Origin of the sequence: Streptomyces sp. NPDC051963, assembly GCF_044593495.1 — a bacterium.
In the GTDB taxonomy this organism is placed as follows: Bacteria; Actinomycetota; Actinomycetes; order Streptomycetales; family Streptomycetaceae; genus Streptomyces.
Window position 1 is genome coordinate 504,457 of the sequence record NZ_JBIUCC010000008.1, and the last position, 56,724, is coordinate 561,180.

The 56,724-nt window shown below is 70.3% G+C and carries 47 protein-coding genes, 2 tRNA genes and 1 riboswitch; of the genes, 30 read left to right on the plus strand and 19 right to left on the minus strand.

The window, feature by feature from the left end:
• Nucleotides 1-18: 18 nt before the first annotated feature.
• Nucleotides 19-1,467: a bifunctional UDP-N-acetylglucosamine diphosphorylase/glucosamine-1-phosphate N-acetyltransferase GlmU gene (gene glmU, locus ACIHFB_RS33760; RefSeq protein ID WP_400128917.1), complete on the minus strand. Its 1,449-nt coding sequence runs from the start codon at nt 1,465-1,467 to the stop codon at nt 19-21.
• A gap of 121 nt (nt 1,468-1,588) precedes the next feature.
• Nucleotides 1,589-1,660: transfer RNA gene (locus ACIHFB_RS33765), tRNA-Gln, on the minus strand.
• 303 nt (nt 1,661-1,963) lie between these two features.
• Here ACIHFB_RS33765 and ACIHFB_RS33770 point away from each other — a divergent pair.
• Nucleotides 1,964-3,259 carry a sensor histidine kinase gene (locus tag ACIHFB_RS33770; protein ID WP_400128918.1) on the plus strand — a complete coding sequence of 432 codons (1,296 nt, stop codon included), beginning with the start codon at nt 1,964-1,966 and terminating at the stop codon, nt 3,257-3,259.
• A 54-nt stretch (nt 3,260-3,313) separates the two neighbouring features.
• Here ACIHFB_RS33770 and ACIHFB_RS33775 read toward each other — a convergent pair whose 3' ends face one another.
• Both ACIHFB_RS33775 and ACIHFB_RS33780 read right to left on the minus strand, forming a co-directional pair.
• Nucleotides 3,314-3,808 (minus strand): SUKH-3 domain-containing protein, encoded by a 495-nt coding sequence (locus ACIHFB_RS33775; RefSeq protein ID WP_365276439.1) that lies wholly within the window; start codon nt 3,806-3,808, stop codon nt 3,314-3,316.
• Nucleotides 3,809-3,842: 34 nt separating this feature from the next.
• Nucleotides 3,843-4,379, minus strand: coding sequence for a YwqJ-related putative deaminase (locus ACIHFB_RS33780; protein ID WP_365276442.1), 537 nt, complete (start codon nt 4,377-4,379; stop codon nt 3,843-3,845).
• Between the two features lie 290 nt (nt 4,380-4,669).
• On the opposite strand from ACIHFB_RS33780, the gene ACIHFB_RS33785 reads away from it, so the two are divergent.
• From ACIHFB_RS33785 to ACIHFB_RS33800, 4 genes are all read left to right on the plus strand, one after another.
• Nucleotides 4,670-5,686, plus strand: coding sequence for an HNH endonuclease (locus ACIHFB_RS33785; protein ID WP_400128919.1), 1,017 nt, complete (start codon nt 4,670-4,672; stop codon nt 5,684-5,686).
• A 9-nt stretch (nt 5,687-5,695) separates the two neighbouring features.
• Nucleotides 5,696-8,089, plus strand: a complete 2,394-nt coding sequence (locus ACIHFB_RS33790; RefSeq protein ID WP_400128920.1) for an SUKH-4 family immunity protein — start codon at nt 5,696-5,698, stop codon at nt 8,087-8,089.
• Nucleotides 8,090-8,260: 171 nt separating this feature from the next.
• Nucleotides 8,261-8,722, plus strand: coding sequence for a carboxymuconolactone decarboxylase family protein (locus tag ACIHFB_RS33795; protein WP_400128921.1), 462 nt, complete (start codon nt 8,261-8,263; stop codon nt 8,720-8,722).
• 135 nt (nt 8,723-8,857) lie between these two features.
• On the plus strand, nt 8,858-9,754 hold the full coding sequence (locus ACIHFB_RS33800) for a cellulose-binding protein (protein WP_365276454.1): 897 nt from the start codon (nt 8,858-8,860) through the stop codon (nt 9,752-9,754).
• A gap of 73 nt (nt 9,755-9,827) precedes the next feature.
• Here the strand turns inward: ACIHFB_RS33800 and ACIHFB_RS33805 are convergent, their stop codons facing one another.
• The 4 genes from ACIHFB_RS33805 to abc-f all read right to left on the minus strand — a co-directional run bounded on the left by ACIHFB_RS33805 (nt 9,828) and on the right by abc-f (nt 16,170).
• Entirely contained in the window at nt 9,828-11,435 is a 1,608-nt protein-coding gene (locus ACIHFB_RS33805) for a cation acetate symporter (protein WP_365276456.1), read from the minus strand.
• On the minus strand, nt 11,432-11,827 hold the full coding sequence (locus ACIHFB_RS33810) for a DUF485 domain-containing protein (protein ID WP_400128922.1): 396 nt from the start codon (nt 11,825-11,827) through the stop codon (nt 11,432-11,434). Before ACIHFB_RS33810 ends, ACIHFB_RS33805 begins: the two co-directional genes overlap by 4 nt.
• Nucleotides 11,828-12,012: 185 nt before the next feature.
• Entirely contained in the window at nt 12,013-14,418 is a 2,406-nt protein-coding gene (locus ACIHFB_RS33815) for a hypothetical protein (RefSeq protein WP_400128923.1), read from the minus strand.
• A 105-nt stretch (nt 14,419-14,523) separates the two neighbouring features.
• Nucleotides 14,524-16,170: a ribosomal protection-like ABC-F family protein gene (gene abc-f, locus ACIHFB_RS33820; protein ID WP_400128924.1), complete on the minus strand. Its 1,647-nt coding sequence runs from the start codon at nt 16,168-16,170 to the stop codon at nt 14,524-14,526.
• A gap of 262 nt (nt 16,171-16,432) precedes the next feature.
• On the opposite strand from abc-f, the gene ACIHFB_RS33825 reads away from it, so the two are divergent.
• The gene (locus tag ACIHFB_RS33825) at nt 16,433-16,798 is read left to right on the plus strand and encodes a hypothetical protein (RefSeq protein ID WP_365276468.1); all 366 of its coding nucleotides are present in this window, start codon (nt 16,433-16,435) and stop codon (nt 16,796-16,798) included.
• Here the strand turns inward: ACIHFB_RS33825 and ACIHFB_RS33830 are convergent.
• The 3 genes from ACIHFB_RS33830 to ACIHFB_RS33840 all read right to left on the minus strand — a co-directional run bounded on the left by ACIHFB_RS33830 (nt 16,770) and on the right by ACIHFB_RS33840 (nt 18,567).
• Nucleotides 16,770-16,994: a DUF397 domain-containing protein gene (locus tag ACIHFB_RS33830; RefSeq protein WP_365276471.1), complete on the minus strand. Its 225-nt coding sequence runs from the start codon at nt 16,992-16,994 to the stop codon at nt 16,770-16,772. The two genes, ACIHFB_RS33825 and ACIHFB_RS33830, sit on opposite strands and share 29 nt — an antisense overlap.
• Nucleotides 16,966-17,805 carry a helix-turn-helix transcriptional regulator gene (locus ACIHFB_RS33835; protein WP_365276474.1) on the minus strand — a complete coding sequence of 280 codons (840 nt, stop codon included), beginning with the start codon at nt 17,803-17,805 and terminating at the stop codon, nt 16,966-16,968. Before ACIHFB_RS33835 ends, ACIHFB_RS33830 begins: the two co-directional genes overlap by 29 nt.
• Before the next feature lie 270 nt (nt 17,806-18,075).
• On the minus strand, nt 18,076-18,567 hold the full coding sequence (locus ACIHFB_RS33840) for a GNAT family N-acetyltransferase (protein ID WP_365276477.1): 492 nt from the start codon (nt 18,565-18,567) through the stop codon (nt 18,076-18,078).
• Between the two features lie 132 nt (nt 18,568-18,699).
• Here ACIHFB_RS33840 and ACIHFB_RS33845 point away from each other — a divergent pair, with 132 nt between their 5' ends.
• Entirely contained in the window at nt 18,700-19,866 is a 1,167-nt protein-coding gene (locus ACIHFB_RS33845) for an alpha/beta hydrolase (protein WP_365276480.1), read from the plus strand.
• Here ACIHFB_RS33845 and ACIHFB_RS33850 read toward each other — a convergent pair.
• Nucleotides 19,847-21,352 carry an MFS transporter gene (locus ACIHFB_RS33850; protein WP_365276483.1) on the minus strand — a complete coding sequence of 502 codons (1,506 nt, stop codon included), beginning with the start codon at nt 21,350-21,352 and terminating at the stop codon, nt 19,847-19,849. The two genes, ACIHFB_RS33845 and ACIHFB_RS33850, sit on opposite strands and share 20 nt — an antisense overlap.
• A 451-nt stretch (nt 21,353-21,803) precedes the next feature.
• Here ACIHFB_RS33850 and ACIHFB_RS33855 point away from each other — a divergent pair, with 451 nt between their 5' ends.
• The 4 genes from ACIHFB_RS33855 to ACIHFB_RS33870 all read left to right on the plus strand — a co-directional run bounded on the left by ACIHFB_RS33855 (nt 21,804) and on the right by ACIHFB_RS33870 (nt 30,022).
• Nucleotides 21,804-22,592 carry an ABC transporter ATP-binding protein gene (locus ACIHFB_RS33855; protein ID WP_365276486.1) on the plus strand — a complete coding sequence of 263 codons (789 nt, stop codon included), beginning with the start codon at nt 21,804-21,806 and terminating at the stop codon, nt 22,590-22,592.
• Nucleotides 22,589-25,153: an FtsX-like permease family protein gene (locus ACIHFB_RS33860; protein ID WP_365276489.1), complete on the plus strand. Its 2,565-nt coding sequence runs from the start codon at nt 22,589-22,591 to the stop codon at nt 25,151-25,153. Before ACIHFB_RS33855 ends, ACIHFB_RS33860 begins: the two co-directional genes overlap by 4 nt.
• Nucleotides 25,154-25,514: 361 nt before the next feature.
• Nucleotides 25,515-29,063 carry a transcription-repair coupling factor gene (gene mfd, locus ACIHFB_RS33865; RefSeq protein WP_400128925.1) on the plus strand — a complete coding sequence of 1,183 codons (3,549 nt, stop codon included), beginning with the start codon at nt 25,515-25,517 and terminating at the stop codon, nt 29,061-29,063.
• A 44-nt stretch (nt 29,064-29,107) separates the two neighbouring features.
• Nucleotides 29,108-30,022 carry a hypothetical protein gene (locus ACIHFB_RS33870; RefSeq protein WP_365276494.1) on the plus strand — a complete coding sequence of 305 codons (915 nt, stop codon included), beginning with the start codon at nt 29,108-29,110 and terminating at the stop codon, nt 30,020-30,022.
• Nucleotides 30,023-30,114: 92 nt separating this feature from the next.
• On the opposite strand, the gene ACIHFB_RS33875 is transcribed toward ACIHFB_RS33870, so the two are convergent.
• Complete coding sequence (locus ACIHFB_RS33875; RefSeq protein ID WP_365276496.1) at nt 30,115-30,300, minus strand: antitoxin; 186 nt, start codon at nt 30,298-30,300, stop codon at nt 30,115-30,117.
• 149 nt (nt 30,301-30,449) lie between these two features.
• On the opposite strand from ACIHFB_RS33875, the gene ACIHFB_RS33880 reads away from it, so the two are divergent.
• From ACIHFB_RS33880 to ACIHFB_RS33900, 5 genes are all read left to right on the plus strand, one after another.
• The gene (locus ACIHFB_RS33880; protein ID WP_365276805.1) at nt 30,450-31,175 is read left to right on the plus strand and encodes an HNH endonuclease family protein; all 726 of its coding nucleotides are present in this window, start codon (nt 30,450-30,452) and stop codon (nt 31,173-31,175) included.
• 52 nt (nt 31,176-31,227) lie between these two features.
• Nucleotides 31,228-31,971 carry a GNAT family N-acetyltransferase gene (locus ACIHFB_RS33885; protein ID WP_365276499.1) on the plus strand — a complete coding sequence of 248 codons (744 nt, stop codon included), beginning with the start codon at nt 31,228-31,230 and terminating at the stop codon, nt 31,969-31,971.
• A gap of 191 nt (nt 31,972-32,162) precedes the next feature.
• On the plus strand, nt 32,163-32,777 hold the full coding sequence (locus ACIHFB_RS33890) for a hypothetical protein (RefSeq protein ID WP_365276502.1): 615 nt from the start codon (nt 32,163-32,165) through the stop codon (nt 32,775-32,777).
• Nucleotides 32,778-32,815: 38 nt separating this feature from the next.
• Entirely contained in the window at nt 32,816-34,300 is a 1,485-nt protein-coding gene (locus ACIHFB_RS33895; protein WP_365276807.1) for a serine/threonine-protein kinase, read from the plus strand.
• 168 nt (nt 34,301-34,468) lie between these two features.
• Nucleotides 34,469-35,116, plus strand: a complete 648-nt coding sequence (locus tag ACIHFB_RS33900; protein WP_400128926.1) for a SurA N-terminal domain-containing protein — start codon at nt 34,469-34,471, stop codon at nt 35,114-35,116.
• 16 nt (nt 35,117-35,132) lie between these two features.
• Here ACIHFB_RS33900 and ACIHFB_RS33905 read toward each other — a convergent pair whose 3' ends face one another.
• Together ACIHFB_RS33905 and ACIHFB_RS33910 are read right to left on the minus strand one after the other, a co-directional pair.
• A complete protein-coding gene (locus ACIHFB_RS33905; RefSeq protein ID WP_365276508.1) occupies nt 35,133-35,999 on the minus strand; it encodes an RNA polymerase sigma-70 factor in 867 nt (288 codons plus the stop codon).
• Entirely contained in the window at nt 35,996-36,574 is a 579-nt protein-coding gene (locus ACIHFB_RS33910) for a carboxymuconolactone decarboxylase family protein (protein ID WP_365276511.1), read from the minus strand. Before ACIHFB_RS33910 ends, ACIHFB_RS33905 begins: the two co-directional genes overlap by 4 nt.
• Before the next feature lie 133 nt (nt 36,575-36,707).
• Between ACIHFB_RS33910 and ACIHFB_RS33915 the strand changes: the two genes are divergently transcribed.
• From ACIHFB_RS33915 to ACIHFB_RS33960, 10 genes are all read left to right on the plus strand, one after another.
• Complete coding sequence (locus tag ACIHFB_RS33915) at nt 36,708-37,691, plus strand: nucleoside triphosphate pyrophosphohydrolase (RefSeq protein WP_400128927.1); 984 nt, start codon at nt 36,708-36,710, stop codon at nt 37,689-37,691.
• Between the two features lie 68 nt (nt 37,692-37,759).
• Complete coding sequence (locus ACIHFB_RS33920; RefSeq protein ID WP_365276516.1) at nt 37,760-39,064, plus strand: cytochrome P450; 1,305 nt, start codon at nt 37,760-37,762, stop codon at nt 39,062-39,064.
• A gap of 144 nt (nt 39,065-39,208) precedes the next feature.
• Nucleotides 39,209-40,234 carry a transglycosylase family protein gene (locus ACIHFB_RS33925; protein ID WP_400128928.1) on the plus strand — a complete coding sequence of 342 codons (1,026 nt, stop codon included), beginning with the start codon at nt 39,209-39,211 and terminating at the stop codon, nt 40,232-40,234.
• Between the two features lie 176 nt (nt 40,235-40,410).
• Nucleotides 40,411-40,595: riboswitch (cyclic di-AMP (ydaO/yuaA leader) on the plus strand.
• 3 nt (nt 40,596-40,598) lie between these two features.
• Nucleotides 40,599-41,306, plus strand: coding sequence for a transglycosylase family protein (locus ACIHFB_RS33930; RefSeq protein WP_365276522.1), 708 nt, complete (start codon nt 40,599-40,601; stop codon nt 41,304-41,306).
• Between the two features lie 331 nt (nt 41,307-41,637).
• On the plus strand, nt 41,638-42,924 hold the full coding sequence (gene eno, locus ACIHFB_RS33935; RefSeq protein ID WP_210588242.1) for a phosphopyruvate hydratase: 1,287 nt from the start codon (nt 41,638-41,640) through the stop codon (nt 42,922-42,924).
• Between the two features lie 95 nt (nt 42,925-43,019).
• On the plus strand, nt 43,020-43,496 hold the full coding sequence (locus ACIHFB_RS33940; RefSeq protein WP_365276524.1) for a septum formation initiator family protein: 477 nt from the start codon (nt 43,020-43,022) through the stop codon (nt 43,494-43,496).
• 50 nt (nt 43,497-43,546) lie between these two features.
• Nucleotides 43,547-44,077 carry a DUF501 domain-containing protein gene (locus tag ACIHFB_RS33945; protein WP_400128929.1) on the plus strand — a complete coding sequence of 177 codons (531 nt, stop codon included), beginning with the start codon at nt 43,547-43,549 and terminating at the stop codon, nt 44,075-44,077.
• On the plus strand, nt 44,074-45,033 hold the full coding sequence (locus ACIHFB_RS33950) for a Ppx/GppA phosphatase family protein (RefSeq protein ID WP_365276529.1): 960 nt from the start codon (nt 44,074-44,076) through the stop codon (nt 45,031-45,033). Before ACIHFB_RS33945 ends, ACIHFB_RS33950 begins: the two co-directional genes overlap by 4 nt.
• An 840-nt stretch (nt 45,034-45,873) precedes the next feature.
• Nucleotides 45,874-47,262 (plus strand): NAD(P)/FAD-dependent oxidoreductase, encoded by a 1,389-nt coding sequence (locus tag ACIHFB_RS33955; protein ID WP_365276532.1) that lies wholly within the window; start codon nt 45,874-45,876, stop codon nt 47,260-47,262.
• Between the two features lie 202 nt (nt 47,263-47,464).
• Nucleotides 47,465-48,754: a class I SAM-dependent methyltransferase gene (locus ACIHFB_RS33960; RefSeq protein WP_400128930.1), complete on the plus strand. Its 1,290-nt coding sequence runs from the start codon at nt 47,465-47,467 to the stop codon at nt 48,752-48,754.
• Nucleotides 48,755-48,822: 68 nt separating this feature from the next.
• Here the strand turns inward: ACIHFB_RS33960 and ACIHFB_RS33965 are convergent, their stop codons facing one another.
• A complete protein-coding gene (locus ACIHFB_RS33965) occupies nt 48,823-51,351 on the minus strand; it encodes an ABC transporter permease (protein WP_400128931.1) in 2,529 nt (842 codons plus the stop codon).
• 32 nt (nt 51,352-51,383) lie between these two features.
• Nucleotides 51,384-52,154 (minus strand): ABC transporter ATP-binding protein, encoded by a 771-nt coding sequence (locus tag ACIHFB_RS33970; protein ID WP_365276541.1) that lies wholly within the window; start codon nt 52,152-52,154, stop codon nt 51,384-51,386.
• A gap of 416 nt (nt 52,155-52,570) precedes the next feature.
• Between ACIHFB_RS33970 and ACIHFB_RS33975 the strand changes: the two genes are divergently transcribed.
• The 3 genes from ACIHFB_RS33975 to ACIHFB_RS33985 all read left to right on the plus strand — a co-directional run bounded on the left by ACIHFB_RS33975 (nt 52,571) and on the right by ACIHFB_RS33985 (nt 55,109).
• A tRNA-Leu gene (locus ACIHFB_RS33975) sits at nt 52,571-52,653 on the plus strand.
• Between the two features lie 179 nt (nt 52,654-52,832).
• Nucleotides 52,833-54,008, plus strand: coding sequence for a 4-hydroxybenzoate 3-monooxygenase (locus ACIHFB_RS33980; protein ID WP_365276543.1), 1,176 nt, complete (start codon nt 52,833-52,835; stop codon nt 54,006-54,008).
• Between the two features lie 201 nt (nt 54,009-54,209).
• The gene (locus ACIHFB_RS33985) at nt 54,210-55,109 is read left to right on the plus strand and encodes a Bax inhibitor-1/YccA family protein (protein WP_365276546.1); all 900 of its coding nucleotides are present in this window, start codon (nt 54,210-54,212) and stop codon (nt 55,107-55,109) included.
• Nucleotides 55,110-55,170: 61 nt separating this feature from the next.
• Here ACIHFB_RS33985 and ACIHFB_RS33990 read toward each other — a convergent pair whose 3' ends face one another.
• Nucleotides 55,171-55,401 (minus strand): DUF4287 domain-containing protein, encoded by a 231-nt coding sequence (locus ACIHFB_RS33990; RefSeq protein WP_365276549.1) that lies wholly within the window; start codon nt 55,399-55,401, stop codon nt 55,171-55,173.
• Nucleotides 55,402-55,535: 134 nt separating this feature from the next.
• Between ACIHFB_RS33990 and ACIHFB_RS33995 the strand changes: the two genes are divergently transcribed.
• On the plus strand, nt 55,536-55,817 hold the full coding sequence (locus ACIHFB_RS33995; RefSeq protein WP_365276810.1) for a hypothetical protein: 282 nt from the start codon (nt 55,536-55,538) through the stop codon (nt 55,815-55,817).
• Between the two features lie 89 nt (nt 55,818-55,906).
• On the opposite strand, the gene ACIHFB_RS34000 is transcribed toward ACIHFB_RS33995, so the two are convergent.
• The gene (locus tag ACIHFB_RS34000) at nt 55,907-56,683 is read right to left on the minus strand and encodes a hypothetical protein (RefSeq protein WP_365276812.1); all 777 of its coding nucleotides are present in this window, start codon (nt 56,681-56,683) and stop codon (nt 55,907-55,909) included.
• Nucleotides 56,684-56,724: the final 41 nt, after the last annotated feature.

A 56,724-nucleotide genomic window follows, 5' to 3' on the forward strand; every position in this document is an offset into this window, starting at 1 on the left:
TGACGCACCAGTTTCCGGTCAGCCCTCGCCCTCGGCCTCCCGGGACGCCACCTCGGCCGCCTTCGCCGCCGCGCTCCCCGGACGCTTTCGAGCCACCCAACCCTCGATATTCCGCTGCTGGCCCCGGGCCACGGCGAGCGAACCGGGCGGCACATCCTTCGTGATCACAGATCCGGCGGCCGTGTAGGAGCCGTCCCCGATCGTGACAGGAGCCACAAACATGTTGTCCGAACCGGTACGGCAGTGCGAGCCGACCGTCGTGTGGTGTTTGTCCTGTCCGTCATAGTTCACGAAGACACTGGCGGCGCCGATGTTGGTGTACTCGCCGATCGTCGCGTCACCGACATAGGAGAGGTGCGGGACCTTCGTCCCCTCCCCGAGCGAGGCGTTCTTGGTCTCGACGTACGTACCGACCTTCGACTTGGGTCCGAGCCGGGTGCCGGGCCGGAGGTAGGCGAACGGTCCGACGGAAGCCTGCGGACCGACGTCCGCACTGTCCGCGACCGTGTTGTCGACACGGGCGCCGGCGCCGACGCGGGTGTTCCTGAGGCGGGTGTTGGGCCCGACCTCGGCGCCCTCGCCGAGGTGGGTCGATCCGTGCAGCTGGGTTCCCGGGTGCACGACCGCGTCCTGCTCGAAGGTCACCGTCACGTCGACCCAGGTGGTCGCCGGGTCGATCACGGTGACGCCGGCCAGCATCGCGCGGGTGAGGAGACGGTCGTTGAGGATGCGACGGGCCTCGGAGAGCTGGACCCGGTTGTTGATCCCGGCGATCTCACGGTGATCGCCGGCGACGGAGGCACCGACGCGGTGACCGGCCTCGCGCAGAATCCCGAGGACGTCGGTGAGGTACTCCTCGCCCTGGCTGTTGTCCGTACGGACCTTCCCGAGGGCGTCGGCGAGCAACTGCCCGTCGAACGCGAACACCCCGGAGTTGATCTCACGGATCGCCCGCTGAGAGTCCGACGCGTCCTTGTGCTCGACGATCTCCGTGACGGCACCGGAGGCGCCGTCCCGCACGATACGGCCGTAACCGGTCGCGTCCGGGACCTCGGCGGTGAGGACGGTGACGGCGTTGCCGTCGGAGGAATGCGTCGCCGCGAGCGCCTTCAGGGTCTCCCCGGTGAGCAGCGGGGTGTCGCCGCACACGACGACCACCGTGCCGTCGACGGAACCGCCGAGCTCCTCGAGAGCCATCCGGACGGCGTGCCCCGTGCCGTTCTGCTGCGCCTGCACCGCGCTACGGACATGCGGGTCGATCTCGGCCAGGTGCGCGCTGACCTGCTCACGGGCGTGACCGACCACGACGACCAGATTCTCGGGCTGCAACTCACGCGCGGCGGCGAGCACATGACCCACGAGGCTGCGGCCGCAGATCTCGTGCAGGACCTTCGGTGTGGCCGACTTCATACGGGTGCCCTCACCCGCTGCAAGTACGACGACGGCTGCCGGGCGAATGGCGCTCACGGGATGCCCTTCGGCTGTGGAGGGGGTGGGGTGACATCCGCAGGATACCGGGGGGAATCAGGGGGGACATGAGAGCGGGCCCTGACTGAGCTGTGCCAGTCAGGGCCCGAACCGAGCAAGGCTCCCCCGCCAGGACTCGAACCCGGACAGATGGCACCAAAAGCCACAGTGCTGCCAATTACACCACGGGGGAACAACCTCGACTGAACCGGATATTTGGCCGGGTCGCCGAGAGGCGCCTCCTACTATGCCGTACCCGGCGCCCTCGATGCGACGGTACAAGTCGGCACTCCCGGCGATGCAGATGACCCCGTCGATGTCCGTAGGTCTCCGTTCCGTCCGGGTCGGAATGTCAGATTCCGGAGGGGGGTGGTGTGCGATTCAGCAGTTCGAGGGATTTCGGTCACTTTCGCTTCTGTTCGGTTACGGAGTGTGGTGTAGGCCAGTCGCGAAAACTCGCCGGAAAAGGGGGGCCTTGCGCCCGTAGGCTGGATGCATGACCACGACGGGGGAAGACCACGTACCGGGCCTGACCGGGCCCTGGTGGTGGGCCAGATGGCGCAGTGCCGTGCTCGACGGGAGCCTGGCGTTCGTGTCCGCGCTGGAGTGTGCGGTTGAGGGGATTCCGTTCGCACGGGATGCGGGGATTCCGGTGGCCGCGGGGGTGGTCTTCGGGGTGCTGGCCGGGTCGGTGTTGCTGATTCGGCGGAAGTGGCCGATAGCTGTCGTTCTCGTCTCGATCGCCATCACGCCGGCCCAGATGGGCTTCCTGATGACGATCGTCGGTCTGTACACCCTGGCCGCGTCGGAGCTGCCGCGTCGGATCATCGCGTCGCTGGCGGGGATGTCGCTGGTGGGGACGTTGATCGTGACGTTTGTGCGAGTGCGTCAGGACATGGACTCGGGGAATGTGGCGCTGGGCGACTGGTTCGTCCCGTTCGCTTCGATCAGTGCCTCTCTCGGAGTGACCGCGCCACCCTTGCTGCTGGGGCTGTATGTGGGGGCCCGGCGGCGGTTGATGGAGAGCCTGCGGGAGCGGGCCGACTCGTTGGAGCGGGAACTCCAGCTGCTTGCCGAGCGGGCCGAGGAGCGGGCCGAGTGGGCGAGGAACGAGGAGCGGACCCGGATCGCCCGGGAGATGCACGACGTTGTCGCGCATCGGGTGAGCCTCATGGTGGTGCATGCCGCCGCGCTTCAGGCCGTTGCCCGGAAGGATCCCGAGAAGGCGGTGCGCAATGCCGCCCTGGTCGGGGACATGGGGCGGCAGGCGTTGACCGAGCTGCGGGAGATGCTCGGGGTGCTGCGCAGCGGGGACGCGGTGGAACGGCGCGAGCGCGGGGTGCCGTTGGCGGCGGTGGGGGCGGCCGCGGCCGCGGCGGCTTCGCGGGCCGCCGACGAGGAGGGGCCGTGTCTGTCCGAGTTGGACGAACTGATCGGGCAGTCGGCCGCCGCGGGGATGGCCGTGGACCTGTCGGTGGAGGGGGATTCGCGGCTGTATGCGCCGGAGGTGGAACAGACGGCGTATCGCGTGGTGCAGGAGGCTCTGACGAACGTCCACAAGCATGCGGCGGGGGCGAAGACGTATGTCCGCCTGGCGCACCGGGTGTCGGAGATCGCCATGCAGGTGGAGAACGAACCGCCGCCCGAGGCCGCTTCGTCGGCACGGTTGCCGTCCGGGGGGAACGGCCTGGTGGGGATGAAGGAGCGGGTGTCCGCTCTGGGCGGGGTGTTTGTCTCGGGGCCGACGGACGCGGGGGGTTTCCGGGTGTCGGCGGTGATTCCGGCGTCGTAGTCGTGGCGGCCCGGTGTTCCGCCGGGCGTCGGCCTGCGACACGTCTGCCGGGCGTCAGCCTGCCGTGAGTCGCACGGGGGCTATGCCTGAGACGAGGCCGCCGAGGGCCTGGTCGATGTCGGGGCCGAGGTACCAGTCGCCGGTGTGGTCGAGGGCGTAGATACGGCCTTCGGTGTCGATGGCGATGAGGGAGTGGGTGTCGGTTTCGGCGCCGAGGGGGCTGACGTCGGTGTCGAGGGCGCGGCCGAGGTCACCGAGTGTGCGGGCCATGTGCAGGCCGTGCAGCGGGTCGAGGTGCAGGGTTGCGGGGGCGATCTGGCGGCCGGGGGAGCCGGGGGTGATGTGGAGGCCGCCGAATTCGGCCCAGGCTTCCACGGCGGCGGGGGAGACGGCGTGGCGGTGGCCTGCGGGCGAGGCGTGCTCGCGGAGGGCGTCGGCCCAGTATTCGGCTTGCTTGATGTCCCAGCGTCCGGGTTGCCAGCCGGCGGCGCGCAGGGCCGCGTCGATGGGGACGGGAAAGCGTGTGGTGGAGGAGCGGTCGGCGTGCATCTGCCCTCAATCTTGCGGGTGTTGGGGGTGGCGGTCAGTCGTCGGTTGTCGTGGGGTCGACGATGTGGACGCCGAAGTGAGCGCTGAGGGCGGTGCAGGCGCGGCAGGGGGCGGCAAAGCTGCCGTGGAGGGGGTCGCCGTCCTCGCGGATGCGGCGGGCGGTGAGTTTGGCCTGTTTGAGGGCCTTGCGGGCTTCGCCGTTGGTCATGGGTTTTCGGCCCGCGCGTTTGCTGCGGGCGGCGTCGGCGGCGGCGATATGGCGCGAGATGAGGATGGTCTCGGCGCAGCGGCCGGTGAAGCGGTCGCGTTGGGTGCTGGTGAGCGCGTCGAGAAAGTCCTGGACCAGGGGGTGCAGCGCGGGTGCCTGGTCGCCGCGGGCGGCGGTCCCGGTGAGGGTGGCGCCGCGGACGGAGAGGGCGGCGGCGACGGTCGGGAGTATGCCGTCGCGGCGGTGGTGGAGGGTGGGCGCGTGGCGGGTTTCGGTGCTGCTCCAGCCGATTCTGGGATCACCGCTCGCGCCTGCGTGGGGACCTGGGTGCGGTCCCGTTTGTGTTGCGTTCATGATCGTCATCCCCTCCCGTGCATCCCCCCGGATCACACAGAGTGCCAAATGGCGGGGCTGGTGCGGAAGCTGGGGCGGCGCGACACGCCCGGGTTTGGGCGGGCTGTCACGAGGGGGTGACGGCTGGTCACGGAAGTGGAGGGCCGGTGACCGGCGCCGGTGACCGGGTTCGTCGTACCGCATAGGCTGTTCGCACCGCGATGCGCGCGGTCAACGCGTTGGAGACAGTCGAATACGGGCCGTGGCGGGTCGTTGGTGGTCGCCGCGGGTCGTCCAGAGTGCCGCAGGGGGCAACCGCCATGACGACAGGTCGGCTCGGGCAGCAAGCCGCGCCGCCGAACGCGGCCTACGCCGGACAGGTCGTGCACTTCCCGGACCCGGTCCGGGCGACCCGTCACCCGAGAGGGGTACGGGTCGACGAGCGCGGTTACCCCGACTTCTCGCCGTATGCGCGTGCGGCTGCCGAGATCGCCGATCCGCCGGAGGGTTTCGGCGTCGACGAGTTGCGGTTGACGGACTACGTGTCGGCGAACGCGGCGATGGCGGCGTCGGGGCACGAGCTGTGGGACACGATCTCCTCGGTGGCGACGCCGCACGGCTGGACGTGGCATCACGCGGTGGGCTCGCGGCGGCTGGAGTTGGTTCCGGTCGAGGTGAAGGCGTTGCTGCGGCATCACGGCGGTGTGGCGACGGCGGCCGTGGACCAGCACAAGCGGGGTACGCGGCCGTTGCAGGAGACGCGTCCGGCGCATTTCGGGCTGCCGAAGTCCGGGGTGGCGGTGTCGGAGTCGCAGGCGCTGGGGGTCGAGGAGGACCTCGGGTACCGGCTGCCGGGTGCGTACCGGTCGTTCCTGAAGGCGGCCGGTGGCTGTGCGCCGGTGGGGACCGCGCTCGACGCGGAGCTGGGCCTGCTCATCGACCAGCCGTTCTTCACGGTGCGGGACGAGGCGGCGATCAATGACCTGGTGTACGTCAACAAGTGCCTGCGCGACCATCTGACCAAGGACTACCTGGGCGTCGGCTTCGTCCAGGGCGGTCTGCTCGCCGTGAAGGTGAAGGGCGAGCGGATCGGTTCGGTGTGGTTCTGCGCGTACGACGACGCGCGGGACGTCGATCCCTCCTGGGCGCCCGCGGAGCGGGTGGAGCGGCTGCTGCTGCCGTGCGGGGACGACTTCGACGCGTTCCTGTCCCGGCTGGCGGGGTCGCCGCCGGAGTTGGAGACGGTGGCGAATCTGATGGTGGACGGCGGGTTCGCGCGCGCGGTGCCGGTGGATTCTGCGTCTTCTGCGTCTTCCGTGACTTCGGTGGGGGAGTGAGCTTCGGCCATGGTGACGTTCGCGCAGGCGCAGGAGCGCGCGGAAGAGTGGGTCAACGGGGATGTGCCCTCGTACCAGCATCGTGAGGTGCGGGTGCGGGAGTTCGACCTCGGGTTCGTGGTGTGGGCGGAGGACCGCGCGGACGGTTCGCGTTCGGACGGCGGCGCCCAGCGGTTGGTGATCGCCCGGGACAGCGGCGAGGCCACGCTGTGGCCCTCCCTGCCGGTGGGCGAGGTGATTCGCCGGTACGAGGAGGAGTACGGCGGCCCGGACGACGCCGCCGCGCCCGCGCCAGCCGCTCCGGCACGGGTGGACCTGAACCAGACGTCGTTCCTGCTGACGCCGCCGGAGTGGTTGCAGGAGGCGGCGGATCAGTTGGGGATTCCGGATCGGCGGAGTGGGGGGACTTCGGGGTCGGGGGTGGGGGTTGGGTCGGGGGCTCCGGCTTCGGGTCCGGCTCCGGCTTCGGCTCCGGCTTCGGGGCCGGCTTCGGGTCCGGTCTCGGCTTCGGATGATGGGAGTGCGGATCGGCCCGCTGCTGCCTCGGACGGGGCAGGCGGGGCCGTAGGCGGTGTGCCGGGTGCTCCTGCGGGGGCGACTCCGTGGGCCGGGACCGACACCAACGCGGATGCGGGTGACGACCGTTCGGTGCCGCTGCCCGAGACCGTGTTCGCGCCGCAGCTGGGCGGGGACGACGACGAGACGCCGCCGCCTGCTCCGACGTACGGGTACCCGCAGGGTGTGGGTGGCCCGGGTGTGCCGGGTACGCCGCCGCCTGCGCCGACGTACGGGTATCCGCAGGGGCCCGGCGGTGGTGCGGGGGCTGCGGGGGCACCTCAGCCTCCGAGCGGTCCGGCTGGTCCGGCTGGTCCGGGTACGCCGGCGCGGCCGCTTGCGCCGAACGCCGAGGACATCGCCGACGCCGCCACGAGCAAGGCGGCGCCCGCGCGTGCGCGGGGCGGGGTGGTGCCGCCTCCGCCGAGTGCCCCGGGGTCGCCGGGTGCGCGGGCCGGGGGTCCGCCGCCTCCTCCGCCTCCGCCGTCCGGGCCCGGTGCGCCGGGTACGCCCGCGGGCGGCTATGTGCCGACCCAGCTCGTGTCGGCGCTCGGCCCCGACGGTTCCGAGGGCCCGGCCGGTGCGGGTGGTGCGGGTGGTGCCCCCCAGGCTCCGGGTGCGCCGAATCCGCCCGGTGCGCCCCCGGCCCGCGCACCCCAGCCCCCAGGCGCGCAAGGTGCTTCAGCAGGCGGCGACGGAGCCGTGCACTACGCGGAGACCGTGCTGTCCGGGCCCCCGGTGGGCGCCCCCGGTTTCCCCGCCGCCCCCCACGCGGCCCCACCCGGCGCCGTACCGCCTCCCGGCCGGCCCGCACCCGGGCAACCCGCATCCGCGCAACCCCCGGCCTACGGCTACCCCCAGCAGCCCGCCGGTCAGCCGACCGTCGGCCCCGGGTACCAGGCCGTGTTGCGCTACCGCGCGCAGGACGGTTCCGAGCAGCAGTTGATCCGGCGTTCCGCGCCGGGGACGCCGCACCCGGAGTGGCAGATCTTCCATGAGCTGCGGGCGATGAACATCCCGCCGGACAAGGTGCTGGAGCTGCACACGGAGTTGGAGTCGTGCGAGCTGCCGGGTGCGTACTGTGCGCGGATGATCCGGGAGCAGTGGCCGCAGGCGCGGATCACCAGCATCGCGCCGTACGGCACGGATCACGGGAGCAGGCAGCAGGGCATGCAGCAACTGCTCGCCCACCAGGGCGAGTTGCACCAGGTCGCGGACGGGCCCGCGCGCCCCGCCCCGGTACGGGCGCCGTTGCCGCAGGTGCAGTCGGCGCCGCCGATCCCGCCGGAGGGGGTCGCGCAGGAGCTGGCGGGCGCGTTCGGGCCGGGGATCTTCCGGTTCGAGCAGGCGGCGGTGTCCCGGCAGGGTGTGCCGCCGGTCGTGGCGCACTCGCTGGTGATGGCGGGGCTGCCGATGGACATGGGCCCGTTCTTCTGGGCGCAGGCCCAGCCGGGGCGGCCGGTGCCGACGCTGGCGGAGCTGGCCGCCGAGCGCAGGGTGCAGCCGGCCCCGGACGCGGGCTCGTACCTCGTCATGGGCAGCGACTTCGGCAAGGCGATCTGCGTGCAGTACGGCACGGCGAACATCGTCGCCGTGCCGGTGGAGGCGGGGCCGGGCGGTGCGTCCGTACCGCCGCAGTTCGTGAACACGGGTCTGCCCGAGTTCCAGCGGTGTCTGGCACTGCTCGGCCGGATGTGGCGGCTGCGGTTCGGGCTGAACCAGGAGCAGGCCGGCCGCTGGACCGTCGACTTCCAGGCGCAGCTGGCCTCGCTCGACCCGGCGGCGCTGGGCTCGCCGGAGAGCTGGTGGTCGGTGCTGCTGGAGGAGATGTGGGACGGGCTGCTGTGACGCGCCGCTGAACCCCGTACGTACCCGACGAGCCGGGTCCGGTCCCGTGACCGGACCCGGCTCGTTCGTGTACGCGGCGTCGGGCACGAGATTTTTTCGCGGACCCCGTCACAACCGCCCGCCGCGCTCCGTCAGTGCAGTGAAGGCAGCACTGACTCAGGAGGCAGCATCATGCAGGCACGGATGAAGAACCCGGCGTACGTCCTGCCGAACGCCCTCAAGGGCATCGGCACCCTCAACCAGGCGATCGCCCAGAGCGGTCTGCCCACGGAGTTGCAGGAGATCGTCGGCATGCGGGCGAGCCAGATCAACGGCTGCGGCGCCTGTGTGCACGGGCACATGGTGAACCTGCGCAAGGCCGGCGCGAGCGACGAGCGGATCGCGGCCGTCGCCGCCTGGCGTCACGCGCCCTTCTTCAGTGACGCCGAGCGGGCCGCGCTTCAGTTGACGGAGGTCGTCACGCGGCTCGCCGACATCTCCGAGGAATCGGTGCCGGACGCGCTGTGGAACGAGGTCGCCGACCACTTCGACGAGACGGAGCTGGCGGCGCTGATCCTCACCATTTCGCTGACGAACCTGTTCAACCGCATCAACACCACCATCAGGGAGCCCGCGGGCACCACCTGGGGATGAGCGGTGAAGCGGGCCGACGCGGACCGACCGTGACCTCTGCGCGGAGTGTCGCGTTATGAACACTTCCACCCGATCCATCAGGATGTGCGCGAAATAGGTGTTTTCGTGGCCGTCGGATGGAGAGGGGTCCCCAGGATGAGCAGCGCATCGGTGTCGCCACATGGCTTCGTGGCCGTACGGGGGCGCGGCTACCGTCCCGAACAGGCCGACGCGTACATCGCGGCGCTCTCCCGGGACCGGGACGCCGCCTGGGAACGCGCGGCCCGCCTCACCGTGCTCGCCAAGGAGATGGACGCGGAGGCGGCACGGCTGGGCGAGGTCGTGTCGCAGCTGGGCCCGCAGACGTACGAGGCGCTCGGGGAGAGTGCGCGGCGGTTGTTCCGGCTCGTCGAGGAGGAGGGCACCGCCGTACGGGAGGGCGCGCGCCTGGAGGCGCAGCGCTGTGCGGAAGAGGTGCAGGCGTACGTGGCCGGCCTGCACGCCACAGCGAAGGAGGACGCGGACGCGGCCATCGCCGACGGCCTGGAACACGCCCGCCAGACCCTCCACGTCGCGCGCACCGAGGCCGACGAGATCCGTGTCGCGGCCCGGCGCGAGGTGAGGGACAGCCGTACCGAGTCCCTCGCTCCCCTGCGCGAGGCGCGACAGCACACCTCCGGGGTGCTGGCCGAGCAGGCCAAGGAGCACGCCCAGCGGTGGGAGGAGTTCGAGAGCGAGGAGGCCGAACGGGTCGCCGCGCTGGAGGCTCGCTCCGCCGAACAGGTGGCACTCGCCGAGACCGCGCTCGCCGAGGCCGAGCAGGCTGCGGCCGACGCCAAGGGCTCCATCGAACGGTGCCAGGAAGAGGCGGAGGCGCGGGCCGAGGAGATCCTCGCCGAGGCGCGGGCGCACCAGGACCGCATCGCCCGCGAGACCGAGCGCGTGCTGCGTGAGCACGGGGAGCGCTGGGACGAGGTACGCGCCCACATCGACCGCGTACGCAACAGCCTGAACGCGTTGAACGCGTTGAAGGGGCGTGCCACGGCGGAGTGAGGAGCGGGGGTGCGGAGGGGGGAGCGGGGCCGGTGTGCACGGAGTCCTTCGTGCGCGCCGGCCCTCACTCACGTCACTCACCCCGACGTACCGCCCCCGCCAGGATCCACCCCTCCACCGCCTCGTACTGCCGTCGCTGCTCCTCCGCCTTGCGCCGCCCGGACACCACCGTCCCCAGCCACCCGAAGGCGAAGCCCGCCGGGATGGAGACCAGCCCGGTGGTGGTGAACGGGAACCAGTTGAAGTCGGCCTCGGGGAAGGCCGAGAACGGCGATCCGGAGACCAGGTTCGTGCCCGGCATCAGCAGCAGCACGGTCAGCGTGCCGCCGATCAGCGTGCAGAGCATGCCGGTGCGGGTGTAGCGGCGCCAGAAGAGCCCGTAGACGAGGGCGGGGGCGATGGCCGACGCGGAGAGGCAGAAGGACAGCGTGATCAGGGGTTGCAGGCTGCGGTTCTGGACCAGCGTGGCGAGCAGGATCGCCGTGCCGCCGACCGCCAGCGCGGAGAGCCGGGCCAGCAGCATCTCGCGGCGCGGGGAGAGTTCCCGTACCCGGCCGGCGAAGACGTCGTGGGCCAGGGAGTTGGCGCAGGCGAGGATCATCCCCGCGACGGAGGCCAGCAGGGTGAGGAAGATCGCCGTGGTGACCGTCGTGAAGAGGAGGGTCTCCGCGGTGGACACGTCCGCGCCGAACACCGCCCGCGAGGCCAGCAGATACGCCGAGTTGCCCTGCGGATCGGCCTGTACGATCGCCGCCCGCCCGATGAGCGCCGTAGCGCCGAACCCGACGACGGTGATGACCAGCACGAACAGCACCACGCACGACACCGCCCAGGACATCGAACGCCGCACCTGACGCGCGCTGGACGCGGTGTACATGCGCATCGTGACGTGGGGCAGACACGCCCCGCCCAGCACCACCGCGAACTGCGAAGTGATCATGTCCAGTCGAGGGTGCGGTCCGCCGGAGAACTGAAGCCCCGACTCCAGGAACGACGGCCCCACCCCGCTCTGCGCCGCCGCCGTGTCGAACAGTGCGCCCGCGTCCCAGTCGAACCGGTTCATCACCAGTACGGCGATCACGCCGCCCGAGCCGAGCAGCATCACGATCTTCAGGATCTGGATGAGGGCCGTGCCCTTCATCCCGCCGATCGCGGCGTAGCTGATCATCAGCGCGCCCACCCCGACGATGCAGCCCGTCTTCAGCGCGTCCCCCGAGAAACCCAGGATGTACGCCATCAGCTGCCCGGTCCCCGCCAGCTGCACCAGCATCAGCGGAAGCAGCGCCGCGATGGTCACCGCACACGCCGTGATGCGCACGCCCCGCCCCGGCATACGGCGGGCCAGCGCGTCCCCCATGGTGAACCGGCCCGCGTTGCGCAGCGGTTCGGCCAGCAGGAACATCAGCAGCATCAGCGACAGGGCGGTACTGAGGGCCAGCACGATGCCGTCGTAGCCGTAGAGCGCGACCACCCCGACGGTGCCCAGGACCGTCGCGGCGGAGACGTAGTCCCCGGCGATGGCCAGCCCGTTGCGCATGGCGGACAGGGAGCCGTAGCCGGTGTAGAACTCGTCGAGGTCGTCGCGGTCGGGCCCGGTCATCACGCACAGCAGCAGGGTGATGGTGACCACGGCCGAGAACGCCACGAGCGACATCGAGCTGTTGCCCAGGTCCGTCGTCATCGCGTCGTCCCCTCCCGCTTCGCGTCCAGCGCGGCCTCCTTGCGGATGCGCTCGGCGAGCGGGTCGACACGGCGGCGGGCCGTGTGCTCGTACAGCCCGATCGCCAGCCAGGTGACCGGCAGTTGGAGCAGCGCGAGCAGCAGCCCTGCGGGCAGGCCGTCGGTGACGGTGCTCGTCATGAACCCCGGCGCGAAGGCCGACAGGATCAGGAACAGCGTGAAGTAGCCCAGCGCGGTGAGCGTGGCGACCCGCCGCTGCCAGCGGTAGGCGGTGCGCAGGATCCGCAGATCGCGGTGGTGCCCGAGCGGCGGCCGGTCCGGCACCCGCCGGGCGGCGGGCGGTTCGGGTGGGGGCGGTGGCGCCCACGGGTAGGTGTACGGGTCGTAGGACATCCCGATGCTCCTTGCGCGGTTCGGGTCCGCTGGGTGACGGACCGCAGGGAGGTGGGGGGCGAGCGGAGTGCGCACGCTACTCGCAGGTAGCCGGGACGGTCGAGGTTTTCACCAAACTGAGTGGTCGGTATGCGCTTGCTACGCTGACCTGGGCTGTTACCCGCGTTAACTCAGACTTTTTACGATTACTTGAGGTGGACGAGCGCTACGGAGACGGGCGCGTCGGAGCCCTCCGGGTGATCGTCGAACCGTGCACGGAACGTCACCCGGTGATCGATCCGCCGTCGCACCGAACTCCCCGCCACAGCCGTGAAGTTGACGCCCACCCGTCCGCCGGCAGGCACCCGGACGCGCCCCGTGCCGCCCTGCCGCCGTACCGACCACCCGCCGTCCGCACGCCCTGTCACCGTCACATGTGAATCCTTCGTGCCGAAGTTGTAGACGTCGACGGTCATGCGCGTACGACGGCCCAGGCGGTACCCGTACGGCGGCGGCGCGTCCCCGTTGTCCTTGCCGGGGGCGGCGTTGCGGGCGGGGTAGCGCTGGCTGAGGACGATGTGCTCGGCGGGGGAGAGGAGGCGGCGGCCCGGAGGCGCCCCGCACGGTTCGGAACCGGCACGTGAGACGACGTAGAGGGGATCGGCCGAGGCGGTCGCGCTCCCGGAGATCCGGCGCCCCATGATGTCGTACGCCACACCCGGCAGCCCCAACCGCACATCCCCCGCCGCTTCCCCTGCCCCATCTCCCGCCCCATCCCCCGCCACAGCCCACGCCACCGTCACCAGCTCACCGCGTCCGCTGTCGAAGACGAACGCCCGGACACCGTCCGCCAGTTGCCCGGCCCGCACGAATCGCGCCTCCCCCAGCAGCGAGGCCAGCGCGGCGAAGGCGCTGTACGCGGGCAGCGGTGCGAACTCCCGGTCCAACAGCCCGAAGTGCACGCCGTCGTCGTGCAGCGGCGGCCCGGCGAACCAGAACTGCCGGGCATTCCCGGCCGCCAGCCCCTCCACCATGGACTTCACCAGATACCGCGCCTGTACGACCTCCTGCGCGGGCGTCAGATCCTCACGCGCGCGTGCCTTCAGGAACGCGCCGCACTCCGTCATCCACAGCGGTACGTCCGCCCCGTGCCGCCGGGCGAGCGCGTGCTGTTCGTCCGCCGCGCCGGGGAACCGCGGCTCACCCGGCACGCTCGGGTCCGGGTAGCCGTGGAAGGCCCAGACGTCGGCGTACCGGACGACGTCGTTCGCCAGCATCAGGTCCTGGAAGGGGCCCGTCTGCGCGATGCCCGGCAGGACGACGACCGGGGGCTCGGCGGAGGCGTCCTTGATGCCGAGCGCGGCCGCCTTCACGAAGGCCGCGTGGGCGTCGCCCGTGCTGCGGGTGGTGTCGACGTCGGGTTCGTTGGAGAGCTGGAGTGCCTCCGGGGCGGCTTGGGCGAGACGGCGGGCGTAGCGGTAGGCGTGGCGGAGGTCGGCGGGCAGGGGCAGCGAGGCGTCGGTCATCGCCCACTCGGGGGCGGGGGAGAGGACATCGAGGACGGCGAGGTCGTGGGCGCGCAGGGTGCGGATCGCGTGGTCGTGGCGTGCGGTGTCGTACACGCCGGGGGCGGGCTCGGCCACCGGCCAGGACTGTCCGTCGCGCACCCAGCCCGCGCCCATGTCCCTTACGGCGGCGGCGAATTCGGGGAGCCGGGACGGTGGGACAAGGGAGGAGTGCCAGACGTTGACGCCGAAGCGGCTGGCCGTGCCGGTGGGCGCCGGGCGGGCGGGGAGGCGGGCGAAGGCGCCGGTCACGCCGTCTGCGTGGACGCGGTAGTGGCCGGGTGGGAGGCCGTCGGGGAGGGCGACGGTCGCGGTGGTCCGGCCCGTGGGGACGGTGGCGTGTCCGGCGGCGACGTGGTGGCCGTCGTAGTCGGTGACCGAGTAGGGGACGAGGTGCGGGCGGGTGGCGTGGCCGTCGAGGGCCAGGTGCAGGCGGGCGGGCTCGCCGTCGCGGTGGCGGGGGACGGTGAGCCGGTGCAGGGCGGGGTGGCGGTGGAGGAGGCGGAGGGTGAGGTGGTCGAGGGAGAGGGCGTAGGCGGTGGTGGTGTCGAGGACGGCGGGTTCGTCGACCCGAAGGGTCAACGTGTTGTCGCCGCGCCGGAGTTCCACGCGGCCGAGGTCGAGTACGGACAGGTCGCCCCAGGCGGGCTTCGACTCGTACCAGTGCGGCTGTGAGCGGGCCAGGTCGGTGAAGGGGACGTCGTTGACGGCGAGTCGGAGGTACGAGGCGACGGCCTCGGTGTGCGGGGTCTCGACGGGGGCGGTGGCGATGGCCGTGAGGGTGTGGATGCCGGGGTGCGGGGCGTGCACCGCGTATGTGGCGTACCAGCCGTGCGCCGGCGGCCGCTTGGCGGTTCGCAGCGCCAGCAGCCGGCCACCGGAGGCCCGGCGGTCCCGGACGACCGGGATGTTCGTCCGCAGCGGGGCCTCACCGGGCACGGAGATCACGACGGGCGCCGCGCCCGCCGCCTCCGCTCCGCCCCCGACGGCCACCGCCGCCACCGCACCCACGCCCGCCGCCATCGCCGTACGCCTGTTGAAGTCCATGACTCCAGCAGACGCGTACGGCGGACGGTCGGGCGTCCTGCCGGAGGGCGGTCCGTCCCGGAACGGGCGTGGGGGAACCGCCCTAGGGGAGGCCGGCAGACAGTGTCAGCTCGTGCGGCCGTCGCGCAGCTCCAGCCGCTCTCCCGGGAACCGTTCGTGAAAGCCGCGGTCGTGCGAGACCGCCACCACCGCGCCGGGATACTCGGCGAGCGCCGATTCCAGGTCCTCGACCAGGTCGAGCGCGATGTGGTTGGTCGGCTCGTCGAGGACGAGCAGATCCGCGGGCCGGGTCACCAGGCGGGCGATCTGCAGTCGGCGCTGCTGCCCCGCCGACAGCGCCGCGACCGGCACATGCAGGTCCTCCTCGCGGAACAGGCCGAGGGACAGCAGCTCTTCGGTGTGCTCGTCCGGCTGACCGGGTCGCCCGGCCGCGAAGGCGGCCAGCAGGGGGAGCCGGGTGGAGCGGGCGGGCAGCTCCTGGGCCAGGTACCCGATCCGTGCCGGCCGGCGCACCGTGCCCGCATCGGGCCGGAGGTCGCCCGCCAGCACGCGGAGCAGGGTCGTCTTGCCCGCGCCGTTCTCGCCCGTGACCAGCAGACGGTGGCCGGGAGCGATTGCCAGACGACCGGCCAGGCGCAGCCGCTCGCCGACCACCACACCGTCGAGCTCGACGAGCGGGCGGTCGGCCGGATGCCCGCCGTCCGCCGCCGTCAGCGCGGCGGCGAACCGCAGCGGGTCCGGGGGTGCCGCCACCGGCTCGCGTCGCAGCTGGGCCAGTCGCTCCCGGGCCGCCCGCACCTGCCCGCCGAGCTTCGCCTCGTGCGAGCGGCGGTGCTTGCCGAAGCCCTGCTTCGGGTCGCGGCCGGTGAGGGCGAGCCGCTTCCCGGCGGCCTCCACCAGTTCCTCGGTGTACGCCACTTCCTCGACCCAGTCCGCGTACTGCTGCTCCGCGCGGCGCCGGGCGGAGGCCTTCGCGGCGCGGTAGCCGGCCCAGCCGTCGCCGTATCGGTGCACCGTGTGCGCGTCCCGGTCCACTTCGAGGATCGTGGTGGCGATCCGCTCCAGGAAGCCGCGGTCGTGGGTGACCGCGACGACGGTGCCGCGGTGCGCGCGCAGATGCTCCTCCAGCCAGTGCACGGACGTGGCGTCGAGATGGTTGGTCGGCTCGTCGAGGAGCAGCAGCTCGGGGGCGGCGGCCAGTACGCAGGCCAGCGCCAGGCGGGACTGCTCGCCACCGGAGAGCGAGCCGAGCACCCGGTCGCGGGTGATCCCGGCGAGCCCCAGCCCGTGCAGCGCGGCGTCGACGCGGGCGTCCGCCGCGTACCCGCCGCGTTCCTCGTACGCGAGCAACAGCTCGCCGTACGCGTCGAGTTCGTCCTCCGTCGCCTCACCGAGGCGCTCCTCCGCCGCGCGCAGCCGGCGCTCCATGTCCCGCAGGTCGGCGAGGGCCAGGTCGACGGCGTCCTGCACCGTGCAGTCCGGGTCGAGGTCGAGCGTCTGGGCGAGGTGGCCGGTACCCCCGTCGAAGCTGACGGTGATCTCCCCGACGTCCGGCGGCTCGGCCCCTGCGAGCAGCCGCAGCAGGGTGGACTTGCCGGAGCCGTTCTCGCCGACGACGGCGATCTTCTCACCCGGCCTGACGGTGAAGGAGACCTGGTCGAGCACGGTCCGGGTGCCGTAGGTCTTGCTGACGTCCTTGACGGCCAGCTGCGCCACGGATGCGGGCGCGGAGGTGTGAGCGCGGTCGCGCATATGACTTTCCCTGGGATGCGTTGGGTCTACGGGCAGCAGAAACGGCGGCATCGGCCGTGCCCGGACTCAGACGAAGAAGAGAAAAGCCATGCCCTCACCATAGCAAGACGATACGTCTCGCCTCAACATTCCAGGGTCGGCATGGGGGACAGGGGGAAGGGTGTGGCCAAAAGATTTCTATGCTGGAGCACTTGCATGGGCGGCATGCCAAATGCCGCATGGAGAGAAAAAGAGTCTGATGATTCCGTCTACCGAAGCAGTTATGCCCCGGCGCGTACGCGCGGTTCAACTGCTGTTGTACGGGCTGGCGTTCACGGGGCTGCTCCTCATACTTGCGATGAGGGATGGGCTGACGTCCTATGGCCTTGGGCAGGTGATCGGGGCCTGGTTCTTCGTGTGGGTATGTGCGCTGCTCGCCCTGACGTTTGACGGCAGTGCGAGGGGCGGGGTTCGGGTCACGACCATCGTGCTGATGGTGTTCGTGCTCGTGCCGTCGTTCCGCCAAGCGTTCGGCGCCGCGGCGCCGGCGGAGCTCGTGGACGCCGCGTTGCGCATCGTGGTCGGGGTGCCTGTGGTGGTGCTGCTGTTTCTGCCGGAGGCTACGGCGTGGTTCGACCGAGAGAAGTGACGAACGCGGACCATGCGGGGGCGGAGAAGGCGATCGCCGGGCCGGTGGGGTTCTTGCTGTCGCGGACGGGGATGTGTACGGGGCGGGCGGTGTCGTTGACCTCGAGGCACGAGTCGCTGCTGCCGCCGCTGTAGCTGGACTTTCGCCAGGCGGAGAGCACCGATGCGTCAGGGATGATGTTCTCGCTGCGCTTCATGCTCGTAATCCTCCGCGATGGACCTGAGCAGGTCCAGGGACTTCCGGTGCGACAAGGCGTCACCCAGAGCATGATCGTAGATCTCCTGGCACTCGCGCACCACGGGCGGCAGTTCCAGGATCCGCCCGTTGTTCACGCCCTCTGCGTACGCGATGGGCGGCAGTTCCTCGAACCACATGAGTGAGAGGAAGCCCGCTTGCAGGACGTGTGCGCCCGCGGAGTAGGGGAGTACGTGCACCCGGATGCGACGGCGTTCACCCAACTCCACGACGTGACGGAGCTGCTCGCACATCACGCCGGGCCCGCCCACGACACGCCGCAACACCGACTCGTCGAGCAGAACCCAGACCTCGGGTGAGTGGAAGTCGTCGAGGATGCGCGCCCGTTCGAGACGTGTGACGAGGAGCTTGTCACGTTCCTCATCGCTCTTGCGCGGATACCCGCAGCTGAGCACCTCGTAGGCATAGGGCTGAGTCTGCAGGATGCCCGGGATCAGGCTGGGCGCGTACTCCTTGACCACCGTCGCCCTGCTCTCGAACTCCAAGGCCCCCTTGAAGTGTTCCGCCACTTCGCGCCCGTCCAGCGTCGGCAGGAAGTTCTCGAAGAACCCCTCACTTCCCAGTGCTTGATCGATTCGCCGCGCATCCTCCACATCCGGCCTCCGCCGCCCACCCTCGATATGAGCGATGTGCGTCCGCGACATCACCGCCCGCTGACTCAGCTCCTCCTGCGTCAGCCCCGCCGCCTCCCGCCTCCGCTTCAGCTCCGCCCCGTACTGCTCCCGCGAGCGCGGATTGTCCTCGATCGCCACCCGTGCAACCCCCTCCGTGCGGACCCCGTTGTCACGCTCAGCTACCTTCCGAGCGTACCCGCGGTGACGTCACTCTGTGCATGCAACAACACGCAAAGTGAAGGGCGTTGGTATGGAGCAGCGGGACGAGGAGAAGGAGAACGGGCTCATCGGGGCGTCGATGACGCTGCGGGTGTCCCGGGACGGTGGGCGGACCTGGGGGCCGGAAGTGACGTACCAGCCGTCCAGGAAGGACGTGCCCTTCGATCTTGCGGGCCGCTTTCCGCCCTGTCAGTGCCCGAGATGCGAACGCCGATAGCGGACCCCGGGCCGGCCGTCGATGGTGGTGGTGCCCTCCACGGCGGTGAAGGCGCTGCGTTCCAGGACGGTCCGGGACGCGCGGTTGTCCAGGGTGGTGATCGCGAACAGGGACGTCAGCCCGTAGGTCGTTGCGGCCAGGCGGCACACCTCCGCGACCGCCGCCGTGGCAACCCCCTTGCCCGCCGCCCGCTCGCCGATCCGGTAGCCCAACTCGGCGGACGCGTCGGCCACGTCGACCAGGTTGATCCGTCCGATGAGGAGCCCGGCGTCGTCCAGTACGAGGTGAAAGTGGCAGACTCCGGCGTCCTGTTCGGCGAGCAGGGCCGCGTGCCGGGCGGTGAAGTCGGCGAAGTACGCGTCGCCGCGGTCCGGGATCGTACGGGCGAAGTACTCCCGGTTCTCGCGCTCGAAGGCGAGCACGGCGTCCGCGTGGTCGGCGCGCAGGCGCTCCAGGGTCGGCATGGGGGACAGGGTAGGTGGACCCGGGAGGGGGCTGTCCGACTGAGGTAGGGCAGCGGTTCCGTCGCTCGGTACCCCTGGCCTACGACCGCGGAGTGACGCCAGATCAGGGGTGTGCGGCCTACGGTCCTCCGCATGACCAGATCACGCTTATCGGCGGCGGCCGCGTCCGCACTTCTCGTCCTCGGACCTGCCCTGACCCTGCCGTTGGTCGGCGCGGGCTCCGCCACCGCCGCCCCCGCGTCCTCCGCGGCCCCGGTATCCGTATCGGCCCAACTGCCCCGCCCCACAGGGCCGCACGACGTCGGCCGCAGCACGCTGCACCTCGTCGACGCCGACCGTCCGGACCCCTGGGTGCCGTCCGCCGGCGCCCGTCAGCTGATGGTGTCCATGTACTACCCCGCACGCCCCGGCACGGGCGGACCGACGGCTCCCTACATGACCACCGAAGAGGCCCGTCTCCTGCTGGAGTTGAGGGCGCCGGACGCCACCGTCGAGCCCGAGACGCTCAGCGGTGTCCGCACCTGGGCGCACACCGAAGCGCGCCCGGCGCACGGCAGGTTCCCGCTCGTCGTGCTCTCGCCCGGGTTCACGTTCCCGCGTGCCACGCTCACCGGTCTCGCGGAGGACCTCGCCAGCCGTGGGTATGTCGTCGCGCTGGTCGATCATCCGTATGAGAACGCAGGCACGACCCTCCCCGACGGGCAGACCCTGCCCTGCGCCATCTGCGACACGTTCTCCACGATCGGCGGCTCGGCGGTCGCCGAGAGCCGTGCCGAGGACGTCTCCTTCGTGCTCGACCGGCTGACCGGGCGCCACCCGGCGTGGCGGCACGCGCGCGTGATCGACACGAAGCGGATCGGGATGGCCGGGCACTCCATCGGTGGCGCCTCCGCCGCCGCGACGATGGCCGAGGACGCGCGGGTGCGGGCCGGCGCGAACATGGACGGCACGTTCTTCGCCCCGGTGCCCGCCACCGGACTCGACGGCCGTCCCTTCCTGATGTTCGGGGCCGCGGAACGGGCCGGCGACGAGACCTGGCACCGGACCTGGGCCGACCTGGACGGCTGGAAGCGCTGGCTGACGGTTGCCGGTGCCGACCACGGCTCCTTCACCGACGTACCCCTCCTCGCGGAGCTGGTCGGCATCCCGGACACCGCACCGCTGCCCTACGAACGCTCGCAGGCGCTCACGCGCACGTACCTCGCGGCCTTCTTCGACCTGCATCTGAAGGGAATCCCGCAGCCCCTGCTCGACGGCCCGTCACCGGACAACCCCGAGGTCAGCGTCCGTCTTCCGTAAGGACCGGGAACCGCCTCGGCGCCAGCAGCAACAGCACCAGGAAGGCCAGCGCCGCCGCGCAGGACGCCCCCAGGTACACGGCGTGCACCGCGTCGGCGATGGCCCGCCGGGTGGCCTCAGGTGCCGTACCCGAGTCGAGTGCCCGAGTGACCGAGTCCAGGTCGCTCGCGCCGCCCAGCCGAGAGGCCAGCACACCGTTCGCGACGGCCCCGAACAGCGCCGCGCCCATCGTCTGGCCCGTCTGCCGGCAGAACAGGATCGACGCCGTCGCCGTCCCCCGCTCCGACCAGCCCACGGTCGACTGCACCCCGATGATCAGCGGGAGTTGGAAGAGGCCGAGCGCCGCGCCCAGCAACAGCATCAGCAGCATCGGCTGCCAGGCCGCGCCCGGATACGGCAGGAAGGGGAAGGCCAGGAGTATCAGCGCGGCCGAACCCACGCCCAGCATCGCCGTGTTGCGGAAGCCGATGCGCCGGTACACGTGCTGGCTCAGCGCCGCCGACACGGGCCAGCTCAGCGTCCAGACCGACAGCACGAACCCGGCGGCCACCGGCGCAAGACCCAGCACCGACTGCGCGTACGTCGGCAGGAACACCGTCGGGGCCACCATCAGCAACCCCAGTGCGCCGAGCGCGAGATTCACCGCCGCGATCGTGCGGCGCTGCCACACCCACCCGGGGATGATCGGCTCCGCCGCCCGGCGCTCCACCAGGACCACCACCGCCACCAGCGCAAGCCCCGCACCGATCAGCACCACAGACGGCGCCGACAGCCACGGCCACGCCACCCCGCCCTGCACCAGCGCCGTCAGCAGCACGCCGCCGCACGCGAACACAGCGAGCGCGCCCGCCCAGTCGACACGCGCGCGTGCGGCCCGCTCCCGCTCGGGTTCGTGCAGGTGCCGGACGATCAGCCACAGGGCGACCGCGCCGATGGGCAGGTTGATCAGGAAGATCCAGCGCCAGTCCGCGTACGCCGCCAGGACCCCGCCCAACCCCGGTCCCGCGACCGCCGACACCGCCCACACCGTCGACAACTTGGCCTGGATCTTCGGGCGTTCCTCCAGGGGGTAGAGATCGGCGGCCAGGGTCTGGACCGTGCCCTGAAGTGCCCCGCCGCCCAGACCCTGCACGACCCGGAACGCGATCAGCGCCCACATGTTCCAGGCCACCGCACACAGCAGCGAGCCCAGCAGGAAGATCACGGCGCCCGCGATCAGCACCGGTTTGCGGCCGAAGGTGTCGGAGAGTTTGCCGTACACGGGGAGGGTGACCGTCACGGCCAGCAGATAGCCGGAGAAGAGCCAGGAGAACACGGAGAAGCCGCCGAGGTCGCCGACGATCTGCGGTACGGCCGTGGAGACGATGGTGGAGTCGAGGGCCGCCAGCGCCATCGCGAGCATCAGGGCCGCCACGACGGCTCCCCGCTTCTCGGTTCCGGTACGCCGCTCGGTGTCGCGTATCGCAGGTCTCGTACTGCCGCCCACCGGATTCCTTCCCCCTGCATCTATCTGCCGCGACCACTCTCCCACTTGGCCCTCCCGTCGCCCAGCCACCACCCCTCAACGACGCGCTTCGCGCGGCACCTGCTGATTGTCGCGGGAGGGTGGAGGCTGAGTGGGCCCGAGGGTGGAGTGAACCCCGAGAAGTACTCCACCGAAGGGTGGACTGCCCCTAGGGGTCTCTCCGTACTAGGGCTCGGGGAGGGTTCGTCCCGGCGGAGGACGAGACGGGGACCGGGTCGTCCTTAACCTGGCTTTACGCCGAGGGGGGCGCCGTACCGAACCCGCGGGGGTGGGGTTTTCCCCAGGAAAAGACGGGGCCGGGCACCAGCGCGCCGGACACCCTTCCGACACCAGACTCATGGGCGTACCGATTCTCTCGCACCACCGGCTGAACCAGCACGCTTCATCTGCTGACCGACATAGGAGACATACCGTGACATCGGCTGTGACCATTCCCAGGCACGGGGGCACTGGAGGGCGTACGGCCGTTGCCGCGCGGGCGCGGCAGGTCGTCAAGGCGTACGGGTCCGGGGAGACCCGTGTCGTCGCCCTGGACCAGGTGGACGTGGACATCGCTCGCGGGCAGTTCACCGCGATCATGGGCCCCTCGGGGTCCGGCAAGTCCACCCTCATGCACTGCCTCGCCGGGCTCGACACCGTGACGTCCGGGCAGATCTACCTCGACGACACCGAGATCACCGGGCTCAAGGACAAGAAGCTCACGCAACTGCGCCGGGACCGGATCGGGTTCATCTTCCAGGCCTTCAACCTGCTGCCGACGCTCAACGCCATAGAGAACATCACCCTGCCCATGGACATCGCCGGGCGGAAGCCCGACAAGGCGTGGCTGGGGCAGGTCGTCGACACCGTGGGTCTCGGTGACCGCCTCAAGCACCGGCCGACCCAGCTCTCCGGCGGACAGCAGCAACGCGTCGCCGTGGCACGGGCGCTGGCCGCCCGGCCCGAGATCATCTTCGGTGACGAGCCGACCGGAAACCTGGACTCGCGGGCCGGTGCCGAGGTGCTCGGCTTCCTGCGGCGGTCCGTCGACGAGCTCGGGCAGACCATCGTGATCGTCACCCACGACCCGGTGGCGGCCTCGTACTCCGACCGCGTGCTGTACCTCGCCGACGGACGCATCGTCGACGAGATGTACAAGCCGACCGCCGACGCCGTCCTCGACCGGATGAAGGACTTCGACGCCCGGGGGCGTACGTCATGACCGTCCTGAAGACCTCGATGCGCAACTTCTTCGCGCACAAGGGGCGGATGGCGCTCTCCGCGGTCGCCGTGCTGCTGTCGGTGGCGTTCGTGTGCGGCACGCTCGTGTTCACCGACACCATGAACACGACGTTCGACAAGCTCTTCTCGACCACCTCCTCCGACGTGACGGTCTCCCCGAAGGAGGCCAAGAGCGACGAGACCCCGCAGAACGGCGTCCCCGAGTCGCTGCCCGCCTCGCTGCTGGCGCGGGCCCAGCAGGCCGACGGCGTCAAGTCGGCCGAGGGCGCGGTCAGTTCGATGAACGTGACCGTCGTCAACAGCGACAACAAGAACATGGGCTCGTCGACCGGCGCGCCCACCATCGCCGGCAACTGGACGAAGAACGACCTGCGTTCGATGGAGATCACCTCCGGACACGGCCCGCGCGGGCCGACCGAGGTGATGGTCGACGCCGACACCGCCGACAAGCACGACCTGAAGCTGGGCGACGAACTGCGCACCATCGCGCAGACCGGTGACTTCACCGCGAAGATCGTCGGCATCGCCACCTTCAAGGTGACCAACCCCGGTGCCGCCATCGTCTACTTCGACACCGCCACCGCACAGCGCGAACTCCTCGGTGCCACCGGCCGGTTCACGCAGTTCAACGTCAGTGCCGCCACGGGCGTCTCCGACGCGCAGCTCAAGCAGAACGTCACACAGGCCCTGAACGGCACGTACAAGATCCAGACGCAGCAGGAGACCGCGGACGAGAACCGCGAGGGCGTCGGCGAGTTCATGGACGTCATCAAGTACGCCATGCTCGGCTTCGCCGGGATCGCCTTCCTCGTCGGCATCTTCCTGATCATCAACACCTTCTCGATGCTGGTCGCCCAGCGCACCCGCGAGATCGGCCTGATGCGGGCCATCGGTTCGTCCCGCAAGCAGGTCAACCGTTCCGTGCTGGTCGAGGCGCTGTTCCTGGGCGTCGTCGGCTCCCTCCTCGGAGTGGCTGCCGGTGTCGGTATCGCCATCGGCCTGATGAAGCTCATGTCGCTGGCCGGCATGAACCTCTCCACCGACGACCTCACCGTGAAGATCAGCACCCCGATCGCCGGTGTGGTCCTGGGTGTCGTCGTCACCGTCCTCGCCGCCTATCTGCCGGCCCGCCGTGCCGGCAAGGTCTCCCCGATGGCCGCGCTGCGCGACGCCGGTACACCGGCCGACGTCAAGGCGGGCTGGATCCGGGGCGTGATCGGCGCGGTGCTCACGGGCGCCGGCGGGTTCGCCCTCTACACGGCGGCCACCGCCGACAAGGCGAGCGACGGCGCACTGATGCTGGGCGCGGGGGTCGTCCTGTCGCTCATCGGCTTCGTCGTGATCGGTCCGCTGCTGGCGGGTGCGGTCGTCCGCGTGATCAGCGCGGTGCTGCTACGGGCCTTCGGTCCCGTGGGCCGCATGGCCGAGCGCAACGCACTGCGCAACCCGCGCCGCACCGGCGCCACCGCCGCGGCCCTGATGATCGGCCTCGCACTCGTCGCCTGTCTCTCCGTCGTCGGCTCCTCGATGGTCGCCTCGGCCACCAGCGAACTCGACAAGTCGGTCGGCGCGGACTTCATCGTCCAGGGCAACCAGCGGATCGTGCCGCAGGCCGAGAAGGCGATGGAGCAGAGCCCGGGCCTGGCCCACGTCACCAGCTACAAGGACGTCGACGCCACGCTGACCTCCCCGGACGGCAAGACCGACGACTCCGGCCTCACCGCCGCCGACCCGACGTACGCCGAGGACCTGCGCCGCGCCACCACGGCGGGCACACTGTCGGCCGCGTACGGCAAGGACGCCATGTCGGTCGGCTCCGAGTACGCCAAGAAGCACGCCGTCCGCGTCGGCGACACGATCTCCGTCGCCTTCAAGGGCGGCGAGACGGCGAAGCTCAAGGTCGCCGCCATCACGGACGACGACTCCGCGCTCGACCAGGGCGCGCGCTACACCAGCATCGAGACGATGCGGAAGTACCTCCCGGCCGACAAGATCCCGCCGAACGAGATCATGTTCGCCAAGGCCAAGGACGGTCAGCAGGACCAGGCGTACGCCTCCCTGAAGAAGGCCATGGAGCCGTACCCGCAGTACCAGGTGCGCGACCAGACCGACTACAAGCAGGAACTGAAGGACCAGGTCGGCCAGCTCCTGAACATGGTCTACGGCCTTCTCGCCCTGGCGATCATCGTGGCCGTCCTGGGTGTCGTGAACACCCTGGCCCTCTCGGTGGTCGAGCGCACGAGGGAGATCGGCCTGATGCGGGCCATCGGCCTCTCGCGCCGCCAGCTGCGCCGGATGATCCGCATGGAGTCGGTGGTCATCGCCCTGTTCGGCGCCCTGCTGGGCCTCGGCCTGGGCATGGGCTGGGGCGCGACCGCCCAGAAGCTGCTCGCCCTGGAAGGCCTGAACGTCCTGGAGATCCCCTGGGTCACCATCGGCGGCGTCTTCATCGGCTCGGCCTTCGTGGGCCTGTTCGCCGCCCTCATCCCGGCGTTCCGGGCAGGCCGTATGAACGTCCTGAACGCCATCGCGACCGAATAGAAGCCCCGTCGGCCATCGTGGACGGGGGTCGCGATGGCCGACGGGGACGGGGGAGCGGGGGGAGCGGGGAAAGCCCGGTGCCGGGGAGTCTTGGGGGACTCTTCGGCGCCGGGCTCTCGTATGTTGCTTTTCGAGCCCGACCCTTCAACCGACCGAGTCGGGCGGTGGGTGGGCATAGGCCCGGGGGTCCAGGGGGCGGAGCCCCCTGGTAGGCCGACACCGACGCCGGGCACGTGAAAACCGACGTTATCCACAGCCGCCGACGCCCGCGCCGACACCGACGTACGCTGGAGACCCCCGGCCCGTGCGACGAGTCGGGCCCTTCGCGTTGCCCACCCCCGGACGGAAAGCCCTCCTCCACATGAGCCTGCACGGTCTGCTCGACGCCATCGTCAAGGACACCGCCCTCGCGGAAGCGACCAAGGCGGCCGCGGACGGCAACCGCATGCACGTCGACCTCGTCGGCCCCCCGGCGGCCCGCCCCTTCGCGGTGGCCGCCCTGGCCCGCGAGTCCGGCCGCCCCGTCCTCGCGGTGACGGCGACCGGGCGGGAGGCCGAGGACCTGGCGGCGGCCCTCCGCTCCCTCCTCCCCCCGGAGGGCATCGCGGAGTACCCCTCCTGGGAGACCCTCCCGCATGAGCGCCTGAGCCCCCGCAGCGACACCGTGGGCCGCCGCCTCGCCATCCTGCGCCGGCTGGCCCACCCCCGCACCGACGACCCCGAGACGGGCCCGGTCTCGGTTGTCGTTGCGCCCGTACGATCCGTGCTCCAGCCCCAGGTCAAGGGACTCGGCGACCTGGAACCGGTGGCCCTGAAGACCGGGCAGACCGCCGACCTCAACGCCATCGTGGAAGCCCTCGCTGCCGCCGCGTACGCGCGCGTGGAGCTCGTCGAGAAGCGTGGCGAGTTCGCCGTACGAGGCGGCATCCTGGACGTCTTCCCGCCCACCGAGGAACACCCCCTGCGGGTGGAGTTCTGGGGCGACGACGTCGAGGAGATCCGCTACTTCAAGGTCGCCGACCAGCGCTCCCTGGAGGTCGCCGAGCACGGCCTGTGGGCCCCGCCCTGCCGTGAGCTGCTGCTCACGGACGAGGTGCGTGCACGCGCGCGTGCCCTCGCCGAGGCCCACCCCGAGCTGGGCGAACTGCTCGGCAAGATCGCCGAGGGGATCGCGGTGGAGGGCATGGAGTCCCTCGCGCCGGTCCTGGTCGACGACATGGAGCTGCTCATCGACGTACTGCCCAAGGGCGCCATGGCCGTCGTATGCGATCCCGAGCGGGTACGCACGCGTGCCTCGGACCTGGTGGCGACGTCGCAGGAGTTCCTCCAGGCCTCCTGGGCGGCCACGGCAGGCGGCGGCGACGCGCCGATCGACGTCGGCGCGGCCTCCCTGTGGTCCATCGCGGACGTCCGGGAGCGGGCGCGTGAGCTGGACATGATGTGGTGGTCGGTGTCGCCGTTCGCGGCGGACGAGGAGCTCGACGCGGACACCCTCAAGCTCGGCATGCACGCGCCGGAGTCGTACCGCGGGGACACCGCGCGGGCCCTCGCCGACACCAAGGGCTGGCTCGCCGACGGCTGGCGCACGGTGTACGTCACCGAGGCCCACGGCCCCGCGGCCCGTACGGTCGAGGTGCTGGGCGGCGAGGGCATCGCGGCCCGGCTGGCCGGCTCCGATTCAAAGACGGGGGAGCTCGGGGAGATCTCCCCGTCGGTCGTCCATGTGGCGTGCGGCTCGATCGACTACGGATTCGTCGACACGGCGCTGAAGCTCGCGGTCCTCACCGAGACCGACCTCTCCGGCCAGAAGGCGGCCGGCAAGGACGGCGCCCGGATGCCCGCCCGCCGCCGCAAGACCATCGACCCGCTGACCCTGGAGGCGGGCGACTACATCGTGCACGAGCAGCACGGTGTCGGCCGGTACATCGAGATGGTGCAGCGGACGGTGCAGGGCGCGACCCGCGAGTACCTGGTCGTGGAGTACGCGCCCGCCAAGCGCGGCCAGCCCGGCGACCGCCTCTACATCCCCACCGACCAGCTGGAGCAGATCACCAAGTACGTCGGCGGAGAGGCCCCGACCCTGCACCGGCTCGGCGGCGCCGACTGGACGAAGACGAAGGCCCGCGCGAAGAAGGCCGTCAAGGAGATCGCCGCCGACCTGATCAAGCTCTACAGCGCGCGCATGGCCGCGCCCGGTCACGCCTTCGGCGCGGACACCCCGTGGCAGCGCGAGCTGGAGGACGCCTTCCCGTACGCGGAGACGCCCGACCAGCTCACCACCATCGCCGAGGTCAAGGACGACATGGAGAAGACGGTCCCCATGGACCGCCTGATCTGCGGCGACGTCGGTTACGGCAAGACGGAGATCGCGGTCCGCGCCGCCTTCAAGGCCGTACAGGACGGCAAGCAGGTCGCGGTGCTCGTCCCGACGACCCTGCTGGTGCAGCAGCACTTCGGGACCTTCAGCGAGCGGTACTCCCAATTCCCGGTCAACGTACGGGCGTTGAGCCGCTTCCAGACGGACACCGAGGCCAAGGCGGCCCTGGAGGGGCTGCGCGACGGCTCGGTGGACATCGTCATCGGCACGCACCGGCTGTTCTCCGCCGAGACCAAGTTCAAGGACCTCGGCCTGGTCGTCGTCGACGAGGAGCAGCGCTTCGGCGTCGAGCACAAGGAGCAGCTGAAGAAGCTGCGCGCGAACGTCGACGTGCTGACGATGTCCGCGACCCCGATCCCGCGCACCCTGGAGATGGCGGTGACCGGCATCCGCGAGATGTCGACGATCACCACCCCGCCGGAGGAGCGCCACCCGGTGCTGACCTTCGTCGGGCCGTACGAGGAGAAGCAGATCGGCGCGGCCATCCGCCGTGAACTCCTGCGCGAGGGCCAGGTCTTCTACATCCACAACCGCGTCGAGTCGATCGACCGGGCGGCGGCACGGCTGCGCGAGATCGTCCCCGAGGCACGGATCGCGACGGCCCACGGCCAGATGTCGGAGCAGGCACTGGAGCAGGTCGTCGTCGACTTCTGGGAGAAGCGGTACGACGTCCTCGTCTCGACGACGATCGTGGAGTCGGGCATCGACATCTCCAACGCCAACACCCTGATCGTGGAGCGCGGCGACAACTTCGGTCTCTCCCAGCTGCACCAGCTGCGCGGCCGGGTGGGCCGAGGCCGGGAGCGCGGATACGCGTACTTCCTCTACCCCCCGGAGAAGCCGCTGACCGAGACCGCCCACGAGCGGCTCGCGACCATCGCCCAGCACACCGAGATGGGCGCGGGCATGTACGTCGCCATGAAGGACCTGGAGATCCGCGGCGCCGGAAACCTCCTGGGCGGCGAGCAGTCCGGCCATATCGCGGGCGTCGGCTTCGACCTGTACGTACGGATGGTCGGCGAGGCGGTCGCGGACTACCGGGCCTCCCTGGAGGGCGGTGTGGAGGAGGAGCCGCCGCTGGAGGTCAAGATCGAGCTGCCCGTCGACGCGCACGTCCCGCACGACTACGCCCCGGGCGAGCGGCTGCGCCTGGCGGCCTACCGGTCCATCGCCTCCGCAAACACGGAGGAGGACATCAAGTCCGTACGCGAGGAACTCGTCGACCGCTACGGCAAGCTGCCCGAGCCCGTCGAGAACCTCCTGCTGGTGGCCGGACTGCGCATGCTCGCGCGCGCGTGCGGCGTCGGCGAGGTCGTCCTCCAGGGCAACAACATCCGCTTCGCACCGGTGGAGTTGCGCGAGTCGCAGGAGCTGCGGCTGAAGCGGCTCTACCCGGGGACGGTCATCAAGCCGGCCGCCCACCAGGTGCTGGTGCCGCGCCCGAAGACCGCGAAGGTGGGCGGGAAGCCGTTGGTCGGGCGGGAGTTGCTCGGCTGGGTCGGGGAGTTCCTGGCGTCGATCCTGGGATCGTAGGGCTGCTGTTCCGCGCGAGGGCGGATACGGGGAGGGGGCACGTCATGTCGCAGGCCGATGGGGAGTTCGGGGAAGTGCCGGTGCGGAGCGAGGGCGCGGTGGAGCCGGGGCGCGCGCGTCAGCTCTGGCATCTGCTGGAGCCGCTGCACGCGGTGCTGTACTACGCGCCGGAGGCCTTCGAGGAGGCCGCCGCGCTCGGGTACGCCACCGAGGCGCGCTGGCCGAGCTACTTCCCGTACCGGGCAGCGCCGTTGGGCCCGGTGGGCGGCGAGCGTGTGACCTCCGCCTTCTACAGTTTCAGCCCGCGCATGGTCGCCGAGCACATCGACTCCGCGTGGCAGGTCGCGAGCCCGGAGGCGGTGCTGGCGGCGCGGCTGCGGGCGATCGACCGGGCCTACGGCGCGCTGTTCGGTGACCGCACCGCCAGTGCCGAACTCGCGGAGGCCGTCGCCCTGGCCCGGCGCGCGGCCGAGGCGGCGAACACCGCGGGCCGCCCGCTCGCCGCGGCCAACGCCGCGCTGGAGTGGCCCGACGTCCCGCACCTCCAGCTGTGGCAGGCGGCGACGATCCTGCGCGAGCACCGCGGCGACGGGCACCTGGCGGCCCTCCTCGTGGCCGGGCTCGACCCCATCGAGGCGCTCGTGTCGTTCGCGGCGATCGGTGCCGCATCCGTGGAGCGCTTCGAGAGCCGCGGCTGGAGCGGCGCGGAATGGGCCGCCGCGCAGGACCGTCTGGCCGCCCGCGGCCTGATGGAACAGGACGGCATGGCCACGGAGGCGGGGCGTGAGCTGCGCCGCCGGGTCGAGGAGGACACCGACCGGCTCGCCGCCGCCCCCTGGCAGGCCATCGGCCCGGCCGGCGCCGACCGTCTCAGCGAACTGCTCGGCGAGTTCTGGGTCGCGGTGCTGGCTTCCGGACTGCTGCCTTCGGAGACGACGTTGGGGATCGGGAAGGTGTAGGGGCCGGGAGCCGGGACGGGCGCCGGACAGTGTGAAGCCGTCCGCGGGAGAACGGGTCTCCGCGGACGGCCTCCTCCGTGAGTCTGGTGGTCCTACGGCTGTTGGGGCCTGTCCCGGTCGATGCCCATGGCGCCTTCTGCCTTCTGCTGCGCCTGGTCGACCTGGCTCTCGTACTTGTTGCCCGTCTTCTCGTTGGCCTTCTGTTCCGCGGCGTCGGACATGCCCTTGGCCTTCTCCTGCGCCGCCTTGTTGCTCTTGAACCTGTCGAAGATACCCATCCAGATCTCCCTCCGGAGGTGACTCAGGATCGACGATACGCCCGACTTGCGTGAAGTGCGCATTAAAGCCCTATATGGTCTGGACCTCTCGGCCGCTACCGTGGGACAACGTGAAACAACTCAGGGGTGGGGCGGCGGCCGCCGCCGTAATGCTGGGCATGGCACTGCTGCTCGCGGGCTGCGAGAACGTCGATCTGCCCGAGGCGGACAACGAGCCATCGAGCTCGAACGAACCCTCCGGCTCGGGTACCAGCCCGCTGGACAACCCGGACGGGACCAAACCGGGCCTCGCGCCCCTCACCTCCGACGCCGACCGGGCCGAGGCGCGGACGCTGATCGAGAAGGTGACGACCAAGGGCCGCGGCCCGAAGACGGGCTACGAACGCGACGAGTTCGGCTACGCCTGGATGGACTCGGCGGACGGTGTGCCGCTGGCCCGGAACGGCTGCGACACCCGCAACGACCTCCTCCAACGCGACGGGGAGGACGTCCGTTTCCGCTCCGGCTCGGACTGCGTCGTCATCTCCATGACGCTGCACGACCCGTACACCGCGACGACCATCGAGTGGCGCAAGCAGAAAGCCACCGAGGTGCAGATCGACCACATGGTGCCGCTGTCCTACAGCTGGCAGATGGGCGCCGCACGCTGGTCCGAGGACAAACGCGAGCAACTCGCCAACGACCCGCTCAACCTGATACCGGCCGAGGGCCGTTCCAACAGCTCCAAGGGCGACTCCGGCCCCGCGTCCTGGCTCCCCCCGAGCAAGCAGATCCGCTGCGCGTACGCGGTCCGCTTCGCGCAGGTCTCCCTGAAGTACGAGATGCCGGTGACGGCACCGGACAAGGAGATGATGCTGCGGCAGTGCGGAGGCTGACCGGCCGGGCTCAGTCGGTGTGCTTTTCGTTCCGCACGCCTACGGTGACCGTATGGAGCTGAAGGTATCGAGCCTCGCCGAGCGTCCCGAGGCGCGGGAGCGGGTCGCCGGGATGGCGAACAGCTGGCCGGAGTTCGTGGTCAACGACGCGGTGGGCGACGCGCACTATCCGCGCATCGCGGCCGAACTCCCCGAGTATGTGCTGTTCGCCGAGGACGAGACGGGGGAGATCGTCGCGCACGCCCAGAGCGTGCCGTTCGCGCTCGCCGCCGAGGGACGCGGCCGGCTGCCGGCGCGCGGCTGGGACGAGGTGCTCGTGTGGGCCTTCGGCGATCTGCGTCGCGGCGTACGCCCCGACACCGTCAGCGCCATCTCGATCACCGTCGCCCCGCACGTCCAGGGGCGCGGAGTGTCCGGCCGCATGCTGTCGGCGATGCGCGAGTCCGCCCGCGCGCACGGCTTCACCGAGGTCGTCGCCCCGGTCCGCCCCAGCGCCAAACACCTCGAACCCCGCACGCCCATCGAGGAGTACGCCCACCGCGTACGCCCCGACGGACTCCCGCACGACCCCTGGCTGCGCGTCCACGCCCGCGCAGGCGCCGTCATCGACTCCGTCGCCCCGGCGTCCATGACCGTAGCCGGGTCGCTGGAGCAGTGGCGCGACTGGACGGGCCTGCCGTTCGACACCGCCGGCGCCATCGAGGTGCCGGGCGGACTGGTGCCCGTGCGGTGTGAACCGGAGCAGGGGTACGCCGTGTACGTCGAACCCAACGTGTGGATGCGGCACATGGTGTGAGGGGCGGTGCGGGGCGCCCGTAGGCACGAGGTCGTCCGGAGTGGTCAGGACGACAACGGTTCGGTACAACCCGGGACCGCTTGTCCGTGTCGGCCTATACGCTCGAACCGACAATCGCACCACCGACGTCGCGCCCGCGCGGGACGATGCCGGAGGGTCTCGTACGCCCACTTCAGGCACCAGGAGCAGTCATGCATGGCCACGGCTATACGCAGCCGGTGAAGCAGCCGCCCCCGACGCTGTGGCTGATCTTCCTGCGTGTGGTGTTCGTGGCGCTCTCGATCATCAGCTTCGGCTTCCTCGCCTGGGTGATGCTGCTGCGCCTGGCGATCGTCACGCGCAAGCAGCGCGACTGGCTGCTGCTCGGGGCCCTGATCGTCATCGACATCCTCGTGGTCGTGCTGCTCGGCTCCGAGCCCGGCGACGAGATACACACCGTGGGCGGCTGGCTCGGCCTTCTGCTGCTGCTGGGTTCGCTGACGGGGGCGATCGCCTACTACATCGCGGCGGACGTACGCCACTACCACCAGCTCCGCCACGGCGCGTACGCCGCCGGGCAGACACCGATACCGGGGCACGGCTACCCCCGGCCGCCGGCGCCGTACACCGCCACCACCGCACCGCAGACGCCGGCCGCCCCGCACCACCCGCCGCCGATGCCCCAGGCCACCCCCACCGACCGGCCGCCGATACCCGCCCCGCCGCAGCGCCCCGCGCCCGCCCGGATCGACCAGGTGCGCGCCGAACTCGACGAGCTCAGTGACTATCTGCGCAAGCACGAGGGCAACCACGAGGGCGGAAGGTGACCGTGGCGACGGGACGTGTCGTCGCCGGCCGCTATGAACTGTCCACCCTCATCGGGCAGGGCGGCATGGGCCAGGTCTGGACGGCCTACGACCAACGGCTCGACCGGCGCGTGGCGGTGAAGCTGCTGCGCCCCGACAAGGTGGCCGGCGAACAGGCCGACGAGCTGCGCCGCCGGTTCGAGCGCGAATGCCGGGTGACCGCGCAGGTCGACCACCCCGGCCTGGTCACGGTGCACGACGCGGGCAGCGCGGGCGACGAACTGTTCCTCGTCATGCAGTACGTCGACGGAGTCGACCTCGCCGCGCATCTCGCCGAGCACAACCCCTACCCATGGCAGTGGACCGTCGCGGTCGCCGCGCAACTGTGCGCCGTGCTCAGCGCCGTGCACGCCGTGCCGATCGTCCACCGCGACCTCAAGCCGCGCAACGTGATGGTGAAGCAGGACGGCACGGTCACCGTCCTCGACCTCGGCGTCGCGTCCGTCATGGAGACCGACACCACCCGCCTCACCCACACCGGTTCACCCATCGGCTCGCCCGCCTACATGGCCCCGGAGCAGGCGATGGGCGGCGCGGTCGGCCCGTACACCGACCTGTACGCGATGGGCGTGCTGCTGCACGAACTCCTCAGCGGCGACGTCCCGTTCTCGGGCTCCACGGCGCTCGGCGTGCTGCACCGGCACCTGTACGAGCCGCCGGTGCCCGTGCGCCGGCTGCGCCCCGAGGTGCCGGAGGCCCTCGAAGCGCTCGTGCTGCGCCTGCTCGCCAAGGACCCGCAGCACCGGCCCGCCTCCGCGCAGGAGGTCTACGAACACCTGGCGCTGCTCCTGCCCGCACGCGGGACGCCCACCGGTGCACCCCTCGACCCCACCCGCCCCTTTCTGCGCCCGCACGCCCCCTGGCCGGACCGCGCCCGCACGCCCGCGCCCCAGCCCGCCCCCCTCGCACCCGTCGCCGAGAAACCGGACGTCGCCGGCGCCGTGGACGAGGTCAAGCGCCTCCTCGACGAGGGCCGCATCACCCAGGCCGTCGACATCCTCGGCGCGATCCTGCCCGTCGCCGCCGAACAGCACGGCGGGCACTCCCCGGTCGTCCGCACCCTGCGCAAGCAGTACGCCGCCACGCTCATGGACGACGGCCAGTACCGGCGCGCGCTGCCCGAACTGCGCCTCCTCGCCGACGAACGCGCCAGCGAGGCCGGCCAGTCGGACCCGCAGTCCCTGCGCTTCCGCTACGACGCCGCCCAGTGCCTCGAACAGCTCGGCCAACCGGCGGCGGCGCTCAGGGAGTACCGCACACTGCTGCCGTACTACGAGAACCAGTACGTCGCCGGCGACCCCCGGCTCTCCCACGACGTGCGCCGCCGCATCGGCCACCTCCTCCTCGCCCTCGGCGACCGCCCCGCCGCCCACGACACTCTCGCCCGGCTGGTGCTCGACGTGGAGCGGCTCAACGGCCCCGGCCACCCGCTCGCGATGGACATCCGCCGGACACTCCAGTGGCTGGGGCAGGTGCGGGGCTGACTTCGGCGATCGGACATCGGCGATCGGGCGCACCCGATATGCGCGCCGGTGCCCGAAGTCCTGGTGAATCGTTGGTCGAATGGGTTGGCCAGAGCTTGGCCACTGCCTACCATCGATCACCGCAAGACTTTGTGCACCGCCGCACAATCTCCATCCCGGGAGGCTTCCTTGCACCGCCGCCGTCGCACCGCGCTCCTCCTCTCCGCCGCGATCGTCGCCGCGGCCCCGCTCCTCACCGCCTGCGGAAACGATGCGCACCCCGGCGCGGCAGCCGTCGTCGGCGGCCAGCGGATCACCGTCTCCCAGCTGGAGAACAGGGTGAGCGAGGTACGCGAGGCCCAGCGGGCGGTCGTACCGGACGAGGCCCAGTACGAGCAGGCCATCGCCAAGACCGGCAGCCTCACCCGCGACACCCTGCACGGCATGGTCCTCGACCAGGTGCTGCACCGCGCCGCCCAGGACGCGGGCGTGACCGTCTCCCGCAAGGAGATCCAGGAGATGCGCGGCGCCCTGGAGGAGCAGGCCGGCGGCGCCGAGGCGCTGGAGACGACCTGGCTCCAGCAGTACGGCGTCCCGCCGGAGCGTCTCGACGAGAACCTGCGCCTCCAGCTGGAGGCCCAGAAACTCGCCGAGAAACTCGGCACCGACACCAGCCAGCCCGCCTTCTGGACGGCCCTGTCCCAGGCCTCCGACGAACTGAACGTCGACCTCAACCCGCGCTACGGCACCTGGGACGTCGAGAAGAGCAGCCGCGTCGACACGAAGACCCCGTGGGTACGGGAGGTCACGGCGACGGGGACGCAGGACACGGCGTAACGGCACGGCAGCGGGCTCACCTCGCGAGTTCGGCCGGTTGATCAAGCCGCGTCAGCTTCCGCGGGTTTCGCACCACGTAGATGCGCGTGATCCGGCCGTCCGCCACCGCGAGGCTCACCGTGGAGGGCTCGCCGTCGAAGTCGAGACGGCCCGCGGGGGCGCCGTTGAGCCAGACCGGTGTCGTCGCGAAGTCGGCCACCACCCGGTTCGCCCTGGCGAGCAGCTGGGCGATCACCGCGGCACCGTGGATCGGCACGCGCGACGCGGCCACGATCCCGCCGCCGTCGGTGATCATGACGACGTCCGGTGCCATGATCTCCATCAGTTCCTGAAGCCGGCCGGTGCGCAGCGCGGCCAGAAACCGCCCCACCACGGCCTGCTGCTCCGACCGGCTCACCCGCACCCGCGGCTGCCGGGCCGCCACATGCTCACGCGCCCGCCGGGCGATCTGCCGCACCGCTGCGGCGCTCTTCCCGACGGCCTCGGCGATCTCGCCGTACGGCACGTCGAAGACCTCGCGGAGCACGAACACCGCTCGCTCCGTCGGTCCCAGCGTTTCCAGCACGGTCAGCATCGCGATCGATACGCTCTCCGCGAGCTCGACGTCCTCGGCGACATCGGGGCTGGTCAGGAGGGGTTCCGGCAGCCACTCGCCGACATACTCCTCGCGGCTGCGGGACAGCGTGCGCAGGCGGTTGAGCGCCTGCCGGGTGACGATCCGGACGAGGTACGCGCGCGGGTCACGTACCTGCGCCCGGTCGACGTCGGCCCACCGCAGCCAGGACTCCTGGAGCACGTCCTCCGCGTCGGCCGCCGACCCGAGCATCTCGTAGGCGACGGTGAACAGCAGGCTGCGGTGGGCGACGTAGGGATCCTCGGTCATACGGTCGACGCCACCCCGGAGTCCTCGGAACGTACGGCCAGCGGAAGCTCGCACGCGTCGGAGAAGCCCTGCGACGTGATGCCGTGCGCCGAGTTGTTCCTGGTCGACAGGTTGGCGAAGGCGATGGACGCGGTGAGCTCGACCATCGCCGCCGGGCCGAGCCGGTCGAGCAGGCCCGCATACAGCTCGTCGGTGACGGTCGGCGGCGTGTTCGTCATGGCCTCGGCGTACTCCAGGACGTCCCGCTCCAGCGGCGTGAACACCTCCGACTCGCGCCAGCGCGGCACCTGGCTCGCCTTGGTCAGATCCAGGTTCTTGTGCAGCGCCTGGAAGTAGTTGATGTCAAGGCACCAGCCACAGCCGACCTGGGCCGCGACCGCCATGTGCGCGAACGTCTTGAGGCCCTCGTCGGCTCCGTCCCACGCGTTCACCTTGCCCCCGATCTCCGAGGAGTCCTGAGCGACCTTCATGTTGTGCGCCGTCACCTCGAACGGTTCGGGCACGGCACCGAACTGCTTGATCATGCTCTCCTTCAGCTCCGCGGGAAGGTCTGCCTTGGGAATGCGTAGCGCCATGGTGTTCTCCCTGTGTGTCGGTCGGTTCGACATGAAGACACCGCCGGCCACGCGCATGTGACATCGCCGGGGGAGCGCCCTGTACCTGTGGACAACTCGGGGCGCGGTCAGTGGCGTGCGTTACGTTCGGAGAGTGAACGCAACCAGCTCGGATCGGGCCTCCGGCCGCATCGTCCTGCTCACCACCAGCCACCGCGTCGCCCCCGGCCTGCTGTCCTGGCCGGCCTGGCAGGCGCTGCACGCCGCCGACCGGGTGCTGTGCGCGGACGGCACGCACCCGCAGCTGCCCTATCTGCGCGAGGCCGGGATATCGGTCGAGGAGACGTCCCCGACCGCCGAGGAACTGGTCGACGTCTGCGCCGGCGGACGGACCGTGGTGGTCGTCGCCACGGGCGAGGGCGAGCCGGCCCTGACGGACGGCCTCGCGCGCCTCGCCGGTTCCGGCCGCTTCCACATGCCCGACCTTGAGCTGCTCCCCGCCTCGTACGACCTTCCGGGCGCCCGCCTCCTCGACCTCGTCCAGGTCATGGACCGGATCCGCGTCGAGTGCCCCTGGTCGTCCCAGCAGACCCACAAGGGCCTGGCGAAGTACGGGATCGAGGAGGCGTACGAACTCGTCGAGGCGATCGAGGACGGCGACGCGTACGAACTCCGCGAGGAGTTGGGGGACGTCCTGCTCCAGGTCGTCTTCCACGCCCGTATCGCCGAGGAGGACACCGACTCCCCGTACTCCATCGACGACGTCGCGGCCGGCATCGTCACCAAGCTCATCCACCGCCACCCGCACGTCTTCGGCGACGAGACGGCCACCACCCCCGAGGAGGTCAAGGCCCACTGGCTGCGCACCAAAGCCATCGAAAAGCAGCGTCAGTCGGTCACCGACGGCGTCCCCCTCGGCCAACCCGCCCTCGCCCTCGCCGCAAAGCTGGCATCCCGCGTCCGCACAGCCGGCCTCGACGTACCGCTCCCGCAGGCCGAGGGCATCGGCTACGAACTGCTGGCACTGGCCGTCCGCGCGGAACTGGCCGGCGTGGACCCGGAAGCGGCGTTGCGGGCGGCGGCGCGGGCTTATCGGGATGCGATCAGGGGGGTGGAGGGGGCACCGACGGACGTCTGAAGCGTGCCCCGCACCCGGCAGTCCGCAGCGCCCGCGCCGGCGCGCCGCACGCCGGATACCGTCATGGAGTGACCGACCAGCCTCACCCCACCCAGCCGCTTTCCCCCACGCCCGAGCTCTTCACGTGGGAGTTCGCGAGTGACCCCTACCCCGCCTACGCGTGGTTGCGCGAACACGCCCCCGTGCACAAGACGCGGCTGCCCAGTGGTGTGGAGGCATGGCTCGTCACCCGTTACGTCGATGCCAAGCAGGCGCTCGCCGACCCGCGGCTGTCCAAGAACCCGGCGCATCATGACGAGCCGGCGCACGCCAAGGGCAAGACCGGTATCCCCGGTGAGCGCAAGGCCGAGTTGATGACGCATCTGCTCAACATCGATCCGCCGGACCACACCAGGCTCCGCAGACTGGTCTCCAAGGCGTTCACGCCCCGCCGTGTCGCCGAGTTCGCGTCCCGGGTCCAGGAGCTCACCGACGACCTCATCGACCGGTTCGCCGAGAAGGGATCCGCCGACCTCATCCACGAGTTCGCGTTCCCGCTCCCCATCTACGCGATCTGCGACCTGCTCGGCGTCCCCCGAGAGGACCAGGACGACTTCCGGGACTGGGCGGGCATGATGATCCGGCACGGCGGCGGGCCGCGGGGCGGGGTCGCCAGGTCCGTGAAGAAGATGCGCAGCTATCTCGCCGACCTCATCCACCGCAAGCGCGAGGCCCTCCCCGCCGAACCCACGCCCGGCGAGGACCTCATCTCCGCTCTCATCCGCGCCTCGGACCACGGCGAGCACCTCACCGAGAACGAGGCCGCGGCCATGGCCTTCATCCTCCTGTTCGCCGGCTTCGAGACCACCGTGAATCTCATCGGCAACGGCACCTACGCCCTCCTCACCCACCCCGAGCAGCGGGCCCGCCTCCAGAAGTCCCTCGCTGCCCACGAAACGGCCCTCCTCGAAACCGGCGTCGAGGAACTCCTGCGCTACGACGGCCCCGTGGAACTCGCCACCTGGCGGTTCGCCACCGAGCCGCTCGCCGTCGGCGGGCAGGACATCGCACCCGGCGACCCCGTCCTCGTCGTCCTCGCCGCCGCCGACCGGGACCCGGAGCGGTTCGCCGACCCCGACGTCCTCGACCTCGGCCGCCGCGACAACCAGCACCTCGGATACGGCCACGGCATCCACTACTGCCTCGGCGCCCCGCTCGCCCGTCTGGAGGGCCAGACCGCCCTGGCCACCCTCCTCACCCGCCTCCCGGACCTCCGACTCGCGGTGGATTCCACCGATTTGAGATGGCGCGGCGGACTCATCATGCGCGGACTGCGCACCCTGCCGGTCGAGTTCACGCCATCTGGCCAACACGCCTCACCTGCGCAAAGGTGACACGCCTTCAATTCTGTGATCTTCACGTGATCTACGCGGCATTAACTTGTGACAAGTGATGTGCTGCCTATACGTTCACGGATCAGCGCGACGCTGTGTCTCACCCGCCGCGCCGGTCACTGCTGTCTCGCGAAAGGCCCCCGCATGCTCTCCGGGAACGGTCGTCACCGTCGCCCCCGTCAGGCTCCGGCCCTCCTCGTCGCGGCCGGAGTGACCGGCTCCGCCATCGCCATCCCGCTCCTCGGTGCGAGTGGCGCGAGCGCGGCCGACGGCAGCACCTGGGACAAGGTCGCGGAGTGTGAAAGCGGAGGCGCCTGGAGCGCCAACAACGGCAACGGGTTCTACGGCGGCCTCCAGTTGGCGCAGGAGGACTGGGAGGAGTACGGCGGCCTCGACTACGCCCCGAGCGCCGACCAGGCCAGCCGCTCCCAGCAGATAGCCGTCGCGGAGAAGGTGCTCGCGGACCAGGGCGCCGGCGCGTGGCCCACCTGCGGTCTGCTCTACGGCCTCGGTGAGGACTCCCGTTCGGCGGGTGTCGACACGGGTCTGGCGGGCGAGGCGTCGGCCGACGAGTCCACCTCGTCCGACACTTCCTCCGGCTCCTCGGGCCTGTCCGACTCGCCCGAATCATCCTCGTCGCCCTCAACTTCCGAGTCGTCCCCCTCGGCTTCCCCGTCGCCGTCCTCCCCTTCCTCTCCGTCCTCCTCGGCCGATGGGCCGTCGGGCGACACGGACAACTCCGCCAAGTCCGACACATCCCCCGAATCCGACGCAAGCCCCTCGCAGGAATCCGACAGTCCGTCCACAGGTTCCAGCCAGGAAGACGATTCGGACAAGTCAGGCCAGAACGTCGGCTCTTCGTATCTCGCGGACACCGGCACCGGCAAGCATCGCGGCGACAGCGCGGACGAGGGTGCGGCAGGCGACCGTACCGACTCCTCCGGCCGCCACGCCTCCCGCAGCGACGGCGACGCACGCGCCACCGCGGACGACTCCTACACCGTCCGCACCGGCGACACTCTCTGCGCCATCGCCGACTCCCTTGACGTGAACGGCGGATGGCGTGAGCTCTACGCCGAGAACAAGGGAACCGTCGGCGCCGACCCGAACCTCATCATCCCCGGTCAGACCCTCGAACTCGGTGCCGAAACGGGCGAAAACCAGCGGTAGTTGGGCCCCGCTTCGGGCTGAATGTCCGGTTTGGTGAAAGTGTGGGATGAGTCTCAGAAGCCCTGATCGTCTTTGAAATTCGGCGGATCGCGTGTCTACGGTCATCACCGCTCGCCAACACGAGCCCCGGCTGCCGCAACGCCGAATCCTGCCAGTGGCCGCACGGGAACAGTCGTCGCTTGACAGCGCCGTAGGCAGGAGCGGGGGACCCAAGGTAAGCGCCGTGCCGGTCAGTTGACCGTGTGCGGCTTGGGGTGAAGCCGTGCCCCGTACGGGACGAAAGCCTCGTACGAGACATGGCCGGGCAACTCAACCGGCCCGAACCCGACAGCTCACCTCGCAGGCGTCGGTGAGGGGATCAACCATGCTGTTTTCCGGCAAGGGCAAGCACCGTCGCCCGTCCAAGGCCACTCGCGCCATCGCCATCGCCGGTGTCACCGGCGCCGCTGTCGCCGCCCCGCTGATGGCGGCCGGCAACGCCTCCGCCGCCACCGCCTCCGAGTGGGACACCGTCGCCCAGTGCGAGGCCGGCGGCAACTGGTCCATCAACACCGGCAACGGCTACTACGGCGGCCTTCAGTTCTCCGCCTCCACGTGGGCCGCGTACGGCGGCACTCAGTACGCGGGCTCCGCCGACCAGGCCTCCAAGGCCCAGCAGATCGAGATAGCCGAGAAGGTCCTCGCGGCCCAGGGCAAGGGCGCCTGGCCGAACTGCGGCACCGGCCTGTCGGGCACCGCGTACACCGGCGGCTCCGGCTCCGACAGCGGTTCCAGCAGCTCCAGCAGCTCCAGCTCTTCGAGCGACAGCAGCACCAGCACCCGTTCGACCGAGGAGCAGAGCGCCTCCCGTTCGACCGAGCGCCCCGCCGCCAAGAAGACCGTCACCACGCCGACCGGCGAGAAGGTCAAGAAGGGCGACGGCGAGTACAAGGTCGTCAAGGGCGACACCCTCAGCACGATCGCCGAGGAGCACGACGTCAAGGGTGGCTGGGACAAGCTGTTCCAGCTGAACAAGGACATCGTCAAGGACGCCGACCTCATCTACCCGGGTCAGCAGCTGCACCTGAAGTGATCCGAGGTTCGCAGCAGGAACACGGTTGAACCACAGAGCCCTCATATCCGTGGCTTTCATAGTGGAGGCCTCGTGAGGGTCACCCCCGTCCCCCACGGGCTCCCCGCTCCGGTGCGTCTTCCCCCGTACGCACCGGGGCGGGGCTTTTTTGTGTCGCCTTGCGCGCAACTTTTTGTTCCGTTCAGAAACAATTTACTCTCGGTTCTGTCCAACGGGTGGGTGACCCGGTGGCCGATCGCCCGGAGCCGGTTAGGCTCATCTCGCAGAGCCGCCACGGCGCTGCGCCCGCCGGGCCCGGCCCGGTGTACCCGCGTCACATCCCAAGAAGGAGATGCTCGTGCCGTCCATCGACGTCGTCGTAGCCCGGGAAATCCTCGACTCGCGAGGCAACCCCACCGTCGAGGTCGAGGTCGGCCTCGACGACGGCAGCACGGGTCGTGCCGCCGTTCCGTCCGGTGCGTCCACCGGTGCCTTCGAGGCCATCGAGCTCCGCGACGGCGACCCGAACCGCTACCAGGGCAAGGGTGTGGAGAAGGCCGTCCTCGCGGTCATCGAGCAGATCGGCCCGGAGCTGGTCGGCTACGACGCCACCGAGCAGCGCCTGATCGACCAGGCGATGTTCGACCTGGACGCCACCGACAACAAGGGCTCGCTCGGCGCCAACGCCATCCTCGGCGTCTCCCTCGCCGTCGCCCACGCCGCCTCCGAGGCCAGCGACCTCCCGCTCTTCCGCTACCTGGGCGGCCCGAACGCGCACCTGCTGCCGGTGCCGATGATGAACATCCTGAACGGCGGCTCGCACGCCGACTCCAACGTGGACATCCAGGAGTTCATGATCGCCCCGATCGGCGCGGAGTCCTTCTCCGAGGCGCTGCGCTGGGGCACCGAGGTCTACCACACCCTCAAGAAGGTCCTGAAGAGCAAGGGCCTGGCCACCGGTCTCGGCGACGAGGGCGGCTTCGCCCCGAACCTCGGCTCCAACCGCGAGGCCCTCGACCTCATCCTCGAGGCCATCAAGGAAGCCGGTTACGCCCCCGGCGAGCAGATCGCCCTCGCGCTCGACGTCGCCGCCTCCGAGTTCTACAAGGACGGCAAGTACCTCTTCGAGGGCAAGGAGCGCTCCGCCGCCGAGATGACGGAGTACTACGAGGAGCTCGTCGCGGCCTACCCGCTCGTCTCCGTCGAGGACCCGCTGTTCGAGGACGACTGGGCCGGCTGGAAGGTTCTCACCGACAAGCTCGGCGACAAGGTGCAGATCGTCGGCGACGACCTGTTCGTCACCAACCCGGAGCGCCTGGCCCGCGGCATCGACGACGGCGCCGCCAACGCCCTGCTCGTCAAGGTGAACCAGATCGGCTCGCTCACCGAGACCCTGGACGCCGTCGAGCTGGCCCAGCGCAGCGGCTTCAAGTGCATGATGTCCCACCGCTCCGGCGAGACCGAGGACGTCACCATCGCCGACCTGGCCGTCGCCACCAACTGCGGTCAGATCAAGACCGGCGCCCCGGCCCGCTCCGAGCGCGTCGCCAAGTACAACCAGCTGCTGCGCATCGAGGAGATCCTCGACGACGCCGCGGTGTACGCCGGCCGCAGCGCGTTCCCCCGCTTCAAGGGCTGAGCTTCGGAAAAGGCCTAGCCAGTCGTACGTACGTCCTCGTACTCGGTCCCGTACCGTGTGCGGGGACGTACGCACGTATGAAGGGGAGGTGGGTCATGGCCGTCAAGGACCGGGACCGTTTCTCCACCGCGACCAGGATCCGGCTGCTCGGCGAGCAGACGGCCGCCCGTGTCTACCGCTCGCAGACCAAGCGCCAGGCCCGCCGCTCCCGGCTGACCGGCCGCGCGGCGCTGCTGGCCCTCGTCCTGTGCTCGCTGGTGGTGGCCCTCGCCTATCCGATAAGGCAGTACGTCTCCCAGCGCGCCGAGATCGCCGATGTCCGGCAGCAGAAGCAGCAGGCCCAGCAGCGGGTCGAGCAGCTGCGCGACCTCAAGGCGCGCTGGCAGGACGACGCGTTTGCCAAGCAGCAGATCCGGGAGCGGCTGCACTATGTGATGCCCGGGGAGACCGGGTTCATCGTGGTCGACCCGGACGCGGCCAAGCAGTCGCGCGCCGACACCGGGACGGCCGACCGCCCCTGGTACTCGAACGTCTGGGACGGGGTCGACAAGTCCGACGCCTCCGACCGGTGACGGACAGACACCTTCGACCAGTGAACTGACAGAGAGATTTTCGTACGAGCATGGAAACGCCCCCGCCCTCCACTCCGCGCACCGAGCCCACCGACGCGGATGTCGAGGCCTTCAAGCAGCAGCTCGGGCGTCCGCCGCGCGGGCTGCGTGCCATCGCGCACCGCTGTCCGTGCGGGCAGCCGGACGTCGTGGAGACGGCGCCGCGACTGCCCGACGGGACGCCCTTCCCGACGACGTACTACCTGACGTGTCCGCGCGCCGCCTCGGCGATCGGCACGCTGGAGGCGAACGGCGTCATGAAGGAGATGACGGCCCGGCTGGAGAGCGACCCGGAGCTGGCGGCCGCGTATCGCTCCGCGCACGAGGACTACATCCGGCGCCGGGACGAGATCGAGGAGCTGAAGGGCTTTCCGAGCGCGGGCGGGATGCCGGACCGGGTGAAGTGTCTGCATGTGCTCGTGGCGCACAGCCTTGCCGCGGGGCCCGGTGTGAACCCCCTCGGTGACGAGGCGATCGAGATGCTGCCGGAGTGGTGGCGCAAGGGTGCATGCGTGACGACGACGGAGGAGGACGGCCAGTGACCCGCGTCGCCGCCATCGACTGCGGTACCAACTCCATCCGGCTTCTCGTCGCCGACGTGGACCCGGAGAACGGTCAACTCGTCGATCTGGACCGGCGGATGACGATCGTGCGGCTCGGGCAGGGCGTCGATCGGACCGGGCGGCTTGCGCCTGAGGCGCTGGAACGGACCTTTGCCGCCTGCCGAGAGTATGCGGCGATCATCAAGGAACACGGCGCCGAACGGCTGCGGTTCGTGGCCACGTCGGCCTCCCGGGACGCCGAGAACCGGGACGAGTTCGTGCGCGGGGTGCTGGACATTCTCGGGGTGGAGCCCGAGGTGATCTCGGGTGAGCAGGAGGCCGGGTTCTCGTTCACGGGGGCGACGAAGGAGCTCGCGGGGAGTGATCATCTCGCCAAGCCCTACCTCGTCGTGGACATCGGCGGCGGCTCGACGGAGTTCGTCGTCGGCGACGACCAGGTGCGCGCCGCGCGCTCCGTGGACGTCGGATGTGTCCGGATGACGGAGCGGCACCTGGTGCGCGAGGGCGTCGTGTCCGACCCGCCGAGCGACGGGCAGATCGCCGCGATGCGCGCCGACATCGAAGCCGCCCTCGACCTCGCCGAGCAGACGGTTCCGCTGCGGGAGGCGCACACGCTGGTCGGTCTGGCCGGCTCGGTCACCACGGTCTCCGCCATCGCGCAGGACCTGCCCGAGTACGACTCCGTCGCCATCCACCACTCACGCGTCTCCCACGACCGCGTCCGGGAGATCACCGAGCAACTCCTGCGCTCCACGCACGCCGAGCGCGCGGCCATCCCCTCCATGCATCCGGGGCGCGTGGACGTGATCGGCGCGGGCGCCCTGGTGCTGCTCTCGATCATGGAGCGGATCGGCGCCGAGGAGGTCGTAGTGAGCGAGCACGACATCCTCGACGGCATCGCCTTCAAGGTGGCGGAGGACGCCGCAGGGAACTGACCTGCACTGACGTGGAGCGGCCCCGGTCCTCGTGGTGAGGAACCGGGGCCGTCGCACCAGCCCATGAGGGCTGTCCGTCAGTTGCAGAGGAGAACGATGAGTCCGCTGCACCCCCCATCGTCTCCATGGCCGCCGCCGCCCTTGGCCGGAGCGGCCTTTGTGACGACGTGAGAGGTAGGCGTCGCGGCGACTGCGGTTGCGGCCGTCGCCGTCCCCGCCGCAAGAGCGATGCCCAGGACTGCGCTGACTGCGACTATTCGCGAAGTGGCCTTAGTGGCCAGCTGTGAAGTGCTCATGCGGGCACGCTATGCACACTTTCTCCCGATATCACGCGGTATGTGGCTGACGGGTGAATGACACGCACCGGTGGCCTAAGGGTGTGGCCCAGGTGTCGTCGATCTCGTCTATTACCGACCGGTAGCCATCGGCTGAGCAGGCCGGATAACGTATGAGCGCCTCCGGGGGCCGTCGACACGCCCCTCGTCGACGTCCCGCCGGAAAAGTTCGTGAAGTTCTTCACAAGGAAATCTGCCCTGTTGGGCGATGAACGGGCCCCCGTTGGTCCTTCCGGGGGTTCGGTGGACCTGTGAACGTGCTCAGGCGTGCGTGACGGTGGCGTTTCGGGAGGGTGTCGCGGAGGGTGTTTCGAGCGACTCGCGCGGGGTCCGGCGGAGCGGAGGGGCAGCTCACGCGGCATTGACAACGGGTTGCCCTACACGGTGGTTCCCCCTCGCCGCCATGACCTGCGTCACGCGGGCCGCGCAGGATAGCACAGGCCCGCTAGGAGCTTGTGAAGGGGCGCACGAGCCACCCCCCTGGGGCAGGTGGATACTCGATGGCATGAGCACCACGGAGCGTCCCAGGATCCTCGTAGTAGGCGGTGGGTACGTAGGCCTGTACGCAGCTCGGCGCATTCAGAAGAAGATGCGCTACGGCGAGGCGACCGTCACGGTCGTCGACCCCCGGTCGTACATGACCTACCAGCCCTTCCTTCCCGAAACCGCCGCCGGCAGCATCTCCCCGCGCCATGTCGTCGTCCCGCTGCGACGTGTGCTGCCCAAGGCGGAGGTTCTCACCGGCCGGGTCACCACCATCGACCAGGACCGCAAGGTCGCCACGATCGCCCCGCTGGTCGGCGAGGCGTACGAGCTGCCCTTCGACTACCTGGTGATCGCGCTCGGCGCGGTCTCCCGCACCTTCCCGATCCCCGGCCTCGCCGAGCAGGGCATCGGTATGAAGGGCATCGAGGAGGCCATCGGCCTGCGCAACCACGTCCTCGAGCAGCTGGACAAGGCCGACTCCACCAACGACGAGGAGATCCGCCGCAAGGCGCTCACCTTCGTGTTCATCGGCGGTGGCTTCGCGGGCGCGGAGACCATCGGCGAGGTCGAGGACATGGCCCGCGACGCGGCGAAGTACTACAAGAACGTGTCCCGCGAGGACATGCGCTTCGTCCTCGTCGACGCCGCCGACAAGATCCTCCCCGAGGTCGGCCCCAAGCTCGGCCAGTACGGCAAGGAGCACCTGGAGAGCCGCGGGGTCGAGATCTACCTCTCCACCTCCATGGACTCCTGCGTCGACGGCCACGTGGTGCTGAAGAACGGCCTCGAGGTCGACTCCAACACCATCGTGTGGACCGCCGGCGTCAAGCCCAACCCGGTCCTCGCCCGTTACGGCCTGCCGCTCGGCCCCCGCGGTCACGTCGACTGCGAGCCGACCCTCCAGGTCAAGGGCACCGACTACATCTGGTCCGCCGGCGACAACGCCCAGGTGCCGGACCTCGTCGGCCGCAAGGCGGGAAACGAGAACGCCTGGTGCCCGCCGAACGCCCAGCACGCGCTGCGCCAGGCCAAGGTGCTCGGCGACAACGTGATCTCCGGTATGCGGGGCTTCCCGCAGCAGGACTACGCGCACGGCAACAAGGGCGCGGTGGCGGGTCTCGGCCTCCACAAGGGCGTCGCGATGATCGTCATGGGCAAGATGAAGATCAAGCTCAAGGGCCGTCTCGCCTGGTACATGCACCGCGGCTACCACGGTCTGGCCATGCCGACCTGGAACCGCAAGGTCCGTGTCTTCGCCGACTGGACCCTCGGCATGTTCCTCAAGCGCGAGGTCGTCTCGCTCGGCGCGATGGAGCACCCGCGGGAGGAGTTCTACGAGGCCGCCAAGCCCGCGCCGGTCGCCGCCGCGAGCAACGCCGAGAAGGGCGAGAAGGCCAAGGCCTCCTGACCTCTCCGGTCGCCGAACCGACCGAAGGACCTCCCGCCATCCGTGGTGCGGGAGGTCCTTCGGCGTTCCCGGGGCGTCGGCCGAGTGAGTGGTCCCTGCATGTATTTTGCCGAGCTGTAACGCCCTTGGGGGACTGCGCAGGCGGCCTGTTTTTGTTTACGTGGTGTTGGACCTACCCGGATCCTCGCCACGGAGGTGTGCCATGGCAGACGCCGCGCAGCGGCTGAAGAGCCTCGTCGAACAGTTGCTGGGAGCCCCCCTTCCGGTGCGCATTCGCGCCTGGGACGGTTCGCAGGCGGGGCCGCCGGGTGCGCCCACCCTCGTGGTACGCAATCGCCGCGCCGTGCGCCGACTGCTGTGGAAGCCGGGCGAGCTGGGCCTCGCCCGCGCCTGGGTCGCCGGTGACCTGGACATCGACGGGGACCTCTACAGCGCCCTCGATCTGATGGCCGAGTTCATCTGGGAGCGCGGGGAGGACGACCGGACCCTGGTCCAGGCGCTGCGTGACCCCGAGGTGCGGGCCGCCGTACGCGGGCTGGTGAAGCTCGCCGGGCCCCCGCTGCCGCCAACCCCGCCCCGCGAGGAGGTCCGCCGGGGCCGCGCCCACCTCCACACCAAGCGCTCCGACCGGCGCGCCATCAGCCATCACTACGACGTCGGCAACGACTTCTACGAGATCGTCCTCGGCCCGTCCATGGTCTACTCGTGCGCCTACTGGGAGGACGCCGGGACACTTGAGGACGCCCAGCGCGACAAGCTCGATCTCGTCTGCAGGAAGCTCGCCCTGACACCGGGGCAGCGGCTCCTCGACGTCGGCTGCGGCTGGGGCTCCATGGCCATCCACGCCGCCCGTGAGTACGGCGTGAGCGTCGTCGGGATCACCCTGTCCCACGAACAGGCCGCGTTCGCCCGTAAGCGCGTCGCGGGCGAGGGGCTGACGGACAAGGTGGAGATCCGGGTGCAGGACTACCGGGACGTCTCCGACGGGCCGTACGACGCGATCTCCTCCATCGGCATGGCCGAGCATGTCGGCTCCGCTCGGTACCTGGAGTACGCCCGCGATCTGTACGCCCTGCTCAAGCCCGGCGGACGGCTGCTCAACCACCAGATCGCCCGCCGCCCGCAGCGCGACGAGTCGACGTACAGCGTGGACGAGTTCATCGACTCCTATGTCTTCCCCGACGGCGAGCTCGCGCCCGTCGGCACCACCGTGACCCAACTGGAGCGCGCCGGGTTCGAGGTGCGTGACGTCGAGGCGATCCGCGAGCACTACGCCCTCACCCTGCGCCGCTGGGTCGCCAACCTGGAGGCCGACTGGCAGCGTGCCATGCGGCTCACCAGCCCGGGCCGCGCCCGTGTCTGGCTGCTGTACATGGCGGCCTCCGCCCTCTCCTTCGAACACAACCGCATCGGCGTCAACCAGGTGCTGGCCGTCCGCACGCCCGAATCGGGTGACTCGGCGATGCGGCTGAGAGCACGAACCTGGAACTAGCACGAAAAAGGGCCCCGTTTCCTTCGCAGGAAACGGGGCCCTGATCGTCGTACGGCTCAGGCGTACCGCTACTCGGACTTGATCGCCGTCAGCATGTTCAGTCGGGCCGCGCGGCGGGCCGGCCAGAGGGCGGCCAGGACGCCGACCGTGGCTGCGAGGAGCAGGAAGACGGCCATGCGGGTCCACGGCAGGACCAGTTCGTACGTCGACATCGTCGAGGCCAGCAGTTCACCGGCCGCCCAGCCGAAGAACACGCCCAGGCCGATGCCGAGCACACCGCCGAACAGACAGATGACCAGGGACTCCAGGCGGACCATTCGCTTGATGCCCTTGCGGTCCAGGCCGATCGCGCGGAGCATGCCGATCTCCTGGGAGCGTTCGAAGACCGACATCGCGAGGGTGTTGATGACGCCGAGGACCGCGACGAGGACCGCCATCGCGAGCAGGCCGTAGAGCATGTTCAGCATCAGCGTGAACATCTGCGAGATGTCATTGGAGATGTCCTGCTTGTCCTGGACCTTGATGGCCGGGTTGGAGCCGAGGGCCTCCTCCAGCTTGTCCTTCGTCGCGCTCGACGTGCCGTCCGACGTCTTGACCATGACCTGCATGTCGGCCGGGTCCTCGACGTGCGGGGTGAGGGTGGCGTTGTCGAGCATGATGCCGCGGATCATCTCGTTGCCCTGGTAGACCCCGGAGATCGTCAGCTGCTGCTTCTTGCCGTCCTCGTAGTTGACGGTGAAGGTCGAACCGGCCTTCCAGTCATGGGACTCGGCGGTGGTGTCGTCCACGACCACCCGGGAGCCGCCGACCTTGAAGGTGCCGTTGTCCATCGGCAACTCGGTCAGGTCGCCGATCGTGCTGCCGGTGACACCGGTCAGGTACTCGGTCTCGCCGTCGATGCGCGAGGCGGCGTTGCGCAGCGGGCTGGTGGCCGTCACGTCGTCGAGCTCGCCCAGCTTCTTGTCGACGTCCGGGGAGAGCGAGTTGCCGTTCGCCATCGAGACCACGTAGTCGGCCTTGAGGGAGGAGGACGCCATCTTGTTGATCGCCGTCTGGAGGCTGCCCGCCATCACCGTCATACCGGTGATCAGGGTGAGGCCGATCATCAGCGCGGACGCGGTGGCGGCCGTACGGCGCGGATTGCGCACCGAGTTCTGGCGGGCCAGCTTGCCCGACACCCCGAAGATCCTGAGGATCGGCGCCGCGGCCGCGATCAGCGGACGGGACAGCAGCGGGGTCAGGATGAAGATGCCGATGATCAGCAGGACCGCGCCGAGCCCCATCGGGGCCTGGCCGTCCGAGCCGCCCATCGACGTCGCCGCGAGGACGACCGCGACGCCCGCGGCGCTGAACAGCGCGCCCAGCGTGTTGCGCAGCACCAGCGACTTGACCGTGGCCTGCGCGTGCACGCTGCTCATCGCGGCGACCGGCGGGATCTTCGCGGCCCGGCGGCCCGGCAGCCACGCCGCCAGCATGGTGATGAGGATGCCGACCGCGAGCGCCGCGCCGACCGTGCCGGGGGTGATCACCAGCGGGCCGGCGGGGACGGCCGCGTCGAACGTGCCCATCAGCGCCCGCAGTCCGGCCCCGATGCCGATGCCCGCGACCAGACCGGAAACCGCGGCGACCGTGCCGACCACGAACGCCTCGATCAGCACCGACCGCGTGACCTGCCGGCGTGAGGCGCCGACCGCCCGCAGCAGCGCCAGCTCCTTGGTGCGCTGGGCGACCAGCATGGTGAAGGTGTTGGCGATGATGAACGTACCGACGAAGAGCGCGATGCCCGCGAAGACCAGCAGGCCCTGCTTCAGCCCGCTCATCGAGGAGGCGATGGCCTCCGCCTGGTCGTCGGCGAGCCGCTTGCCGGTGGTGGTCTCGGTGGTGTCCTTCGGCAGCGCCTTGTCCAGCGCGGACTTCAGCGCGGTCTGGCTGGTGCCCGCGGCCGCCTTCACGTCGATCTCGTCGTACGTGCCCGCCTTGCCGAACAGCGCCTGTGCGCTCGCCGTGTCGAAGAGGGCGAGGCTGCCGCCGGCGGCGACATTGCCGTCGTCGGTGGTGAAGATGCCGGTGATCTTCGGAGTGAGGACGGGACCGTCTATCGACAGCCGGACGGTGTCGCCCACCTTGTACCCGGCGCGCTTCGCGGTCTCCGAGTCGATGAGGACCTGGTCCTTGCCCTGCGGCGCGCTGCCCTCCGACAGCGGGTACCGGGGGTCCTTGTCGCCCCAGTAGTTCCCGCCCTGCGACTGGAAGCCGCCGCCGATCAGCTTGCCGTCCTTGTCGGCGATGGCGGTGAAGCCGCTGACGACACCGATGGCGTTCGCCGCTCCCGGTACCTTCGCGCTGGTGTCGAGCTGGGCCTGGGTCAGCTCGGGGGTGGTGCCGAGCCGGTCGCCCTCGGACTCCTGGCTCTCGGGCGTCACGGCGACGTCGACCTGGTCGAAGCCCTTGGCCGAGCTGTTCTGGTAGGCGTTGGAGATGGTGTTGGTGAAGACCAGGGTCCCCGACACGAAGGCCACGCCGAGCATGACGGCGAGCACGGTCATCAGGAGCCGGGCCTTGTGCGCGAGTACGTTGCGCAAGGCGGTGCGGAACATGTGGCTCTACTCCGGGTGTCTTTGAGGGGACGTCAGCTCGTGCGACCCTTGGCGTCGAACTGCTTCATGCGGTCCAACACCGAGTCGGCCGTCGGCTCGTAGACCTCGTCGACGATCCGTCCGTCCGCGAGGAAGACGACCCGGTCCGCGTACGCCGCGGCCACCGGGTCATGGGTCACCATCACGACCGTCTGCCCCAACTCCCGTACGGAGTTGCGCAGAAAGCCCAGTACCTCGGCGCCGGAGCGCGAGTCGAGGTTTCCGGTCGGCTCGTCACCGAAGATGATGTCGGGCCGGGAGGCGAGCGCTCGGGCGACGGCGACGCGCTGCTGCTGGCCGCCGGAGAGCTGGGCGGGGCGGTGGTTCAGCCGGTCCCGCAGTCCCACCATCTGGATCACGTTGTTCAGCCACTGCTTGTCCGCCTTGCGGCCCGCGATGTCCATGGGCAGCGTGATGTTCTCCAGCGCCGTCAGCGTCGGCAGCAGGTTGAACGCCTGGAAGATGAAGCCGATCTTGTCGCGGCGCAGCTTGGTCAGCTGCTTGTCCTTCAGGGAGCCCAGCTCGGTGTCGCCGATGCGCACGGAACCGGAGGAGAAGGTGTCGAGGCCTGCCACGCAGTGCATCAGCGTGGACTTGCCGGACCCGGACGGGCCCATGATCGCGGTGAACTCGGCCTGGCGGAAGTCGATGGAGACCCGGTCCAGGGCGACCACCTGGGTCTCGCCCTGTCCGTAGATCTTCGACAGATCTGTGGCACGCGCGGCCACGGAGGTGGCCCGGCCGGCGATGGATGCGGTGGTCACGAGAAGGCACTCCTGAGGACGACGGTGGTGTTCGGGGGACGTACATCCATCGTCCCGGCCGTTCCCCGCCGTGTAGTCAGCCGCTGTTCTGGTTCCGGGGGGCGACTTCGGAGGGACCACGGCCGGCCGTGTCATACCTGGGGATGAGGCTCGACCCTGAGCGCAGGCCGAGTGGAGAACAACGCGGAGGCCACGTCGAGAACAGGTGGAGCCCCCTCGTTCGGGCGGTGAAATTCCGTCATTCCGCATGCGCCGCCGGGTATCGCACGAAAGGCTGGTGGCAAGTGCGGATGGCCCGTTCCAAGTGCTGATGCACCCTCAGGCGTCAATAAAATAAGACAACATCGGTCCGCCCGTCCGCTGTTCGAGGGAAGCGTCCCGATAGGCTCGGAACCTCGATGCGGAGCCCATGGCCTGCCCGGATGGTGGAATGCAGACACGGCGAGCTTAAACCTCGCTGCCCCTCGCGGGCGTACCGGTTCAAGTCCGGTTCCGGGCACCTTCCGACCTTCTGCGGCCGCCTTCGCGGCCGCATTCTCTTGCCCCGTTCATTGAAGACTTCACCGCTCGACCGTTGACAGAGGGCGTACGCCGTCGGAGACTCGCGTTCAGAAGATGGTGAAGGAAAGTTCACTGTACGAACAACCCTTCGCGGACAGTGTGAACGGAGAGCGATCGATGCGCACCACCGTCGGCATCATCGGAGCCGGCCCCGCCGGGCTCCTCCTCGCCCGGCTGCTCCACAACGCCGGCATCGACTCGGTCGTCCTGGAGAGCCGCGACCGCGCCTACGTCGAGCACCGGCAGCGGGCCGGAATCCTGGAGCAGGGCACGGTCGACGTACTGCGTGCGGCCGGGGCCGGGGAGCGGATGGACCGGGAGGGGCTGCGACACGACGGCATCGAGCTGCGCTTCGACCGCAAGCGCCACCGCGTCGACTTCCCGGGGCTGACCGGCGGCCGGTCCGTGACGGTGTACGCGCAGACCGAGGTCTGCAAGGACCTCATCGCCCTCCGGCTCAAGGAGGGCGGCCCGCTGCTGTTCGAGGCGGAGGCGCTGGCCGTCGAGGGCGCGGAGACCGCCGGCCCGCGGGTGCGGTTCCGGCACGAGGGGCGTGAGTCCGTCCTGGAGTGCGACTACGTCGTCGGCTGCGACGGCTTCTGGGGAGTGGCCCGGAAGGCGATCCCCGCCGAACTCACCCGCGTATTCGAACGGACGTACCCCTTCGGCTGGCTCGGCATCCTCGCCGACGTGCCCCCCTCGCACGACGAGCTGGTCTACGCCCGCCACGACCGCGGCTTCGCCCTTCTCTCCATGCGCTCCCCGTCCGTCTCCCGCCTCTATCTCCAGGTGCCCGACGGCACGGACGCGGAAGGCTGGAGCGATGAGGCGATCTGGGACGAGCTGGAACGGAGGTTCGAGACCGCCGACGACTGGCGGCTGGAGCGCGGACCGATCACCCAGAAGTCGGTCACACCCATGCGGTCGTACGTCCATGAGCCGATGCGGCACGGGCGGCTCTTCCTCGCCGGGGACGCGGCGCACATCGTGCCGCCGACGGGCGCCAAGGGGCTGAACCTCGCCGTCGGCGACGTCGTCACGTTCGCGCGGGCCCTGTCGTACGAGAAGGAGACCGGTTCGGCGGAGCTGCTCGACGCCTATTCGCAGACCTGCCTACGGCGGGTGTGGCAGGCCGAGCGGTTCTCGTACGACATGACGACGCTCCTGCATCGCACCCCCGAGGCCACTCCCTTCGAGGACCGGCTCCAGCTGGCGCGGCTGGAGCGGATCGTGTCCTCCCGGGCCGCCGAGACGGACCTGGCCGAGGCGTACACGGGGTTTGCGTTCGTTTGACGTAAGGCGATGATCTCCGGTGGGTTCCGGGCGTGTCGCAGGTTGGTCATGAATGAGGCCCTCCGGTGCTGGGAATCAAGGACCCGCGTAGCGTGTTGCGCACCACGGCAAGGGAAAGATCCTCCCCAAGCACTAGGGTCAATCCTTTGCCTACCTATTACTCTTGAGCCAAGGCCACGAGGGTGGCCATGGAGGAGTGAAATGAGGAGCAGCAACCCGGTCTTCTCGCGACGGGGGTTCAGCCGCGACAACGGCTACGCGGGCTTCAACACCGCGCCGCAGGCCGGGGGCGCCGCTGTAGGCACGCAGGCCAACCCGTACGCCCAGCCGCAGGCCGGCAACCCGTACGCCCAGAACCCCTACGCCCAGCAGGACCTCCAGCAGGGCGCACCGCCGCAGGCCCCGGTCACCACCGGCCGCCGGATGACTATCGACGACGTCATCATGCGCACCGGCACCACGCTCGGCGTGCTGATCGTCACGGCCGCGCTCGCCTGGGCGCTGCTGCCGGTCGACGACGCGAACATCAGCCGGTCGTACGGCATCGGCATCGGTGCCGCGCTGATCGGCATGGTCCTGGCCTTCGTCCAGTCCTTCAAGCGCAAGGCCTCGCCGGCGCTGATCCTGGCGTACGCGGCGTTCGAGGGTGTCTTCCTCGGCGTCCTGTCCAGCATCGTCGACAACCGGATCGCCGACGGTGCGGCCATGCAGGCCGTGCTCGGCACGATGGCGGTCTTCGCCGGTGTGCTGGTCGCCTACAAGGCCGGCTGGATCCGCGTCAACCGCCGGTTCTACGGCTTTGTGATGGCGGCCGCGCTCGGCTTCATCCTGCTGATGGTCATCAACATGCTGTTCGCCGTCTTCGGCGGCGGTGACGGCCTCGGCTTCCGCAGCGGCCCGCTCGGCATCGTCTTCGGTGTCGTCGGCATCCTGCTCGGCGCGTGCTTCCTGGCGCTCGACTTCAAGCAGGTCGAGGACGGCATCGCGTACGGCGCGCCGCGCGAGGAGGCGTGGCTGGCGGCCTTCGGGCTGACGCTGACGCTGGTGTGGATCTACATGGAGTTCCTGCGGATCATCGCGATCCTCAACAGCTCCGACTGATCCGAGTCGATCGTGCGGAAGGGCCCCGGGTTCGCTCGGGGCCCTTCTCCGTTGTGCGCGCCTAGAGGAAGTTGCGCGCGGCCCTCCTCAGGTCGTACTCGTGGATCAGCGCCTTCGCGTGGCCGTACGCGAGGTTGTGTTCGTGCCGGAGCCAGCTGACCTTTTCCTCGAAGCGGAAGAGGGCGGGGCCTTCGTCGACGGTGCGGAGCCAGTCGGAGACTTCACGACCGGTGCAGTGGGGGATGCGGGCGAGCAGATTGCGATGGGTCTCCTCGGAGAGGACGTGGGACATCGGCGCCTCCGGACGCAAAGGGGATGTAAGCCGGTCCTTCAGGTCACCGTGCCTGAGCGTTGGCCTGTTGGCAACAGTGCGGGGAAGGTGCGTAGGCTCGGCGCGTGGTTGATACGACGTCCTTGACGCAAGCCGTGGATCACTTTGCCGATCGGCTGCGGGCTGCTCCGCAGAGTCGCTTGCAGCGGGGCGCTGCCGCTGAGGCTTTGGGGTTGGCCAGGGAGATGGCCCGGCGGGCCCAGTTGGCGGAGGCGCCTGAGGTTGAGCCTCGGGAGATGCCGGATGCGGGGATGTTTGCCGCCGCGGATCAAATCACCGTTGCTGTACATGACTTGGCTCTCGTACTTCAGAGCGAGGGTGAAGTTGAGGAGGCCGTGCGGTTGGTGGAGGGTGCGCAGAAGCGGGCTGGTGTCTGAGGAGCGTTCGCGGCTGCGGGTGCGTGGGGGCTTGTCGCGCAGTTCCCCGCGCCCCTGAAGGGGCGCTCAGCTGACCGGTGTTTTCAACGCTACAGCGACGCTATGACCCTGTCCGCCAGGATATAGACCGTTTCTTCGCCGCACTCGAAGGTCAGGGTGTAGGCGCCCGAGATGCCTGAGCCGCCGAGGAGGATCGGGGACTCGCCCTGGGTGAGGGCTGCGGCGAGGCGTTCTGCTGTTTCGCGGTGGCCCGGGGTCATGCACAGGGTCGTGCCGTCGGCGAAGACGTAGACGTCGAGGGTGCCGAGGGGGCCCGGGCGGACGTCGGTGAGCTCTATGCGGCCGGCGGCCAGCTCTTCCAGGGTGGACACCGTGCGTTCATGGTCGTTGACGACTGGTGACTGGACCGGGACGAAGTCCGGGTGGGAGGGGTGGCGGCGGCGGGCCGCGGCCAGCTCCGGGGAGTCCCCGGCGTGCTCCTCGGTGTCCGCGCCCGGCTCGGCGACCGGCTCCAGCGGCTCCAGGCCCACGAAGTCGCTCTGGCGGGGCAGGAACAGCTCGCTGTCGGAGATGCCGAGGAGAGTCGGCGCGTCGGTGTCCCGGGTCTCCTGGGCGGCCCAGAAGGCGCGGGCCTCGGCCAGCTCGCGCTCGCGTTCCTCGGCGAGCGCCTCGGCCACGGCGGCGCGTATCTCATCGGCGTCGGCGGAGGGGCGCGCGGCGGGCACGCGGGCGCGTGCGGCCGTCCGGCCCTCGGCCAGCTCGGTGTGCAGGGCCGCGACCTGTCGGCGCAGCACCATGAGGGTGCGCAGGACGGCGACGCCCACGGCGCCTGTGGCGACCGTGGTGAGCAGCAAAGCGATCGGCATGGCGCTCACTGACGTACTCCCGGTTCAAAGTCGACCCCCGA

What these genes read in the sequence shown, in the direction of transcription:
- ACIHFB_RS33770 (WP_400128918.1), top strand. Translation starts at nt 1,964, where the DNA reads ATGACCACGACGGGGGAAGACCACGTACCGGGCCTGACCGGGCCCTGG.
- ACIHFB_RS33775 (WP_365276439.1), bottom strand. Translation starts at nt 3,808, where the DNA reads ATGCACGCCGACCGCTCCTCCACCACACGCTTTCCCGTCCCCATCGAC.
- ACIHFB_RS33780 (WP_365276442.1), bottom strand. Translation starts at nt 4,379, where the DNA reads ATGACGATCATGAACGCAACACAAACGGGACCGCACCCAGGTCCCCAC.
- ACIHFB_RS33785 (WP_400128919.1), top strand. Translation starts at nt 4,670, where the DNA reads ATGACGACAGGTCGGCTCGGGCAGCAAGCCGCGCCGCCGAACGCGGCC.
- ACIHFB_RS33790 (WP_400128920.1), top strand. Translation starts at nt 5,696, where the DNA reads ATGGTGACGTTCGCGCAGGCGCAGGAGCGCGCGGAAGAGTGGGTCAAC.
- ACIHFB_RS33795 (WP_400128921.1), top strand. Translation starts at nt 8,261, where the DNA reads ATGCAGGCACGGATGAAGAACCCGGCGTACGTCCTGCCGAACGCCCTC.
- ACIHFB_RS33800 (WP_365276454.1), top strand. Translation starts at nt 8,858, where the DNA reads ATGAGCAGCGCATCGGTGTCGCCACATGGCTTCGTGGCCGTACGGGGG.
- ACIHFB_RS33805 (WP_365276456.1), bottom strand. Translation starts at nt 11,435, where the DNA reads ATGACGACGGACCTGGGCAACAGCTCGATGTCGCTCGTGGCGTTCTCG.
- ACIHFB_RS33810 (WP_400128922.1), bottom strand. Translation starts at nt 11,827, where the DNA reads ATGTCCTACGACCCGTACACCTACCCGTGGGCGCCACCGCCCCCACCC.
- ACIHFB_RS33815 (WP_400128923.1), bottom strand. Translation starts at nt 14,418, where the DNA reads ATGGACTTCAACAGGCGTACGGCGATGGCGGCGGGCGTGGGTGCGGTG.
- abc-f (WP_400128924.1), bottom strand. Translation starts at nt 16,170, where the DNA reads ATGCGCGACCGCGCTCACACCTCCGCGCCCGCATCCGTGGCGCAGCTG.
- ACIHFB_RS33825 (WP_365276468.1), top strand. Translation starts at nt 16,433, where the DNA reads ATGCCCCGGCGCGTACGCGCGGTTCAACTGCTGTTGTACGGGCTGGCG.
- ACIHFB_RS33830 (WP_365276471.1), bottom strand. Translation starts at nt 16,994, where the DNA reads ATGAAGCGCAGCGAGAACATCATCCCTGACGCATCGGTGCTCTCCGCC.
- ACIHFB_RS33840 (WP_365276477.1), bottom strand. Translation starts at nt 18,567, where the DNA reads ATGCCGACCCTGGAGCGCCTGCGCGCCGACCACGCGGACGCCGTGCTC.
- ACIHFB_RS33845 (WP_365276480.1), top strand. Translation starts at nt 18,700, where the DNA reads ATGACCAGATCACGCTTATCGGCGGCGGCCGCGTCCGCACTTCTCGTC.
- ACIHFB_RS33860 (WP_365276489.1), top strand. Translation starts at nt 22,589, where the DNA reads ATGACCGTCCTGAAGACCTCGATGCGCAACTTCTTCGCGCACAAGGGG.
- mfd (WP_400128925.1), top strand. Translation starts at nt 25,515, where the DNA reads ATGAGCCTGCACGGTCTGCTCGACGCCATCGTCAAGGACACCGCCCTC.
- ACIHFB_RS33870 (WP_365276494.1), top strand. Translation starts at nt 29,108, where the DNA reads ATGTCGCAGGCCGATGGGGAGTTCGGGGAAGTGCCGGTGCGGAGCGAG.
- ACIHFB_RS33875 (WP_365276496.1), bottom strand. Translation starts at nt 30,300, where the DNA reads ATGGGTATCTTCGACAGGTTCAAGAGCAACAAGGCGGCGCAGGAGAAG.
- ACIHFB_RS33880 (WP_365276805.1), top strand. Translation starts at nt 30,450, where the DNA reads ATGCTGGGCATGGCACTGCTGCTCGCGGGCTGCGAGAACGTCGATCTG.
- ACIHFB_RS33885 (WP_365276499.1), top strand. Translation starts at nt 31,228, where the DNA reads ATGGAGCTGAAGGTATCGAGCCTCGCCGAGCGTCCCGAGGCGCGGGAG.
- ACIHFB_RS33890 (WP_365276502.1), top strand. Translation starts at nt 32,163, where the DNA reads ATGCATGGCCACGGCTATACGCAGCCGGTGAAGCAGCCGCCCCCGACG.
- ACIHFB_RS33905 (WP_365276508.1), bottom strand. Translation starts at nt 35,999, where the DNA reads ATGACCGAGGATCCCTACGTCGCCCACCGCAGCCTGCTGTTCACCGTC.
- ACIHFB_RS33910 (WP_365276511.1), bottom strand. Translation starts at nt 36,574, where the DNA reads ATGGCGCTACGCATTCCCAAGGCAGACCTTCCCGCGGAGCTGAAGGAG.
- ACIHFB_RS33925 (WP_400128928.1), top strand. Translation starts at nt 39,209, where the DNA reads ATGCTCTCCGGGAACGGTCGTCACCGTCGCCCCCGTCAGGCTCCGGCC.
- ACIHFB_RS33930 (WP_365276522.1), top strand. Translation starts at nt 40,599, where the DNA reads ATGCTGTTTTCCGGCAAGGGCAAGCACCGTCGCCCGTCCAAGGCCACT.
- eno (WP_210588242.1), top strand. Translation starts at nt 41,638, where the DNA reads ATGCTCGTGCCGTCCATCGACGTCGTCGTAGCCCGGGAAATCCTCGAC.
- ACIHFB_RS33940 (WP_365276524.1), top strand. Translation starts at nt 43,020, where the DNA reads ATGGCCGTCAAGGACCGGGACCGTTTCTCCACCGCGACCAGGATCCGG.
- ACIHFB_RS33945 (WP_400128929.1), top strand. Translation starts at nt 43,547, where the DNA reads ATGGAAACGCCCCCGCCCTCCACTCCGCGCACCGAGCCCACCGACGCG.
- ACIHFB_RS33955 (WP_365276532.1), top strand. Translation starts at nt 45,874, where the DNA reads ATGAGCACCACGGAGCGTCCCAGGATCCTCGTAGTAGGCGGTGGGTAC.
- ACIHFB_RS33960 (WP_400128930.1), top strand. Translation starts at nt 47,465, where the DNA reads ATGGCAGACGCCGCGCAGCGGCTGAAGAGCCTCGTCGAACAGTTGCTG.
- ACIHFB_RS33965 (WP_400128931.1), bottom strand. Translation starts at nt 51,351, where the DNA reads ATGTTCCGCACCGCCTTGCGCAACGTACTCGCGCACAAGGCCCGGCTC.
- ACIHFB_RS33980 (WP_365276543.1), top strand. Translation starts at nt 52,833, where the DNA reads ATGCGCACCACCGTCGGCATCATCGGAGCCGGCCCCGCCGGGCTCCTC.
- ACIHFB_RS33985 (WP_365276546.1), top strand. Translation starts at nt 54,210, where the DNA reads ATGAGGAGCAGCAACCCGGTCTTCTCGCGACGGGGGTTCAGCCGCGAC.
- ACIHFB_RS33990 (WP_365276549.1), bottom strand. Translation starts at nt 55,401, where the DNA reads ATGTCCCACGTCCTCTCCGAGGAGACCCATCGCAATCTGCTCGCCCGC.
- ACIHFB_RS34000 (WP_365276812.1), bottom strand. Translation starts at nt 56,683, where the DNA reads ATGCCGATCGCTTTGCTGCTCACCACGGTCGCCACAGGCGCCGTGGGC.